Below are 57,671 nucleotides of genomic sequence, written 5' to 3' on the forward strand. Positions count from 1 at the left end.
CCCACGAGGGATGACACCGCCTTGGGCACCAACGCCACCCGACGCTCATCAGGCCCCGACTCGGCGACCACACCCACAGTCGTCTTCTTCTCAGTCATGTCTACTTCCCCCGCCGGATCACCCGCGGTTTGCTCTGAACTCAGACACCCTAACCGGTACCGCCAGTCACGTAGGACCTAGACGAAACCGCATCGATACAGTTGTGCACTGCGCCCAGGACCTTGGAGTTGCACGCCCAAGAACTAGGAGTTGCAACCGTCGTGACGACAGTCGGGCACCGCATTCCACCCTGGTCGGTGCCGATGTTCTTCATCGTCGGCGCGGTGTCGCAGTACGTCGGGGCGGCCGTTGGCGTGTTCCTGTTCGAAACCACCGATCCCGCGGCCGTGGCGTGGTTGCGCGCGGCCGCCGCTGCAGTCGCACTAGTCGTGTGGCGACGGCCGTGGCGAATGACTTGGACCCGTCGTTCGGTCGCGGCCGCAGCCGCGTTCGGCGTTGTCACTGTGGCCATGAACGTCGCGTTCTTCGAGGCGATCGCCCGCATTCCGCTCGGTACCGCGGTGGCGATCGAATTTCTGGGCCCGGTGGCCGTCGCCACGCTGGGGTCACGACGACCCCGTGATCTGCTGGCCGTCGTCGCGATTGGGGCCGGTATCGCGCTGCTCACGGGCGTGCAGGCGGAGGTCGAGCTGGCGGGCGTGGGCTTTGCGCTCATCGCCGCCGCACTGTGGGCGGGCTACATAGTTCTGGGCAAGCGGGTCGCGGACACAGGCAGCGGCCTCGACTTGCTCGCCGTCGGGATGGCGGTGGCTGCCGTTGTCCTGGCCCCTGCGCTCCTGGTCAGGCAGGTCGTCGAGGATGCGTCGGTATTCGCCGACAGCCGTATCTGGCTGCTGGGTATCGCGGTCGGCGTGCTGTCCACAGCGGTGCCGTACGCGCTCGATCAGGTGGTGCTGACCGAGATTGGTCGCGCGAAGTTCGCCCTGTTGCTCGCACTGCTCCCTGCCACGGCGGCTGTCGTCGGCGCGGTGATGCTCGGGCAGCGGCCGACCCTCGCCGAGACCGCGGGCATCGCTCTGGTGGTGGCCGCCCTGGCGATCAGCGCGCGCGGCGATACAGTTGGGCCGCCCGAAAACTAGGAGATGCAACTATGTCCGTGGATCGGATTCTGCCGACAGACGAGGCCGCCGACCTGATCGCGCTGACCCGCGAGGTCGCCGACAAGGTCCTCGATCCGATCGTCGATGAGCACGAGCGCACCGAGCGCTACCCCGAAGGCGTGTTCGCGCAGCTCGGCGCCGCGGGCCTGCTGAGCCTGCCGCAGCCCGAGGAGTGGGGCGGCGCAGGCCAGCCGTTCGAGGTCTACCTGCAGGTCCTCGAGGAGATCGCCGCACGGTGGGCCGCGGTGGCCGTGGCGGTCAGCGTGCACAGCCTGTCATCGCACCCGCTGCTGATGTTCGGCACCGACGAGCAGAGGCAGCGCTGGCTGCCGGGCATGCTGTCGGGCGCGCAGATCGGCGCGTACAGCCTGTCCGAACCGCAGGCCGGGTCCGATGCCGCCGCGCTGCGGTGCGCCGCCACACCCGATGACGGCGGCTACGTGCTCAACGGCTCGAAGTCGTGGATCACCCACGGTGGGGTCGCCGACTTCTACACGCTCTTCGCGCGGACAGGCGAAGGTAGCAAGGGCATTTCGTGCTTCCTGGTGCCAGGCGATCTCGAGGGCCTGAGCTTCGGCAAGCCCGAGGAGAAGATGGGCCTGTCCGCGGTCCCGACCACGTCGGCGTTCTACGACAACGCGCACCTCGACGCGGACCGTCGCATCGGCGCCGAGGGCCAGGGACTGCAGATCGCGTTCAGCGCACTGGACTCCGGGCGGCTGGGCATCGCCGCGGTCGCGGTGGGCATCGCGCAGGCCGCGCTCGATGACGCCACCCGCTACGCGAATGAGCGAACGACGTTCGGCCGCAAGATCATCGACCACCAGGGCCTGGGCTTCCTGCTGGCCGATATGGCGGCGGCGGTGGTCAGTGCCCGCGCCACCTACCTCGACGCAGCCCGACGTCGGGACGCCGGCCTGCCGTACTCCACGCAGGCCAGCGTCGCCAAGCTGGTGGCCACCGACGCGGCGATGAAGGTCACCACCGACGCCGTGCAGGTGTTCGGCGGCGCCGGGTACACCCGCGACTACCGCGTCGAGCGCTACATGCGCGAGGCCAAGATCACCCAGATCTTCGAGGGCACCAACCAGATTCAGCGTCTGGTCATCGCGCGCTCGCTGGCCGGCTAGGTCGCGTCAGACGACGGAGGTCTCGGTCCACACCTTGTTCGACCGGACGGTGTCCAGGCGGTAGTCGGTGACCCGGCTGGTGTACAGCCGCCGGCCCAGGTCGAGGGCGGCCGACACCGGATCGGTGGGGTCCTGCCGAATCTCGCCGCGGCTGTTGGCATTTCCAACCACCACGCCGACGAGGTCCTGGTTGAGGTAGCGCGTCAGCTCGCCGAATTGTGCGATAACGCCCGCCGTCGCGCCGAGATAGCTCTCCTCGCAGGAGATCACCACGCCGACCTTCTTGCCCATGATGCCGTCGACCACGCGGTCCTGCTGCGGCGCACTGTTGGCGGTGTAGCAGAACAGCCGGTCGAAGACTGTCTTGAGCCGTCCGGGCATGCCGTAGAAGTACAGCGGCATCGCGAACACGATGCCGTCGGCGGGCAGCATCTTGTCCAGCAGCAGCGACTCGTAACGGTCGTCGAGGCTGCAGCTGCGGTCATCGGGCCGCCGGCACGTCCGACAGTTGCCCAGCATGCGCTCGACGTAGTCACCGAGGAACACGTGCTCGACCTCGTTGCCGGCGGCAACGGTGCCGTCCACAACGGCCTCGGCGAGGACGTGCGAGTTGCCGTCCTCGCGCGGGCTTGCACTCACGACCAACGTCTTCATCGTCATTCTCCTATGCTAAAAGGTTTTTTCAGATCCGGTGCGATGGGCTGGGCTAGTCAATTGATCAGGGATAGGTCAGGCCGTGCGGCGAAGCGTCGACGTTCGGGCCCGCAGTTCGGTCGGCACGATGATGACGCGGTCCTCGGGTTCGTTGCCGTCGATCAGATCGATCAGCAGACCCACCGCTCGCTCTCCGATGGTTCGCGGGTGACAGAACACGCCCGTGACCTCTGGACACGTCAGGTTGAACGTGCTGCTGTCCACACAACTGCACAGCCCGAGATCGGTCGGCACCCGGATACCCAGCTGAGTCGCCCTGTGCAGGACGTCCATGGCGATGTCCTCGGCACCCGCGTAGATCGCGTCGGGCGGATCCTCGGCGTCCAGCAGCTCTCGCAACGCGTCACCCGCCGAGTTGCCCGCTCCAGTCTCGATGATCCGCACCGGGATTCCCCGCTGCTGCGCGAAAACCGTGTACGCGGCCACGACATCACGGGTGTAGGACCGTGCCCGATCGGTGATCATGGCGGCGGGACGCCGAAAGCCCTGCTCCCACAGGTGTTCCAGGGCGCTCGTTGTCGCGGCCTCGTGATCGTTGTCCACGACGTAGGGGTTGTCACGCCGGGTCGCGGTGCGGCCCGCGGTGACCACCGGGTGCGACGACGTCCAGGCCGGATCGAGCAGGCCCTCATCACCGTGCGGGTCGACGATGATCGCGCCGTCCACCGCGAACGCGGTGATCGCGGTGGGCCCAACTCCCGGTGGCGTGAGCACCAGGGCGTAGCCCGCGCGCCCAGCGGCCTCCGATGCGCCGTTGAGCAGTTCAAGGAAGTACTCGGAGTTCGGGATCAGCATGCTCGATCCGCTGTCCGGGTCGAACGGTGCGACCTGGATCGCGAGAGTGCGACTGCGGTTGGTGACCAACTGCTGCGCGTGCACGTTGGCCGCGTAGCCGAGATCGGCGGCGACTTGCATGACGCGCGCGCGGGTGTCCTTGCCGATGCGTCCCTGGTTGCTCAGCACGTGGGACACCGTCGTGAGCGATACGCCGGCCGCCGCGGCCACGTCGCGGATCGTCACCGCCACATCGACCTCCGCTCTGCTAAAACGTTTTTTCTATGATGCGCGACACCCGCCGGAGTGTCAAGCCCTTGGCGAGTCAGGGCTCGGGCGGTGATATCACGGTGACGAGCGTTCCCACACCGGTGCCCGAGTCGATCTCCATCTCCCCACCCATCGCCTCGAAGCGCGCCAGCAGCGACCCCAAGCCGATGTGCCCGGCGGCCACGCTGTCGGTGATGCGCGTCGGATCGAAACCCGTACCGTCATCGGCGATCGTCAGCACCACCCGGTCGCCGCTACGCCGCAGAGTCACCGTCACCGTGGTGGCGTTGGCGTGTTTGTGGATGTTGGTCAGCAGTTCGCGCGCGGCCCGGTGCAGAAGGGTCTGCGACTCCGGCTTACCGACGTCCTCGAGATCGGCGATGACCTCGTAGTCACCGCGGGAGGCGAACTGCCGCAACAGTTCCCGCACGGCGGCCTCCAGGCCCAGCTGGGCCAGCACCTGCGGATGCAGTTGTGTGACGGTGGAGCGCAGGCTGGCCGCGGTCTCCTGCAGGGCGTCGTAGACCACGTCCAGCGCGGGATCCGGGCTGCGTTCCCGGAGCTCGTCGACCTCCATCCGCGCGGCCAGCAGATTCTGCAGCGGCCCATCATGGAGGTGCTCGGCGATCTCACGGTTGTGCCGTTCGTCGGCGGCCATCGCCTCGGCCACCAGCTGGCTGCGCACCTCCTGCAACGCCTGCACCCGCGCCTGTCGGCGGGCCAGGAAGAAGCACAGTGCGGTCACCGCGACCGCCAGCCACAGCAGGAACCCGACCTGGGTGTAGACGATGTCGGGAAAGCCCACGTGATTGTCACGCTTGGAGTAGACGATCCACGCCGTCAGGTAGCCGCCGGCCGCCAAGAGGCCGAGCGCACCGGTCAGCAGTGGGCGGTCCTGGAACGCCACCGAGATCGGCAGCAGAAAGAAGACCGGCAGCAGCGCCGCCGTCGCGCCGCCGGAGACGACGCACAGCACGACGATCACCAAGACGTCGATGGTGGTGGACGCCCAGTCCGCCCATCGCGGCACCGGACCGCGAAGCACGATGGCAACCCAGGTGACCGCCGCGGCGGCATAGACCCCGAGCACGACGGCGTAGACGCCGGGAAGCCAGGAGTCGACCTCCCAGATCCAGACCACCAGCGCGATGAGCGCTATCAGCGGCAGACGCATGAACGCCGTGACGCGCACGGGCTCCGCGGCGAAGTAGGTGAGGATCCGGGTCACGCTATTCCAGCAGCCCGCGGCGCATCGCCTCCGCGACAGCGGCCGCACGGTCGCCGACGCCCAACTTCTCATACAGCCGCTGCACGTGGGTCTTCACCGTCGACGGCGCGAGGAACAGTTCCTTTGCCATGGCCGGGATGCTGCCCCCGGCGGCGATGAGCTTGAGCACCTCGCGCTCGCGGGGGCTCAGCGTGGGCGCATCCGACTTGCCCTGCTTGCGGATCTCCCCGGCCAGCCCCGCGGCCAGGCTCGGGGCGACGACATCGCGGCCCTTCGCGCACTCGAGCACACCGTTGACGAGTTCGGCGCGGCTCGACTCCTTGGGCAGGAATCCGGCGGCGCCCGCCTGCAGCGCGTTGTAGACGATCGCCGCCTCGTCGTGCGCCGAGATCAGCAGGACCCGAGTGGGCAGTTCGTCGCGCACGACGGCCGCAGCGACTTGGGCGCCGTCGAGTCCGGGCATCCGGTAGTCGAGCAGGGCGACCTGGGGTGCGTGCTCCCGGATCGCCTCGAGTGCCGAGATCCCGTCCTCGGCCTCGGCCACCACCTCGATATATCCGCTGTTGTTGAGGGCGCGCACCACGCCGTCTCGGAACATCGGATGGTCGTCTCCTACGACGACGCGCACCTTCTCATCGGCCACCCGCCAAGCGTGTCACAACACGTCCGCGACCTCGCCCGATTCGGTTCCGACGCGAACGCCGTGGCGAACGCGCACGAGCGACGGGAGTTAATGGATTCGTTAGAAGTTCCGGCCGTCCGTCGACCCCGCGGCGGCGTCCCCGCCGATCAGGCCGTTCCCGCGTCACCGCTGGTAGGGGCCGTTCCATGCGCCCCGGCGGCGGCGGCGGTACAGGGCAGGACGGCGCACTGGAAGGGCAGTGTGTCGGCTATCGTCACCCATGCGCGACACACGGGTCATTTCGCCAGTAGATTTGCGGCGATGACCCGGTACGCAATGCGATTGGGTCGGGGGCAAAGTCCGCGCCGGGACAGCGACGTCCTGGGGCGGATTTCGAGCGCGGGTGCGCCGCACGTGGTCGACCACGGTGGCGCGCCCGCCAAGGCATCCGAACCGGGCTCAGTACCGAATACCTCAGCGTCGCCGCCCGGCGCGACGGTCTGACAGAGGACGACACCGAATGGTCAACCAACTCGAACACGCGACAGAGGCGCTGCGAAAGGCCCTCGTCCAGGTCGAACGGCTCAAGAACCAGAACCGTGCGCTGCTGGAGCGCTCGGGTGAGCCGATCGCGATCGTCGGAATGTCGTGCCGGTTCCCGGGTGGGGTCTCGACCCCCGAGGACCTCTGGGACATGGTGGCCCAGGGCCGCGATGTGGTGTCAGATCTCCCGGACGACCGCGGCTGGGACGCCGCCGGACTCTATGACCCCGACCCTGATGCACCGGGCAAGTCGTACGCGCGCACGGGCGGCTTCGTCGAGGACGTCGCCGACTTCGATGCGAGCTTCTTCGGGATCGCGACGAGCGAGGCGCTCGCGATGGATCCCCAACAGCGCATGCTGCTCGAGTTGTCCTGGGAGGCCCTCGAGCGCGCCGGTGTTGATCCGACATCGCTGCGCGGCAGCTCGACGGGCGTGTTCGCCGGGGTGATCGCCGGCGGGTACGGCATGTCCGACGACGCCATCGAGGGTTACCGGCTGACCGGCATGACCTCAAGCGTGACGTCGGGCCGGGTCGCCTACGTGCTCGGTCTCGAGGGTCCGGCCGTGTCGGTCGACACCGCCTGCTCGTCGTCGCTGGTGGCGTTGCACATGGCCATGCAGGCGCTGCGCCTCGGCGAGTGCGACCTGGCCCTGGCCGGTGGCGTGACGGTCAACGCGACACCGACCATCTTCGTGGAGTTCAGCCGCCACCGCGGCCTGGCACCCGATGGCCGCTGCAAGCCCTACGCCAACGCGGCCGACGGCGTCGGCTGGGCCGAGGGCGGCGGCGTGCTGGTGGTCGAGCGCCTGTCCGACGCGGTGCGCAACGGGCACCACGTGCTGGCCGTGGTCCGCGGGTCGGCGGTCAACCAGGATGGTGCGTCGAACGGGCTGACGGCGCCCAACGGGCCGTCGCAGCAGCGCGTGGTGCGCGCCGCGCTGGCCAACGCGGGGTTGACCTCCACCCAGGTCGACGTCGTCGAGGGCCACGGCACGGGAACCCCACTGGGCGATCCGATTGAGGCGCAGGCACTGCTGGCGACCTACGGCCAGGACCGGTCGCAGCCGCTGTGGCTGGGCTCGATCAAGTCGAACATGGGTCACACGCAGGCCGCGGCCGGTGTCGCGGGCGTGATCAAGATGATCATGGCGATGCGCCACGAGGTGCTGCCCAAGTCGCTGCACGTCGACGAGCCGAGCCCACACGTGGACTGGACCGCGGGCGCCGTCGAGCTGTTGGCGCAGGCCCAGCCGTGGCCCGCCGGAGAGACACCGCGCCGGGCCGGCATCTCGTCGTTCGGCATCAGCGGTACCAACGCGCACGTCATCGTCGAACAGGCTCCGACACCGGAGGCCAAGCCGGCCACCGAGACCGCCCCCACCCCGCTCCTGCCGTGGGTGCTGACGGCCAAGTCACCGGCGTCGCTCGCCGCGCAGGCCGGTCGGCTGTCCAGGTATCTCGAGCAGCACGAGGGGGCCGGCGACCGCGACGTCGCCTGGACACTGGCGGGCCGGGCGGCCTTCGACCACCGCGCCGTCGTGCTGGGTGCCGACCGCGCCGAACTGCTCGCGGGGCTGGCCGAACTGGCCGCCGACGACGAGGCAGGGAGCAGGGCGGTCCGCGGGCATGCCACGCCGGTGAGCAAGACGGCCTTCGTGTTCCCCGGGCAGGGCAGCCAGTGGATCGGCATGGGCGTCGAACTGCTCACCAGCTCAACCGTTTTCGCCGACGAGATCGCGGCGTGCGATGAGGCGCTGTCGGAGTTCGTGGACTGGTCATTGCTCGACGTGCTGCGCGGCGCTGCGGGTGCCCCCACTGTGGACCGCGTCGACGTAGTGCAGCCCGTGCTGTTCGCGGTCATGGTGTCACTGGCCCGGCTGTGGAAGTCGATCGGCGTTGTCCCCGACGCGGTGATCGGCCACTCGCAGGGTGAGATCGCCGCCGCTCACGTCGCGGGCGCCCTGTCGCTGCGCGATGCCGCACGCGTGGTCGCGCTGCGCAGCAAGCTGCTGACCGCGCTGTCCGGTGACGCGGGCATGGTGTCGCTGGCGTGCAGCGCCGAGCGGGCGCGCGAACTGCTGCTGGGCCTCGGCGACCGCGTCGGCATCGCGGTGGTCAACGGTCGCTCGGCCGTGGTGGTGTCCGGCGAGGGCGCCGCACTCGACGATCTGGTGCGCCAGTGCGAGGCGCTGGAGATCCGCGCCCGCCGCATCGACGTCGACTACGCGTCACACTCCCCCGCCGTGGAGGCGATCCGCGACCAGCTGGTCGAGGCGCTCGCCGGTATCGAACCGCGCTCCACCCGAACCACTTTCATCTCGACCGTGACCGGCGAGTCGATGGACACCGCGGGCCTTGACCCGCAGTACTGGTACCGCAACCTGCGCCAGACCGTCGAGTTCGACAAGGCCGTCCGGACGGCGTGCAAGCACGGCTACCGGGCCTTCATCGAGGCCAGCCCGCATCCCGCGCTGATCGCAGGCATCGAGGACACCGTCTCCGACTGCGCCGACGCCCCGGGCGACCCGATCGTCGTACCGACCCTGGGCCGCGACGACGGCGGCCTGGACCGCTTCATGACATCGGCAGCTCAGGCCTATGTCGCCGGTGTCCCGGTGGCGTGGCGCGAGGTGTGCCCCGGCGGCGATCTGCTCGACCTACCGACCTACGCGTTCGACCGGCGCCGCTTCTGGTTGTCCGGCGGCGCAGGCGGTTCCGGCGACGCGAGCGGTTTCGGACTGGCGGGCTCCGGCCACGCGCTGCTGAACGCCGTCGTCGAGGTGCCCGACTCGGGTCAGGTCATGATGACGGGCCGGCTCGCCGCGTCGTCGCAGGGCTGGCTCTCGGATCACGCGGTCGGCGGCACGGTGCTGTTCCCGGGCGCTGGCTTCGTCGAACTCGTCATCCGCGCGGGTGACGAGGTCGGCTGCCCCGCCATCGAGGAACTGACGCTGCAGGCGCCACTGGTGGTGCCGACGTCGGGTGTGCCGCTGCGCGTGGTGGTCGGACCGGCGCAGGAGTCGGGAACCCGTACGGCGGGCAGGAGCGAAGCGACCGGGGAATCGCGTACCGTGTCGGTGTTCTCGCGCCACGACGACGACGTCGCGGACTGGGTCCTCAACGCCGAGGCCATCGTGGGTTCGGAGGCCGGCACCCCCGGCGCCGACCTGTCGGCGTGGCCGCCCGCCGGCGCCGTGCCGGTCGATGTGTCCGACGCCTACGGCATGCTCGCCGAGCGCGGCTATGAGTACGGCCCCGCCTTCCGCGGGCTGACCGCCATGTGGCGGCGAGGTGCCGAGATCTTCGCTGAGGTCGCGCTGCCGCAGGACGTGGCCGCCGGTGACTACGGCGTGCACCCCGCGCTGCTCGACTCGGCGCTGCACGCCGTGGCGCTCGCCGCCGAGGATCACTCTCTGGCACTGCCCTTCTCGTGGGAACAGGTCACCCTGCACGCCGCGGGCGCATCGTCGGTTCGAGTGCGCATCATCCCGACCGGCACCCACTCGGTGTCGATCGAACTGGCCGACGGTCTCGGCCTGCCGGTGCTGTCGGTCGGGTCGATGACGGCGCGGCCGGTGAGCGCCGATCAGATCGCCTCGGCCATGGCGAGCAGCCGCGCCGACGGTGAGCTCTTCGAGGTGGACTGGTCACCGGTCAAGGCGCCCGCGACCGTGCCGTCGCTGCCCGACGGTGTCGTCACGTTCGAGTCAACCCCGGCGGCAAGCGATTCCGCGGATCTGCCCAGCGCAGTCCGGGACGCGACGGTGGCCGCGCTGACCCGCATCCAGTCCTTCCTCGCCGAGGCCTCGGCGCACGCGAGGAGCAATCAGGAATCGGGCGTGCTCGTCGTGCTCACCCGTGGCGCCGTGGCACCACTGCCCGGCGCCGACGTCACCGACCTGGCCGGCGCCGCAGTGTGGGGCCTGGTCCGCGCGGCGCAGACCGAGAACCCCGGCCGCATCGTCCTGGCCGATGTGACAGGCGAGTTCGACCTCGCCGCGCTGCTCTCAGTCGGCGAACCCCAGATCGTGCTGCGAGACGGCGTGATGTACGCCCCGCGCGTCACCCGCAGCCGCGGCACCGACGGTGTTCTCACCCCGCCCGACACCGGCAAGCCATGGCGCCTCGGCGTGACAACGGCTGGCACGTTCGAGGACCTCGCGCTGCTCGAGGTGCCGAACTCCGACGCACCACTGCCCCCCGGGCACATCCGGGTCGAGATGCGCGCCGTCGCCGCGAACTTCCGCGACGTCATGATCACGCTCGGCATGTTCACCCACGACGCGCTGATCGGCAGCGAGGGCTCCGGCATCGTCACCGAGATCGGCCCCGACGTCACGGGATTCGAGATCGGCCAGCGGGTCATGGGCCTGTTCCCCGAGGGCACCGGCACGCTGGTGGCCGCCGACGCCCGCCTGGTCGCGCCCATCCCCACCGGGTGGACCGACGCGGAGGCCGCCGCCGCACTGGTGGTGTTCACCACCGCCTACTACGGCCTCAAGGAGCTGGCCGACGTCGCACCCGGGCAGTCGATCCTCATCCACGCCGCCACCGGTGGCGTCGGCCTCGCCGCTGTCCAGTTGGCCCGCCACTGGGGTATGGAGGTGTTCACCACCGCCAGCCAGCCCAAGTGGGACACGTTGCGCGCCATGGGCTTCGATGACGACCACATCGGGGACTCCCGCACGCTGGACTTCGAGCAGAAGTTCCTCGACGTCACCGGCGGTCGCGGCTTCGACGTGGTGCTCGACTCGCTCGCGGGCGACTTCGTCGACGCGTCGCTGCGCCTGCTCCCCCGCGGTGGGGTGTTCCTCGAGATGGGCAAGACCGACATCCGCGACGCCGACACCGTCGCCGCGGCACACCCGGGCGTGCGCTACCGCGCGTTCGACCTCTTCGAGCCCGGCCGGCCGCGCATGCACGACTACATCGTCGAGCTGTCGGCCATGTTCGAGGCGGGCATCCTCACCCCGCTGCCCGTCACCACCTTCGATGTCCGGCGCGGACCCGCGGCGCTGCGGCACCTGAGCCAGGCCCGCCACATCGGCAAGATCGTCATGACGATGCCCGGCGCGTGGACGTCCGGCACCGTGCTGATCACCGGCGGCACCGGCATGGCTGGCGCCGCCATCGCGCGGCACGTCGTGACCAGGCACGGGGCGCGCCACCTACTGCTGGTGTCACGCCGCGGACTCGACGCCCCCGGTGCCCCCGACCTCGTCGCCGAGCTCACCGCGGCAGGCGCCGATGTGCGTGTGGTCGCGGCCGACGCCGCCGACCGGGCCCAGCTACGGGCCGTGCTGGACAGCGTCGACGTGCCGCTGTCGGCCGTCGTGCACGCCACCGGTGTGCTCGACGACGCCGTCATCGGCTCGCTGACGCCCGAGCGCGTCGCGCCGGTGCTGCGCGCCAAGGTCGACGCTGCCTGGAACCTGCACGAACTCACTCGTGGCGCCAATCTTGGTGCCTTCGTGCTGTTCTCGTCGATGGCCGGTGTTGTCGGCTCGGCAGGCCAGGCCAACTACTGCGCGGCGAACACGTTCGTCGACGGCCTCGCCACGCACCGGCGCGCACACGGCCTGCCCGCGACGTCGCTGGCATGGGGCCTGTGGGATCAGGCGAGCGCCATGACCGGTCACCTCGCCGACGCCGACCTGTCCCGGCTCGGCCGCGACGGTATCCTCGCGATGTCGAGCGATGACGCGATGGCACTGTTCGACAGCGCACTCGTCGTGGGTGAGGCACTGCTGGCCCCGGCGCGAATCGACCGCAGCGCACTGCGCACCCGTTCCGCACAGGGCGTCCTACCGCCGATGTTCAGCCAGTTGGCCAGCGCGCCCTCACGGCGACGCGTCGACGACTCGCTGGTCGCCGCGAAGTCGAAGTCCGCTCTCGCACAACGCCTGCAGGGCCTCTCGGAGCCCGCGCAGCAGGCGCTGATCCTGGACCTGCTGCGATCGCACATGTCGACGGTGCTCGGCACCACGGACCCGGACTCGATCGCCGCGGAGCTGGCGTTCTCCGATCACGGTTTCGACTCGCTGACGGCCGTCGAGCTGCGTAACCGGCTCAAGACCGCGACCGGACTTGCACTGTCACCGACACTGATATTCGACTACCCCACGCCGGAGGCGCTGGCGGGCTACATCCGCACCGAGCTCGCGGGCGACACCCCGGCTCAGGAAGCACGCCAGACCTCGTCGGCGGTGTCGGTTATCGACGAGCCGATCGCCATCGTCGGGATGTCCTGCCGCTACCCCGGTGGCGTCGACTCCCCGGAGGCGCTGTGGGACATGGTCGCCGATGGTCGGGACGTCCTCACCGACTTCCCGACCGACCGCGGCTGGGACCTCGCCGGGCTGTTCAACGCTGACCCGGACGCCCCCGGCAAGTCATACGCGAGCACGGGCGGCTTCGTCGACGACGTGGCGGGTTTCGACCCGGCGTTCTTCGGGGTGTCTCCCAGCGAGGCGCTGGCGATGGACCCGCAGCAGCGGCTGTTCCTCGAGCTGTCGTGGGAGGCGCTGGAACGCGGCGGTTTCGACCCGGCGTCGTTGCGCGGCAGCGCCACCGGCGTCTTCGCGGGCATCATCGCGCAGGGCTACGGGATGGGCGCCGACGGTGTCGAGGGGTTCCGGCTGACCGGCCAGGCCGCCAGCATCGCCTCGGGCCGCGTCTCCTACGTGCTCGGCCTCGAGGGCCCGGCGGTGTCCGTGGACACCGCGTGCTCGTCGTCGTTGGTTGCCCTGCACATGGCAACGCAGTCCCTGCGCCTCGGTGAGTGCGACCTCGCGCTGGCTGGCGGTGTCACCGTCAACGCGACGCCCGATATCTTCGTCGAGTTCAGCAGGCAGCGCGGGCTGTCCGCCGACGGCCGCTGCAAGGCCTTCGCCGGCGCGGCGGACGGCACGGGCTTCGCCGACGGCGGTGGCGTGCTGGTGGTCGAGAGGCTCTCGGACGCACAGCGTCTCGGCCACCCGGTGCTCGCCGTGGTCCGTGGGTCCGCGGTCAACCAGGACGGCGCGTCGAACGGTTTGACCGCCCCCAACGGTCCGTCACAGCAGCGCGTGGTGCGTGCCGCGCTCGCCAACGCGGGTCTCGCGCCGAGCGATGTCGACGCCGTCGAGGCGCATGGCACCGGCACCACGCTCGGCGACCCGATCGAGGCACAGGCGCTGCTCGCGACCTACGGCCAGAATCGGTCGGAGCCGCTGTGGCTGGGCTCGATCAAGTCCAACATGGGCCACAGCCAGGCCGGTGCCGGCGTGGCAGGCGTCATCAAGGTGATCGAATCACTGCGCCACGACACGCTTCCCGCGACGCTGCACGTCGATGAGCCCAGCCCGCACGTGGACTGGTCGATGGGCTCCATCTCGCTGCTCACCGAGGCCAGGCCGTGGCAGGCCAAGCAGGCCAACGGACACGTCCGGCGGGCGGGCGTCTCGTCGTTCGGCATCAGCGGCACCAACGCACACGTGATCATCGAGGAGGCGCCGCCAGTCGACGCGCCGGCCGGGCCTGTCGGCTCCTCGCGCGAGCGCTCGTCGGTCGTCACCGAGCATCCCCCCGTGACACCGTGGACGCTGTCGGCGAAGTCGCCCGAGGCGTTGACGAGTCAGGCCGGGCGCATCGCCGATCACGTCGAGGCCCGCCCGGATCTGGACGTCCTCGACATCGGCTGGACGCTGGGCGGGCGCAGTGCGTTCGCGCATCGCGCCGTGGTGCTCGGCGCCGACCGCGACGATCTGCTGCGCGGCCTGCGCTCGCTGGCCGCCGACGAGTTCGCCGATGACGTGGTCCGGGGCCGCACCGGCGGCGGCAAGACGGCCTTCGTGTTCCCGGGGCAGGGCTCGCAGGCGCTCGGCATGGGACGCGAGCTGCACGCCGGCTACCCAGTGTTCGCCGACGCATTCGACGCGTGCGCCCGCGAACTGGACCGCCACCTTCTGCGCCCGGTGCGCGACGTGATGTGGGGTGCCAACGACGCGCTGCTCGACAGCACCGAGTTTGCCCAGCCTGCGCTGTTCACTGTCGAGGTCGCGCTGTTCCGGCTGCTCGAATCCTGGGGTGTGCGACCGGACTACCTGATCGGCCACTCCATCGGCGAGCTGTCGGCGGCGCATGTGGCGGGTGTCCTGTCGCTGGAGAATGCCGCGGCGCTGGTGGTCGCCCGGGGCAGGCTCATGCAGCGCCTACCCGAGGGCGGCGCGATGGTCGCCGTCAACGCAACCGAGGACGAGGTCGCGCCGCTGCTGCGCGATGGCGTCTCGATTGCCGCCGTCAACGCACCCAATTCGGTCGTGATCTCGGGTCCGCAGGACGCGGTGCTCGCGATCGCCGAAACCCTGCGCGAGCAGGGCCGCCGCACGCATCAGCTCGCGGTGTCGCACGCGTTCCACTCGTCGCTCATGGAGCCGATGCTGCTGGAGTTCAACACGCTGGCCAGCGGTATGTCCGTTGCGGCGCCCGGCATTCCGGTCATCTCCAACCTCACCGGTGATGTCGCGGGATCCGACTTCGGCACGTCGGCCTACTGGCAGCGCCACATCCGCGAGGCGGTCCGCTTCGCCGACGGCGTGCGGGCACTGGCCGCTGTGGGCGTGACGCGCTTCCTCGAACTCGGACCGGCCAGCGGATTGACGGCGTCGATCACGCAGACCCTTGCCGATGTCGACGCCGCCGCCGAACCCGTCGCGACGTCGGTGCTGCGCAAGGATCGGCCGGAGCCCTCGACGCTGCTGACGGCACTCGCCGAGATCAACGTCGCCGGTGGCGATGTCGCCTGGCGCGGTGTCTGCACCGGCGGCCGACTGGTCGACCTGCCCACCTACGCCTTCCAGCGCCGCCGGTTCTGGCTGTCGGGTCGTGGCGCGGGCGCCACCGACGCCGTGGGTCTTGGCCTCGGCGGCACCGAGCACGCGCTGCTCGGCGCGGTGGTCGAGATGCCGGAGACGGGTGGCGTGACACTGACCGGCCGGCTGGCTGTCTCGACTCAGTCGTGGCTCGCCGACCACGCCGTCGGCGGAGTGGTGCTGTTCCCCGGCGCCGGGTTCGTCGAGCTGGCGATCCGCGCGGGCGATGAGGTCGGCTGCAATGTCGTCGACGAGCTGATGCTGCACGCGCCCTTGGTGCTTCCCCCCGAGGGTGTGTCCGTGCAGGTGGTCGTGAGCCCGGCCGACGCCGGTGGTGCACACGTGGTGTCGATCTTCTCGAGGCCCGATGGTCACGGCGCCCCGTGGACGCTGCACGCCGAGGGTGAACTCGGCGTGGAGGCATCCGCGCCTGGTGCCGAGCTGACGGTGTGGCCGCCGGTCGGCGCACGTGAGGTCGACGTCGCCGATGCGTATGCGGTGCTGTCGGAGCGCGGCTACCAGTACGGTCCGGCGTTCCAGAACCTCACCGCGATGTGGCGTCGCGGCGAGGAGATCTTCGCCGAGGTCAAGCTCGGGCAGGACGTGTCGGTCGCCGGGCTCGGCGTGCACCCGGCCCTGCTCGACGGCGCGCTGCACGCGGTGATCCTCGGCATGGACTCCGACGAGCTGGCCCTGCCGTTCTCCTGGCAGAAGGTGTCGCTGCACGCCGCGGGGGCATCGGCAGTCCGGGCCAGGATCGCGCCGAACGGCCCGAGCTCGATGTCGATCGACCTCGCTGACGGACTGGGTCTGCCGGTGCTGTCGGTGCAGTCGATGGTGGCCCGACCGGTGACGGCCGCGCAGTTGGCGGCAGCCGTCGGCGGCACGTCCGGTGGCGAGCTGTTCGAGGTGGCCTGGACTCCGCTGGTCCCTGATCCCGCGGCGCCGTCCGACGTCGAGATCCCGTTCCACGAACTACGCTCGGCGCCAACAGATTCCGGCGTGCAGGAGGTGTACGCCACCACGCACGAGGCGCTGGCCCGCATGCAGTCGTGGCTGACCGAGCCGGGATCGGCCACGCTGGTCGTCGTCACCCGCGGCGCCGTTGCACTGCCTGGCGAGGATCTGCGTGATCTCGGCGGTGCCGCCGCGTGGGGTCTGATCCGGGCCGCGCAGACCGAGCATCCCGGCCGCGTGGTGCTGCTGGACACCGATGACTCCCTGCCGCTGGAACAGGACCTGCTGACGGCCGTCGTGGGCGCCGCCGAACCGCAGGTCGTGCTCCGCAAGGGCGTACTGCATCACGCCCGCGTGCTGCCGAGCCGCGCCGCCGACGCGGTGCTCACTCCACCGGCCGACGGTGCGCCATGGCGGTTGGCTGTCAACAAGTCGAGCACCTCGGGAACATTTGAAGACCTGGTGCTCGAGCCGATCCCCGACGCTGACGCCCCGCTCGAGCCCGGTCGCATCAGGGTGGCGATCCGTGCGATCGCGGCCAACTTCCGCGACGTGATGATCACGCTCGGGCTCTACCCAGGTGACGCGGTGATGGGCATCGAGGCCACCGGTGTGGTCACCGAGATCGGTGCTGGCGTCACAACTGTCGCCGTCGGCGACCGGGTGATGGGCCTCTTCCCCGAGGGCACCGGCACCATGGCGACCACCGATGCACGTGTGGTGCTCCCGGTGCCCGCCGACTGGCGCGACGCCCAGGCGGCCGGTTTCACCGTCGGCTTCGCCACGGCCTACTTCGCGCTGCGTCAGATCGCCGACGTGGCGCCCGGCCAGTCGGTGCTCATCCATGCCGCGACCGGCGGTGTCGGCATGGCGGCGGTGCAGCTGGCTCGGCACTGGGGCCTTGAGGTGTTCGCCACCGCCAGCCAACCCAAGTGGGACACGTTGCGGGCCATGGGCTTCGATGATGACCACATCGGTGACTCCCGCACGCTGGAGTTCGAGCAGAAGTTCCTGGCCGTCACCGGCGGTCGCGGCGTGGATGTCGTGCTGGACTCGCTGGCCGGGGACTTCGTCGACGCCTCGCTGCGCCTGCTGCCGCGTGGTGGTGCGTTCCTGGAGATGGGCAAGACCGATATACGCGACGCGAACACCGTCGCCGCGGCCCATCCCGGTGTGCGCTACCGCGCCTTCGACCTGTTCGAGGCCGGCGCCGACGGTGTCGCGTCGATCCTGTCCGGTGTCGCGTCGCTGAGCGGAGGCGGTGTGCTCAAGCCGCTGCCGGTCAGCACGTGGGATGTCAGGCGGGCCCCCGCGGCGCTGCGGCATCTCAGCCAGGCCCGCCACATCGGCAAGGTCGTGATGACGATGCCCGAGGCGTGGACGTCGGGCACGGTGCTGATCACCGGCGGCACCGGCATGGCCGGTGCATCCGTCGCGCGTCACATCGTCGCCAATCACGGTGCGCGCGATCTGCTTCTGGTGTCGCGACGTGGCCCCGACGCTCCTGGCTCGGCCGAGTTGGTCGCCGAACTCACCGAGGCCGGCGCCAACGTGGCGGTGGTCGCCGCCGACGTCGCCGACCGCGACGCGCTGGCCAAGGTGCTCGCGGGCATCGACCATCCACGACCGCTGTCGGCGGTGTTCCACACCGCGGGTGTCATCGACGACGCCGTGGTGACGTCGCTGACGCCCGACCGCGTCGACACCGTGCTGCGTGCCAAGGTCGACGCCGCCGACAACCTGCACGAGCTGACCCGCGACCTCGACGTCTCGGCGTTCGTCCTGTTCTCGTCGATGGCCGGACTGGTCGGTGGGTCAGGTCAGGCCAACTACTCGGCGGCCAACGCCTACCTGGACGCACTGGCCTGGCAGCGCCGCGCCGACGGCCTGCCCGGCATGTCGCTGGCATGGGGTCTGTGGGAGCAAGCCAGTGGGATGACGGGTCACCTGCAGACCGCGGACCTGGCCAGGCTCAACCGCGACGGCATCCTCGCGTTGCCGTTGGACGAGGCGCTGAGCCTGCTCGACAAGGCGCTGGTGGTCGACGAGCCGTTCCTGGTACCGGCCCGCATCGATCGCGGTGCGCTGCGCACCAAGTCGTCGGCGGGCACGCTGCCACCGATGTTCAACGAGCTGATCTCCGGCCCGGCGCGGCGCCAGGTGGGTGACTCACTGGCGGCGGCGCAGTCGCGCTCAGCGCTGACGGCGCGACTGTCGGGCCTGCCCGTCGACGAGCAGCAGATGGTGCTGCTGGATCTGGTGCGCTCGCACATGGCGACGGTGCTCGGCCTGCCCTCCCCCGACGCGATCGGTGCCGACCTGGCGTTCTCCGATCACGGCTTCGACTCGCTGACGGCGGTGGAGCTGCGCAACCGGCTCAAGGCCGCGACCGGCCTGACGCTGTCGCCGACACTGATATTCGACTATCCCAATCCGTCGGCGCTGGCCGAGTACTTCCGCACGCAGCTCGGCGGCGAGGAGGCCTCGGGGCCCGCCCCCAGCGCCGTCGAGGAGGAGCTGCGCAGGGTGGTCGCATCGATCCCGATCAAGCGGCTCCGCCAGGCTGGCGTGCTCGACATGCTGCTGAACCTGGCCGGGGAGACCGGCTCGGGCAGTCCGGCCGTCGGCGGTGCCGAGGACACCGCCGAGCCCCGCACCCAGGACATCGCGGACATGGATCTGCAGGAGCTGCTGGCAGCGTTCCAGGACGATGACGACTAGGCCGCGATGAGGGTCGTCGTCACCGGCGCCGACACCCTCCTCGGTCAGGGCGTGGCGATGCGGCTGGCCAGCCTCGGCCACAACGTCACCGGCGTCGGCTCCACGCGTCCCGAGAGTTGGCCGGGCTCAGTCGCATTCACCACCGATACCAGCGGCCCGTTGGATGCAGATGTGGTGGCCTGGTGTGATCCCGCCGTGCCCCTGCCCGTCACCGGCGCGCGACGGATCGTCATGGCCGCACCGCTGGGCCAGCACGTGCAGCCACCGAGCGACGTCGAGTGCATCGCGGTCCGATTTCCGCTGGTACTCGGTCGCTCGGTCGATGACGCGGTGCTGCGCTCCTTCGCCCGGCCGGTGCAACTGCGTTCCGGCGAGATCGTCGACCGGCCTCTTCAGGTGGTGCACCCCCACGACCTGCAACGCGTGTTCGTCCGCGCCGTAACGGATTCCAGCCTGCCGGCCGGCGTCATCGACGTCGCCGCCGAGGGCCACACCACGATCCGCGCCATCGCGGGAGCCTTGGGACGGCCGCTGCTGCGGGTGCCGACACGGTTCCTGCCGGTCGCCGACCCCGGGCCACAGGCACCGTTGGACACCCGTCGCCTGCGCGAGGAGTGGAACTGCGCGCCCACGTGGACCGCGGCGCAGTGCGTCGATGACTTCGCGTTGGTGTGCCGGGCCCGCTTCGCCGTCGGCCATCGTGTCGTGGCCCTGCCGTGGCGCCTGCCGCGAGTACGCGAGATCCCGGCGGTGGACACACCGTCTGAGGACGGCGTGGCGCCGGTGCCCGCCGGGATCGGCGGCGCCAACGGTGAGTTCGACACGCCAATCGACCCGCGGTTCCCGGCGTTCGTCGCGACCAACCTGTCCGAGGCCCTGCCCGGACCGTTCTCGCCGTCGTCGGCGTCGGTCACCGTGCGTGGCACCAGGGCTGCCGCGCTGGTGATATCGCAGCGGCTGCGGCCCGGCGGCGCCGTGCAGCGCGAGATGTCCAAGCGCACCACCGGGGTGTTCGGTCACCGCCTGTACGCCGGTATCACCTCTGGCCACTTCATGGCCCAGACCGTTCCGCTGGTGAATCCGGACCTGATCATCAACGGATTCTTCGGCCGGACCATCGAGGGGCTTCCGCTGTTCGGTGACGAGCTACCACCGGTGAATCGGCGCAACATCGTCGGGCACGTGCGCGGTGTCCTCACCTTCGCCAACAATCTGCTGGGGTTGACGGCCGGGTCGGGTCAGGACACCCGCGACTTCGTCGGCGATGTGACGCGCCTGGAGGCGCGCGCCGCCGATGTCGCCGACCTCGACGACCAGCAGTTGCGTGAGCTGATGACGCTGGCCCGCGACCACGTCGTGCATGCGTGGGTGCTGGCGTCGGCGTCGATCCTGGTATGCACCGCCTACGGGATGATCCTGCGGATCCTGTGCGGCCGTGACGTGCTGCCGTCGACCGGTGCTGACATCACCAGCGCACAGTCGCTTGGCGCGGTGCACCGGCTGGCGGCCTCCGCGCGGCGTGACCCGGCGGTGGCGGCGCTGCTGAGCACCGCCGATCCCGACCCCGCCACCCTGGCGCAGACCGCACCCCGGTTCGCGGCTCAGTTGGAACGCGAGATCGGCGTCATCGGCCACCGCGGCCCGGGTGAGGTCGAAATGCGTTGCGCCACATTCTCCGATGACCCGCGACTGCTGCTACGAATGGTTGCCAAGACATTGCAGGCCCCGGCGTGGCTGCCACCGCAACCACCCACGATTCCGCTGTGGGTGCGCCCCGTCGCGGCCGCGGCCGCGGGCCAGATGCGCGACCGCGAGGTCCGCCGCGACCGCATGGTCCGCACCATCTGGCTGCTGCGCGGACTGCTCCGCGAGTACGGGCGGCGGCTGGTCGCTGCGGGCACCGTCGAGCAGCCCGATGACGTCTTCTACCTGCTGGTCGACGAACTGGATGCGCCGCCTCCGGACCTGGCAGCAGTGGTGGCCAGGCGCCGGGCGCAGCAGACCGAGCTGCAGCGCCGGGTGCCACCGGAGGCGTTCAGCGGCTCCTGGGCTCCGACCGCGGCGCCCACGACCGAACTGACCAGCGGCGACGTGCTGCACGGGTTGGGCGTCTGTGCGGGTGTCGTGCGCGGCCGGGTGCGCGTCGTGCACCCCGAGACCATCGATGATCTCGAGCCCGGCGAGATCCTGGTCGCGAAAGTCACCGACGTCGGCTACACCCCGGCGTTCGCCTATGCGGCGGCCGTCGTCACCGAACTCGGCGGGCACATGTCGCATGCGGCGATCGTGGCCCGTGAGTTCGGTGTGCCGTGTGTGGTCAACGCCCGGGGCGCGGCCACCCGACTGCCGACCGGCACCCTGATCGAAGTCGACGGCGGTACGGGACTCGTGACGGTGCTTGAGCCCGCGCCCGACGCCTGACGTGCCCGGGGGCCATCTCGACGGGTGTCATATCGTGGCGGTCATGGACTTCGCGATGTCGGCCAAGGGGCAGGACTTCCACGATCGACTCACCTCCTTCATGATCGAGGAGGTGTTCCCCGCCGAGGAGTCCTACGACGCGTACCGGCTACAGGCCGGACCAGGTGATCACACCGTTCCGCCGGTGATCGAGGAACTCAAGGTGAAGGCCAAGGCACGGGGCTTGTGGAACCTTTTCCTGCCCTCGGAGTCGGGACTGACCAACCTGGAGTACGCCCCGCTGGCCGAGTTGAGTGGCTGGAGCATGGAGCTGGGCCCCGAGGCGCTCAACTGTGCCGCCCCCGACACCGGCAACATGGAGACGCTGCACCTCTTCGCGAACGAGGCGCAGAGCAAGCAGTGGCTCGAACCCCTGCTGGCCGGTGAGATCCGCAGCGCGTTCGCGATGACCGAGCCCGCGGTGGCCTCCAGCGACGCCCGCAACATTCAGACCACGATGCTGCGTGACGGTGACGACTACGTCATCAACGGCCGCAAGTGGTGGATCTCCGGTGCGGCCGACCCGCGCTGCAAGATCCTCATCGTGATGGGCCGCACCAACCCGGACGCGGCCAGCCATCAGCAGCAGTCGATGATCCTCGTCCCGGTCGACACACCAGGTGTCTCGATTGAGCGCTCGCTGCCGGTGTTCGGCTGGCAGGACCAACACGGCCACTGCGAGGTCAGCTTCGACAACGTGCGGGTGCCGGTCGGCAACCTGCTCGACGAGGAGGGCAGCGGTTTCGCGATCGCCCAGGCACGCCTGGGGCCCGGCCGCATCCACCACTGCATGCGCGCGATCGGTGTGGCCGAGCGCGCGATCGCGTTGATGACCCACCGGGTGCAGACCCGCATCGCGTTCGGCAAGCCGTTGGCCGAGCAGGGTGTGGTGCAGCAGCAGATCGCCCAGTCCCGCAACGAGATCGACCAGACCCGGCTGCTGTGCCACAAGGCGGCGTGGACCATCGATCAGCACGGCAATAAGAGCATCGAGGCCCGCCAGCTGGTCGCGCAGATCAAGGCGGTCGCCCCGCAGATGGCATGCAATGTCATCGACCGGGCGATCCAGGTGCACGGCGCGGCAGGCATCTGCGATGACACCCCGCTGGCCCGGATGTACGGCTGGCACCGCGCGATGCGGCTGTTCGACGGGCCCGACGAGGTCCACATGCGCACCATCGCCCGCAATGAACTGGGCCGGGAGAAGTCCACGATGGCTACGGCGGCGAGCCGCCAATCGAGCACGGCGGTGATCGCGTAATGGGATCCCATGGCGACGAACTGTCGGGTGCCTGGAACTTTCGTGATGTCGCTGAGGAGACGGGTATTCGACCCGGCAGGCTCTACCGCTCCAGCGAGCTGAGCAGGCTCGATGACGGTGGCCGGTCGGCGCTGCTCGACCTCCGGATCGCCGATGTCGCCGATCTCCGGTCGGACCGTGAGGTCGAACGGCGCGGCGCGGGCCTGGTGCCCCGAGACGTGTCGATTCACCGACTGCCATTCCGTGAAGTCGGCGAGCAGGCGCCACACGAGCAGGCTTTCGAGCAGTCCCTGGCCTCGAGTACCGGTGAGGACGTTGCCGTCGTGGCCGGCCGGTACATGACCGACGAGTACGCCAAGTACCCGGGATTGGCCGGTGCGCAATCTGCTGTCCGCCAGCTGATCTCGCTACTGGCCGACGATCGTCCGGTGCTGGCGCACTGCTTCGCGGGTAAGGACCGCACTGGTTTCACCGTCGCGGTGGCACTACAGGCGGTAGGCGTCGATCGCGACGCGGTGATGGCCGATTACCTGCGCAGCAATGATGCGATACCGCCGCTCAAGGAGCAGATCCTCGAGTCGCTGCGCAAGCGCACCGACGAGCAGACCAAGGAGATCGCGACCTTCGCCGAGGCGCAGCTGACCGACGAGGTGCTTGGCGTGCGAGAGGTATACCTGCACACCGTTTTTCGGGTGATCGACGAGGAGTATGGGTCGGTGGCGAAGTACCTCGACGCCGTCGGCGTCACCGAGGACCAGGTGCGGCGGCTACACGCCAACCTGCGCTGAGCGGCCGGCCTCCCCATCAGCCAGAGGCCCGAGAACCCTCCGACAGCATGATCAGGCGCGCCACCTCAACCCGCCATTCGTGTTCAAGGATGTCGTCTGCCACGCCAAGGGTGTTCCCGTGCGGATGGGCCCCGCTAGTCGTCGCGAACGTGGTGTTGGCGTCGCCGAGAAGACCGTAGTGCCGTCAATGGTCGAGCCGGCGGTGACGACTTCACGATGGTGGAATAGAGCGCACCGCCAGGCTCAGTAGGCCGTATTGGGTTCTGGCCACCAGTCGGAACGCTCGATCGGCGTGGCTGGATGACCCGTAACCCGCTCAACAACGTCGGTGAGTGCCGAGACGTCGCCACGCGCGATGGCCTGATACCAGGAGATCCACGCTTCGATCTGGTTGCCCGCAATGCCCTGCTTCCAGCGACGGCCGAATGCCTCTTCGAGGGTCTCCGCGTGGTAACGGTACTGCCGCCCGGTCGCCGTGGAGATTCTCGCGACCGCTTGCTCGAGAGTGAGCAATTCAGGACCGGTGACTTCAAGAATGGCGCCGTCGTGTTCGGTACCGGAGTCACGTGCCACGGCGGCCACGACTGCGGCGATATCGCCGTGCGTGACGAACGCCGCTCGCCCGGTTCCGCCCGGCCCGCTGATCACCAGATCCTCATCGGCGAGCGCGGCCGGTGTCGCACCGTAGAAGCCCGCGCGGAAAATGGTGTGGCGCACCCCGGTTCCGGCGATGAACTGCTCGGTGAGCCAGTGGTCGCGGGCGTTGCGGTAGGTCGCGACGGGGCCCGCCCCGAGCAGCGAGACATAGAGAACTCGTTCGACACCGACGGCGAGTGCCGCCTCGACCGCACTCGCGTGCTCCTCCAGGCGCCGGCCCGTCGGGTGTCCCGAGATGAGTACCAGAGTCGATGCGCCGTCCAGCGCGCGACGCATGGCCGCGGAATCGGAGTACTCGGCAGGCCCCCGGTGTTGGGCATTTGCGAGTTTCGGCAGACCGGTCGGGTTGCGGGCCACGAGGAGTTGCGGAACATCGCGTTTGGCAAGTTCCGCCGCGATTCGGCTGCCCAACGCTCCGGTGGCGCCGGTGACGGCGACGGTTTCATTGAATTGTTGGCCCATGAGGACTCCTCGGTCGCGGATTGGATGCCACCCGACAAGGTACGATGACTTTCGTACACGAGGTTAGCCATGCGTCAGGTACGACGCAAGTCGTACCTGGGTGAGGGGATGTAGTGCAGTGGGGTCAGTGATGACGCTTGGGGCTGTGCTGTCGGCACTGGCCGACCCGCACCGCAGAGGGGTGGTCGCCGAACTGGCAGCGGCAAGTACCGACACTGAACGCACCTGCTCGTCATTTGCATTACCGGTAACTAAATCGACTGCCACGCATCACTTTCGAGTCCTCAACGACTCAGGGATCATTCAGTTGACCGACTACGGCAACCGTAAAGGTGTGCTACTGCGACGGACAGACATCGACCGGGAGTTTCCGGGACTCCTGTCGTTGTTAGTTGCCGAACGAAGCCAGTAGCCCGGTGGCTCAGGGTGTAGAAGGTACAACCGGGGGCACGAAGTCGAAGGTCATTCCGAGCAGCCACACCAGCGCCAGCACCACCGGCAGGTGGAAGATGAACTGTAGGAACGTGAATCCGACGAGATCTCGGGCCCGCAGGCCGAGCACCGCCAACAGCGGCAGCATGAAGAACGGATTGATCAGGTTGGGCAGCGCTTCAGCCACGTTGTAGATCTGAACCGTCCAGCCCAGGTTCATCTGGACATCGGTGGCCGACTGCATCACGTACGGAGCCTCGACCAACCACTTGCCGCCGCCGGACGGGACGAAGAGACCCAGCACGACGGTGTAGAGGGCGATGACGACCGCGAAGGCCCCGCCGCCCACACTCGTGAACACCGCCGCCAGCTGATCCGAGACGGTGTGGCCGCCGCGGCCCTCCGCCTTGGTGAGGATCGCCGCCATGGCGGCGTACAGCGGGAACTGGACGAGGATGCCGCCGACGGCCGGCACCGCCTTCGCAACGGCCTGCAGGAACTTGCGCGGCGTCCCGTGCAGTACGAGTCCCAGGATGAGAAAGACCAGCAGATACCCGTTGAGGCTGCTGACGACGGTCAGCACTGGCTTGGTGACCAGCTGGGAGATCAGCCACCCCAACGTCATCAGGCCCGCCAGCACTGGCAGGACACGGCTGTACTCGAGCCACTCCCCCGGCCGCGAGCGTGGCGGCACCTCCTCGGTCTGGCCGTCGAGGTCCACCTCCAGATCCTCGGCGGTCTTGATGGCCGCCCCCCTCGGTGCGGAGAAGTGAGCGATGGCAACGGTCAGCGCGATGAGGACGGCGCATGTGAGGAGGGACTGCCACGTGAAGATCGTCGTGCCGAAGTCGAGAACCCCGGTGATCTTCAGTAGCTCATCGGGCAGCGAGCTGGCGGTCGCCTGCAACTGAGCGGCCGAGGATGACATCCCCAGGGCCCACACCGCGCCCAGCCCCATGAAGGCCGCGGCACCGAGCGCACGGTAGTCCACCCGCAGATCGGTTCGACGTGCGATGGCCCGGGCCAACAGGCCACCGAACACCAGGCTGAGCCCCCAGTTCAGGAAAGACACCGACATGGACAGGAACGCAACGAAACTCACCGCGGTCCTTGCCGACTGAGCCACGGTTGCGAGGCGTTCGATCAGCTTGGCTACCGGTGGGCTCGTGGCAACGACATATCCGGTCAGCACCACCATGGCCATCTGCAGAGTGAAGGCGGTCAGATCCCAGAAGCCGTCGCCGAAGGCATTGGCGACCGTCTGCGGCGAGGACCCGTTGACCAGTGCGGCGACGGTGACGACGAAGACACCGGCCAGGGCGACGACGTAGGCGTCGGGAAACCACTTCTCCGTCCAACCGGCCAGCGACTGGGCGACACGGGCCAAGCCCCTCTCAGAGCGATAATCTGCAGTGGCAGTAGTCATTCCGCCGTTCCTCTTCTCATCGTCTGGCCCTCCCCATCAGAGGCTGAGCTTCGGCTGCGCCAGTTGTTCAGTATCGCGCCGTGCGGTCGAGGAGGTCGGAGAAACGACGCATCGCGGCGAGCAGAGTCTCATGTCAGCACCTCCTGACGGGCCGGTGTCGAGATTCGTCCATGTCGCGGTCCCGGGTCGTCGACGGGTTAGGCGGCAAGGACCGCGGTGCCGTACCAATGGCACAGCAGCAGAGCAACTTCCACGTCGAGTCTGTCATCGGTGATCGGTCGGCCTCGGCGCTCGATCGCACGCGCCACGCGGTACTTCACCGAGTTGAAGTGCAGGTGCAGCTCCCCTGCGGCGGCCTTGTAGCTCGATCCCGCGCGCAGGAACACCCGCAGGGTCTCACGAAGGCGTTCGTCTGCCGCACCGGCCGACGCCAGCGGTCCGAGGACCTCGGCCGCCCAGACCCGCGCCTCATCCAGATTGCCTCCGGCCAGGCCGGCCAGCATCAGCCCCGGCTCGGCGGCGCTGACCACCCGGCCAGGGCCGGCGCCCGCCGCGGTCAGCACCGCACGGGCACGCTGCGCCTGTCGGTGCGAACGGCGAAACCCCGCCAGCCCCGGTAAGGGCCGGCCCGCGGCGACGTGCAGCGGCGCGTCGAGGGGAACAGGCGCCACGGGGGCGGAGTCGGATTCCACCGGTATCCAGGCCCACCCGGTCAAGCGGTCCGCCGAGACGAACAGGGCGCGGTCCCGGGCGCCCACTGCGGCGGCGTAGTCCTGCACGTACCGCTCCATGACACCGAGTTCATCCTGATCATCGGATTCCTCGAACCACAGCACCAGGGCCAGGTGGGTGCGCCGCAACGGGTAGCGCAGCGCCGTCGAGGTCGCGTCGATGTCGACGTCGTCGTCACTCTCCAGCACGCCGCGAATCACCTCCGCCTGCACACGGTTTCGGCTCTCCTGCCAGCGGTCGTACTCGTGCTGGTAGGTGCTGAGCACCTGCTGGGTGATCCAGTCGATGTACCGGAACGTCACGGCGAGGATCTCCTCGAAGACATCGAGCTGACGTTGTGCGTCGAGATCGGAGTCGCGGAGCTCCTTGAGCAGGATCTTGAGCACCTCCTGGTGGCCGATCCGGTAGGCGCGCACCAGCGCATTGGCCGACACGTCCCGCTGGGCGAGCCGCCGCGCGTACTCCAGGGCCGCCGTCGGCGCCTCCACGTGCTCTACCGGGATGCTGTGCCGGATCGCCGAGAAGACGGTGTCGATGTTCGCGGCGACGTTGTCCCGCATCAATTGCACCAGCTGCGCGTCGCCATGCAGGTCGGCGACCTCATCCATCAGGACTCGCTGGGTGCGGGCCGTGACCTCATCGAGCTTGGCGGCCAGCCGACCCACCACCGCCGCTGCCGATTCAGCCACTGAATCGCCGTCACTTCGCTGGGACATGCCCGCACCCTACTTGTCTTCAGGAGACAAAGGGAGACACGCGGTTGGTGCCCTGAGGACGTCGTTTTCGGTTCGCACGGTTCATAGCGTTGTCCTGAGCGGTTCTGCGTGCGGCAGCCGTCACCGACAGCCCTGGAGCAGCTCATGTCCATCGCAGCAGAGTTCGACACGGCGACGGCACTGCCCGACCGCCGCCCACTGCCGGACCCGGGTGCCCCGGTGCCCGGGCTCGCCCTCCCGACCGTGGCGCTCCTCGTGGTGGGGTGGATGGCATTCCTGGGCTCGACGGTCGGGTACGTCCAGGGCTGGCTGCCCGCTGCGGCCACCATCGCGATCAATGCCGTGGTCACGTTCGTGATGTTCACGGTGACCCACGACGCCATCCACTACGCGATCAGCAGCACACGCTGGGTCAACGGTGTCGTCGGGCGGATGGCCTGGCTGCTGGTGGTGCCGATCATCTCCTTCCCCACCTACGCGTTCGTCCATATCGAGCACCACCGGCACTCCAACGACGACGAGAACGACCCCGACGCGTGGGCCTCACATTCGCGGTGGTGGCAGATGCCGTTGCGCTGGCCGTTCCCCGAGGTGCTGTACGGCAGGTTCATCCTGCGCACCCTGCGGAGCCGCCCGAAACCCGAGGTCGCCGAGACCCTGGGGCTGTTGATCCTGTGCCTGGTGGGGCTGATCATCGCGATCGGCACCGGCAATCTCGCGACGCTGGCGGTGGTGTTCCTGATCCCCCAGCGCATCGGGCTCGTCGTCCTGGTGTGGTGGTTCGACTGGCTGCCGCATCATGGGCTGGCCGACACCGAGCGCAGCAATCGCTACGGCGCGACCCGGGCCCGCGTGGGCATGGAGTGGCTGTACACCCCGCTGATGCTCGCGCAGAACTACCACCTGGTGCACCACCTGCACCCGTCGGTGCCGTTCTACCGCTACCGGAAGACCTGGCAGCGCAACGAAGAGGCCTACCTGGAGCGCGATGCCGCGATCACCACGGTGTTCGGCCAGCACCTCAACGCGGGCGAGTACCGGGAGTGGAAGCGGCTCAACAGCAGGCTCGGCCGGGTGGTGCCGGTCTACATGCCGCCGCGGTCGAGCGCCCCGCACGCGGTGCTGCATCGCATCCCGGTGGCCTCGGTGGACCCGATCACCGAGGACAGCACCCTGGTGACCTTCGCCGTGCCCGAAGCGCTGCGCGATGAGTTCCGGTTCGAACCCGGCCAGCATGTGACCGTGCGCACCGATCTCGGTGGTGTGGGGGTTCGTCGCAGCTACTCGATCTGCGCGCCCGCCACCCGCGCCCAGCTGCGGATTGCGGTCAAACACATTCCCGGGGGCGCGTTCTCGAGTTTCGTTGCCAACGAACTGCAGGCCGGTGACGTTCTGGAGCTGATGACCCCCACGGGCAGGTTCGGCACTCCGCTGGATCCGCTGGCCCGACGGCACTATGTGGGTCTGGTGGCCGGCAGCGGAATCACACCGGTGCTGTCGATCCTGGAAACGGTGCTGGAGATCGAGACCGAGAGCCGGTTCACGCTGATCTACGGCAACCGCACCAAGGACTCGACAATGTTCCGGCACGATCTCGCCCGGCTGGAGTCCCGCTACGCCGACCGCCTGGAGGTCAGACACGTGCTGACCGACGAGCCGCTGCACACCCCTGCGTTCCGCGGCCGGATCGACGGGGACAAGCTCCAGCGCTGGCTGACCACCGACCTGCGGCCCCACACCGTCGACGAGTGGTTCCTGTGCGGCCCGATCGATATGAGCACCGCCGCCCGGAACACGCTGATCGGCCATGGTGTCGCCGTGGAGCGAATCCACATGGAACTGTTCACCGGCTACTCCCCCGGCAGCACAGCCAATGGTGACTACCCCCCTGCCACAGTCACTTTCACCCTGTCCGGACAGCAGGCGACGGTCGATCTGGCACCCGGGGAGTCCATCCTGGAAGGCGCCCTACAGAACCGGAGTGACGCCCCCTACTCCTGTATGGGCGGCGCGTGCGGCACGTGCCGGGCCAAGCTCATCTCCGGCACGGTCGAGATGGACCAGAACTTTGCGCTCGGGGCCGCCGAACTGGATGCCGGCTATGTGCTGACCTGTCAGGCGCATCCGACAAGCCCGACCGTCTCGGTCGACTACGACGCATAGGAGCCAGCCCATAGCCTGGGTGCGTGGACACGGACAGGGTCGGGGCTGCCGACGTCGCGCTGATCACGCGAGTGCGCCACGAGCTCGCCGCCGCGGGCGATCCGGACCGCGCACCGCTGATGCAGAGGTACATGAAATCGGCGATGCCGTTCCACGGTGTCCGCCTCCCCGAGGTGCGTCGCATCTGTCGGACGGTCTTCGACACGCACCGCCTCGACTCGGAGGAGTCGCTGGACGACACTGTCGGGCAGTTGTTCAGCGGAGCAGGTTTCCGTGAAGAGCGTTACGCCGCAATTCAACTCGCTCAGTGCCGGCTGTACCGGGGATATCAGACCCCGGCCAGGGTTCCGCTGTACCGCACTCTGATCGTCACAGGCGCATGGTGGGACACCGTCGACGAGATCTCCGCGAACCTGATCGGCCCGATCCTCGCGTCGCATCCCAGACAGGTGCGATCCACCCTTGTCGCATGGTCGACCGACTCGAACCTCTGGCTACGCCGAACGGCGGTCATCGCTCAGCTGGGGGCGAAACACGACACCGACCTGGAGCTGCTCACACTCGCGATCGACGCCAACGCCGCGGACACCGACTTCTTCATCCGCAAGGCGATCGGCTGGGCGCTGCGGCAATACGCCAGGACCGACCCGGCGTGGGTTCGGGCCTTCGTCGAGGCACGCGAACATCAGCTCAGCGGGCTCTCGAAGCGCGAGGCGTGCAAGCATCTCGGACCGTGACGCGCACCGGCAGGGATGCGCTGGATGTCACCCCGGCCGTCTACCATTCCTCCGGCACCCCTCCCGGCTTTGATGGAAAGGACGAGCAGTGAGTTACACCGCCGCCGACATCACCGAACTCGATGATGTCCAACACACACGCCTGCGGCCGGCGGTGAACCTGGGTCTCGACGTACTCAACACCGCACTGCGTGAGCTGGTGGACAACGCGATCGAAGAGGTCGCCGATCCCAGCCACGGCGGAACCACTGTGACGATCACCCTGCACGACGACGGCTCGGTCAGCGTCGCCGACGACGGCCGCGGCCTGCCCGTCGACTCGGACCCGGTGACCGGGAAGAACGGCATCGTCAAGACGCTGGGTACCGCGCGCGCCGGTGGCAAGTTCTCCGCGCACACCGACGCGGTCAGCACAGGTGCCGGTCTGAACGGTATCGGCGCCGCGGCGGCAGTGTTCATCTCCGCACGAACCGACGTGACGGTGCGCCGGGCCGGAAAGACCTATCTGCAGAGTTTCGGCAGCGGCTACCCCGGCGTGTTCGACGGTAAGGACTTCGACCCGACCGCGCCGTTCACCCGCGCCGACGCGCAGAAACTGCGCGGCGCCGGCAACCGCAAGCCCGACGCGCACGGCACGACGGTCCGCATCCTGTTCGACCCGACCGTGGTGCCGGATTCCAGCGTGGACGTCAACGAGGTGCTGCTGCGGGCGCACGCCGCGGCGCGGATGTCGCCGGGGGTGCACCTGATCGTCGCCGACGAGGGCTGGCCCGGCGAGGAGATCCGGCCCGAGTTGATCGAGCCGTTCAGCGGCCCGTGGGGCACCGACACGTTGCTCGACCTGATGTGTGCCGCCGCCGGCACACCCGCGCCAGGTGTGCGGGCCGTCGTGGAGGGCCGCGGTCAGTACACCACCGGGCGCGGCCCCACCCCCTTCCGCTGGTCATTGACCGCGGGACCTGCCGAACCGGCAACCGTGGCCGCGTTCTGCAACACCGTGCGCACCCCCGGCGGTGGCTCGCATCTGACGGCCGCCGTCAAGGGGCTGTCCGAAGCGTTGGCCGACCGGGCCTCCCGGATCCGCGACCTGGGCCTGGCCAAGGGCGAGGATGGCCCGGAGCCACAGGACTTCGCCGCGGTGACCGCGCTGGCTGTCGACACCCGCGCGCCCGACGTGGCATGGGACTCACAGGCCAAGACCGCGGTGTCCTCGCGATCGCTGAACGTGGCGATGGCCCCGGACGTGGCGCGCGGCGTCACCATCTGGGCGGCCAACCCCGCCAACGGCGACACCGTGTCGCTGTGGACCAAGCTCGCCCTGGAGGCGGCCCGCGCGCGACGCAGCGCCGAGGGCGCGAAGGCCCGCTCCCGCGCGGCATCGAAGGCCAAGGGCCTGGGTACGAATCTGTCGCTGCCGACGAAGCTGCTGCCCAGCCGGGAGACCGGACGCGGATCGGGTGCCGAGCTGTTCGTGTGCGAGGGCGACTCCGCGCTGAGCACCATCAAAGCGGCGCGCGACGCCACCTTCCAGGCGGCCTTCCCGCTGAAGGGCAAGCCGCCCAACGTCTACGGATTCACGCTGAACAAGGCACGGGTCAAGGATGAGTTCGACTCGATCGAACGCATCCTGGGCTGCGGGGTGCGTGACCACTGCGACCCGGAACTGTGCCGGTACGACCGGATCCTGTTCGCCTCCGACGCCGACCCCGACGGCGGCAACATCAACTCCAGCCTGATCTCGATGTTCCTGGACTTCTACCGGCCACTCATCGAAGCCGGGATGGTCTACGTGACGCTGCCGCCGCTGTTCGTCGTCAAGGACGGCACACAGCGGATCTACTGCCAGGACGAGTCCGAGCGCGACGCCGCGGTGGCGCAGTTGAAGGCCACCTCCAAACGCAAGGTGGAGGTGCAGCGCAACAAGGGCCTCGGCGAGATGGACGCCGAGGATTTCTGGAACACCGTGCTGGATCCGCACCGGCGCACCGTGATTCGGGTTCATCTCGACGACGGTGAAGCCAAGCTGCACCACACTCTGTTCGGCGGGCCGCCAGAAGGCCGGCGCACGTGGATGGCCGATATCGCCTCCCGCGTCGACACCACTGCGCTCGACATCAGCTAGGAGACTTGGAAGAACATGGCGCCCGCCACCCTAGATGTTCCTGAGCAGAATCCTGACTTGGTGCGCGACCAGAGCGCCGATGACTACTGGAACCACTACCAGCTGACCTTCGCGCTCTACAGCGTCAGCGATCGCGCGATCCCGTCCGCGTTCGACGGGCTCAAGCCGGGCCAGCGACGGCTGCTCTACCAGATGCACGACTCGAAACTGCTGCCCGGCAACAAGCCGCAGAAGTCCTCGAAGGTCTGCTCCGCGGTCACCGGCAACCTGCACCCGCACGGTGGCGCGTCGATGTACGGGGCCGCGGCGCTGATGGCCGCCGACTTCCAGCGCGTGAAAGTCATTGACGGACAGGGGGCATTCCCCCGCATCCAAGGTGACATTCCCGCCGCTGACCGCTACACCGAGATGCGGCTGTCGGCACCGGGAGCGGCGCTGACCGCCGAACTCGACGATCACGCGGTGCCGATGGTGGCGACGTTCGACGGTGAGTGGACCGAGCCGACGATGCTGCCGGCTCAATGGCCGGTGCTGCTCTGCAACGGCGCCGTGGGCATTGCCGAGGGCTGGGCCACCAAGGTGCCCGCCCACAATCCGCGCGAGATCATGGCTGCCTGCCGAGCGCTGCTGGCCAGACCCAACACCACCGACGACACCTTGATGAAGCTCATTCCCGGCCCGGACTGGGGATGCGGGGCCACCGTGGTCGGCACGGCCGGGCTGCGGGAGTACATGACCACCGGCCGGGGCGCGTTCACGGTGCGCGGCACGGTGTCCATCGACGGGAAGAACGTCATCGTCACCGAGCTACCGCCCGGTGTCGCCAGTAACACGGTGCAGGAACGAATCCGGGCGCTGGTCGAGTCCGGCGAGATGTCGGGCGTCGCCGATATGTCCGATCTGACCGACCGCCGCAACGGTCTGCGCATCGTGGTCACCGCAAAGCGCGGCCACAGCGCCGAGACGATCCGCGACCAGCTGCTCGCCCTGACCCCGCTGGAGTCGACGTTCGCGGCCAGCCTGGTCGCGCTCGACGAGGACCGGGTGCCGCGCTGGTGGTCGGTGCGTGAGCTGATCGGCGCGTTCCTGCGCCTGCGTGACTCGGTGGTGTTGCACCGCAGCGAGTATCGGCTGGACAAGGTCACCGCACGGCGCCATCTGGTGGCCGGCCTGATGAAGATCCACCTGGACATCGACGCCGCTGTCGCGGTGATTCGTGGGTCCGACACCGTCGATGAGGCACGGCAGGGACTGCAGGAGCGGTTCAAGATCGACGAAGAGCAGGCCAATTATGTCCTGGCACTGCAGCTTCGCCGTCTGACCAAACTCGATGTCATCGAACTGCAGGCCGAGGCCGACAAACTGGACGCCGAGTTCGCGGCGCTGACGGAGTTGGTGTCCAACCCCGATGCACGCCGCAAGGTGATCGATCAGGAGTTGGTGGAGACCGCAAAACTGTTCAAGGGCCCCGAGTACGACCGTCGCACCGTGCTGGACCTCGAGGCCACCCCCGTGACGGCCGGCTCCGACGACGACGGACCCCGCGAGCGCAAGGTCAACACCTCCTGGCGCCTCGACGACCGGGGTGTGTTCTCCGACAGCCACGGTGAACTGCTCACCTCGGGCCTGGGCTGGGCGGTATGGACCGACGGGCGAATCAAGTTCACCACCGGCAGCGGGCTGCCGTTCAAGATCCGCGACATCCCGGTGGCCCCGGACATCACCGGGCTGCTGGGCTCAGGCGTGCTGGCGCCCGGTTCCCACCTGGCGCTGGTGACCCGACGCGGGAAGGTGCTGCGCATCGACCCCGCCGCGGTGAATCCGCAGGGCGCGGCCGGAAACGGGGTGGCCGGAGTGAAGCTGGCGGCCGACGACGACGCGGTCATCGCCGCACTGCCGCTCACGTGTGAGAACGGCGAGGCCATCCTATCCATCTCCGAAAAAGGTTGGAAGGTAACCGAAGTCGCCGACATTCCGGTGAAGGGACGCGGTGGCGCCGGCGTCGGATTCCACCCGTTCGTCAACGGCGAGGGCGCCCTGCTCTCGGCGTCGGTCTCTGCGACCGGGTTCGTGCGGGGCAAGAGGGCCGTGCGGGCCGAGAATCGTGCGAAGGCTTCGACCAAGGGTTCCGGCGGCGACGTGACGCCTGCCGTGTAGGCGCGCGGCCTGAACCGTACGACCATGGCATGGCCCGCTGGGTTGTCGCCGTGGTGGTGCTGGGAGCAACATCGCCCGTCAACCTCACCCGGAGGCGGGCAAGCAGAGGAAGTCCCGACGGATCTGCGCGGACGCGGATCCGGCGCACCCCAACACCCCGACCGACGGCATCCGCGGCCGCCCCAGGGTGGTCGATCCGTTCGCGTCGCTTAAGGTTCCCTATCGCGAAAGGGCCCTTATTCTTCGAGTCGTTTGATTGTGACCTGGAGGCGATGCCGAAGCTCGTCGACTGAGATGCCGTAGGTGCTGATCACGCGCACTCCACCCACTCCGACAGCGAATGTCGCGACCTCTGTGTAGACACGGCTGACGCAGTCCACCCCGGTGAGTGGGTACGTGCACTGCGGGACGAGTTTCGGTGCTCCGTCCTTGGTGAACAACGTCATCATCACGAAGACGTCCTTCGCGCCGATCGCAAGGTCCATCGCTCCCCCGACCGCGGGGATCGCACCGGATGCGCCGGTATGCCAGTTGGCAAGGTCACCGTGTTCCGAAACCTGGAACGCGCCGAGGACACAGACGTCGAGATGGCCGCCGCGCATCATTGCGAATGAGTCGGCGTGATGGAAGTACGAGGCGCCCGGAAGCTCCGTCACCGGAATCTTGCCCGCGTTGGTCAAATCCGAGTCGATATCGTCACCGACGGCAGCAGGACCCATGCCCAGCATTCCGTTCTCGGTGTGCAGGATGACACCGCTTCCCGGCGCCAGGAAGTCCGACACTTTCGTTGGCTGCCCGATACCTAGGTTCACGAACGATCCGGGCGGGATGTCGGCCGCCACGGCTTGCGCCATCTCGTCTCGCCCGAGCGGGCCGCGATCGAGATGCTCCTCGGTCCGGAGAACAGTGCGGGCGAAGGTCACGAGGCCTCCAAGTCGGGCGTCATCACGGCGCTGAGATCTAACACCCGATCAACGTATATGCAAGGTGTCACTACCACTTCGGGATCGATTTGGCCTGTCTCGACAACCGTGGAGACTTCGACGACAGTCAGATCCGCCGCGGTTGCCATGACCGGTCCGAAGTTTCGCGCCGTTTTCCGATAGACGAGGTTCCCCATCCGGTCACTCATATGGGCACCGATTAGTGCGACATCGCCGCGAATTGGATACTCGAGTACGTAGCTGCGTCCGTCGATAACGCGGGTCTCTCGGCCACCGGCCAACTCGGTGCCGAATCCTGTCGGGCAGAAGAATGCCCCGATTCCCGCCCCAGCGGCGCGCATCCGTTCAGCCAGGTTGCCCTGAGGGACAACTTCCAGGTCGATCTCGCCGGCGCGATAGAGCGTGTCGAACACGTACGAATCACTCTGGCGGGGAAACGAACAGACGATCCGGGCAACTCGGCCGGCCGACAACAGCGCGGCCAAACCAGTGTCGCCATTACCAGCGTTATTGCTGACAATCGTCAGGTCGGAGGCACCTTGGACGATCAGCGCATCTATGAGGGTGGTGGGCATGCCTGCCATGCCGAATCCCCCAACGAGAATGGTTGCACCGTCGCGGATTCCAGCGACAGCCGCTGCCGCGTCGTCGGTGACCACGGTCATCGCCGGCCCTCCGTCTTCTCTGGGGCAATGGCTAGTCCTAGGCACTGGCACCGGTAGCCCAGCGCTCCGTTGAACCGGGCACGCGCAGTGCGAGCAGCCGCGTGAAAGTACGCGTCGATCATCCAGTCATACTAGCTTCTGCCCGTATTATGAGCAATCGATTGCAAAACGAGCGAGCCGCGCATTGACATCCGAAGGGGCCGTACATATCTCGTCTGCCCTGCCAGTCCGGCGCCTCATTCAATGCCATCACTTCACGAGGAACCCAGCGTCCACGGGTAGCGCCACACCGGTGACGTAGCGGGCCTCATCAGATACCAGCCATGCGATCGCGCCACTGACGTCGCTTGATTCAATGACGTCGACGGGCATCAGGTTGGACAGCGACGCCGCGCTGGCGGGATACTTGTCGAAGAATGCCGGCAGTGCGTCGTTGATCACCATTGGCGTGTTGACGCCGCACGGATGCACCGAGTTCACTCGAATACCGTGTGGCGCCAGCCAGTTCGCCCAAGTGCGCATCAGACCGGTGACGGCGTGCTTGGAAGCGACGTAGGCATCGCCTGCGGCCGTGCCGGTGCCACCGCGTCCACTGAGCCCCTGCACCGAACTGGTGATGACCACTGAGCCGCCTCGGCCCCGGTCGATCATCGACGGCAGCGCTGCGCGCACAGTATTGCGTACGCCGGTGACGTTGATGTCAATGACATCGCACCAGATGGCTTCGGGGTCCAGCTCATCAGGCTGCTCCGGCGAGATGCCAGCGTTGGCCAAGACGATGTCGATCCCGCCAAACCGGTCGACGCCCTGGGCGACAAGGGATTCCAGCCCTGTCCGGTCTCGCACATCGACCTGCCCGAACACCACACGAACGCCACAGTCCTCCACGTCGCGCGCGGTCTGTTCGAGGTCGGCGACCGTCGGCATGGGGTAAGGCACCGTGTCGATCTGTTGGGCGACGTCGAAGGCAACGATGTCGCACCCTTCGCTGGCGAGCCGAAGTGCATGGCTACGCCCCTGTCCCCGGGCGACGCCGCTGATCAACGCGACTTTGCCGGCAAATCGTTGTGTCACTGCCCCTCCATTGTTGTTTTCGCGTAGATATTCGTGTGTCACTGTCAGCGCGGCTGGCCGATTTCTCTAGTCACGCGAGGGGCGTCGCCACGTTCCGATCGCCGCGCGCCCGGCGGCCCGGATTCAGCAGGTTCACTCGTTCTTTTTCGGACAGCCCGCCCCAGACCCCGAAGGGCTCGCCGATTGTCAGCGAGAAGTCCCGACATTACTGCACCACAGGACATTCCGCGCACACTGCCTTCGCACTGGATTCCCGGCGCCGTGCGTCCGCGCCACGCTCTCCCTCGCAGGTGAAGAAGATCCGCGGGTCTTCCTGCCGACAGCGGGCGTCCAGCTGCCAGGACCAGCCTTCGGCTGCGGTCTTCTGATGTGGGGAATCCCTCACTGGCCTCAGATCCTTCGTGGGAGCGGGCGCATCACACGCGGGCGCCGCCTATGTGTTCGCCCCCATCCACCGGCACGGTCACTCCGGTGACGGCGTTCAGGCCGGGGTGTGCAAGCATCGCAATCACTTCGGCGACGTCGTCGGCACCTGTCAATTGGCCTCGGGGGATGCGGTTTTCGAAATGGGCCCGACGCTCCGGCGAGGTCAGTGACGCAGACACCAACGGGGTCTCCACGATTCCCGGGGCAACCGCGTTGACCCGGATTCCGTGCGGCGCCAGTTCCAGCGCGGTAGATCGGGTCAGCATCTGCACCGCACCTTTGGACGCTGCGTAGTGGGACAGTCCTGGTGTCGACACCGAACGGCTGTTGATGGAGGCCAGGTTCACGATCCGGCCGCACACCGATGACTCGATCATCTGGCGCGCCGCGGCCTGCGTGCAGACGAACACCCCAGTCACATTGACATCGAGCACACGGCGGAATTCCTCGACCGTCAGCTCATTCCAGGGCACCTCGGTGCACACGCCGGCGTTGTTGACCAGAACTTCGATGGCACCCAGGGTCGATTTCACCTCAGCCATCGCGGCCGCCACCGCGTCAGAATCTGTCACCGCCACCTCGTAGGCACGGGCCTCACCGGTGAGGCTGTGGGCGACCTGCCGTGCATTGTCGACTTTCAGGTCGAACAGTGCGATGGCGTATCCGTCTCGGGCCAGCCGTCGGGCGGTGGCAGCACCTATCCCCTGGCCGCCGCCGGTGATGACCGCTACTGGAGTCACAGGGCTGTTCCCTAAGGTTGGGCGGCGCGTTGGCGGGCACCGGTGATCGCCGACCGCAACATCGGTGCGACCAGTCGACGGCGATACCAGGCGCTGCCACGGGTGTCGTCGATGGGGCTGATCTGTTCCTGTACCAACGCCTCCAGCGCGACGAGGTGGTCCTCGACGGCGGCCAGCGGCAGCGCGTCGGCGATGCCGTCGACGCCGTTGATCAGCAGCGGGCGGGGGCCTGCCCCACCGACGGCAATTCGCATCTGACCCACCACATCGTCAGACAACGTGAAGCTCACCGCGATACCGATTGTCGCTAGGTCCATCGCGTTGCGCACGGTGGATCGCACGTAGGCCGACACCCCGCTGCTTCTGGGTATCTCAACTCGGTCGAGGATCTCATCGGATCGGCACGCGGTGCGGCCCGGCCCGATGAAGAACTCCTCAGCAGGCACCCGGCGCTCACCCGCAGCGGAGGCGACCACCATCTGGGCCTGTGCGGTCAGCATCCCGGGCAGGGTGTCACCCGACGGAGAGGCACGGCAGATGTTGCCGCCCAACGTCGCCCGCGCACGGGTCTGAGTGGACCCGACCAGCGCTGCTCCGTCTGCGACGGCGCCTGCGAAACCTGCCGTCAGTCTGGCGACATCGGCGAGCCGGACGGCTGCTCCGATGTCGATCCCGTCATCGCTCACGTCGACCCGTGTGAGTTCAGGCACGCCCGTGATGTCGAGTGCGTGGCCTGCCGAGATCACCCCGGCGGCGTACATCGGCACGAAGTCGGTGCCGCCGGCGATGACTGCGCAGCCGCCGCGGCCGAGCCGGTCCAGGAGGTCAGATCGCCTTGTCACACAGTCGATATCAACGAGCATGCGCCGAGCCTTCCGACATCGTGGTGGGGACGAGCCCATCGATCAGGCGCAGGATGTTCTCCGGTGTCATGGACAGCGACCGCGGCTGGAACCCCAGAGCGTCGCGAACCGCTGAACCGATCGCGGCAGCACCGGGAATGGCGGGTGCTTCACCAATTCCCTTGGCACCGAGCACACCTTCGACGCTGGGGTGAGATTCCACGAACACCACCTCCATGTCGTCTGGCACGTCGGCTGCAGTGGGTAGCCGGTAGTCATGCAGGTTCGCGTTGAGCACCTTCCCATCGCTGTTCATCAGAACCGCCTCGGTCAGCGCGTAGCCCAGGCCCTGGACCACACCACCTTCGACCTGTCCGCGCGCTCCATGCGGGTTGAGGATCGGTCCGCTGTCATGGATTGCCGAATAGCGCAGCACCTCAATAGCGCCCGTGGCATGGTCGATATCGAGTTCGACTGCGTGGCAATGGAACGTGGGTTCATTGAACGCCCCCACCCACCCGTCGATGGTGTTGGTGGCGTGCTCCACCGGCGAGGGTTGAAACCGGCCTGTCGCGACGACCGGGCCTCCGCTGAGCATGACTGCCTCGACGACCTCCCCCAGCGGGGTGGCCGTGCTGGGCTTGCTGCGGTTCCGCACCACACCGTCGGCGAGTTCGCAGTCGTCGAACGAGATGCTGTTGTCCTTGGCGTACTGGGTGAACAAGGTACGGCGCACCTCGTCGAGCGCGTTCGCCAAGGCGGTGCCCACGCCGTACAGCGTGCGACTGCCCTGGGAGCCGGCGTCGAAGAGACCACGCTCTGTGTCACCGCTGGCCACCTGCACGTCAGGCGCCGAGATGCCCAGCCCGTCAGCGACCAGCGCTGGCAGCGTCTCGGAGACCGCCCCTGTGCCGATCTCGGTGGCGCCGCTGGCGACGGTCGCCGAGCCGTCCTCGTGCACTGACAGCGTGACAACCGACCCAGTGGGTGACACTGTCCAAATAGCCGCTCCCAGACCGTATCCGCGGCTGCGCCCCGCCTGGGGAGGAGGCGCCGATGCCCGCCACTGGTCGAGTCGGGCTCGTCCGACCGCGAGCACGTCGACCATCGCGGGGTCGCGCATCACCTGCGCGGTCGGCCCCACGTCCCCGGGCCGCAGGGCTGCGCGCTCACGCAGTTCGAGCGGATCGATCCCGAGGGTCTCGGCGATGTCGTTCATGTGCGCCTCGACCGCGTAGCACATCTGTGGGCCGGACGGACCGCGGAAGGATCCGGTCGGGACGGTGTTGGTGTAAACGGCACCGGAAACGATGTCAACGGCCTCGACCCGATACGGGCCGCATGCTTGCAGCGCCGCGACCGAACCGATCGGTGGCGTGTCGTAGTTGTAGGCTCCGGAGTCCAGGAGGATCTTGGCCCGCCGGGCCAAGACGTTGCCGTCGCGGTCAACCGCTGAAGTGAGCTCAACCCAGGAGTTCTCGCGGGGCGCCGCGGTCTGGAACTCCTCGTCACGGCTACACAGCATCGACACCGGCCGGCCGGTGGCCATCGCCAGCGCGGAGGCGTACGCGGCCATCCCCAGGTGCAGCTTGCCGCCGAACCCTCCGCCAAGAGTGGGCACGCGGACATGGACCCGGGTCAGCGGCAGCCCGAATAGCCTGGCCAATCCGGCACGCACTTCGAAAGGCGCCTGCGAACTGGTGACGACCCGCAGCTCACCGTCGGCGAACTCGGCGATGCTGGCCCGCGGCTCGATGTAGCCCTGGTGCACACGGTGACCCTCGGTGACAGTCGTGACCACCGCGTGTGCTGCGGCGAAGGCGGCGTCGACATCGCCGCGCTTGATCGTCGAGGACTGGCGGTAGTTCGGCACATCGGGGTGCACGCGGCGGGCGCCGGGGTCAGCGGCGGCCAGCAGGTCGGTCACGGCCTCCAGCGGCTCGTAGACCACCGTGACCAGCTGCGCGGCGGCGCTCGCGTGAGCAGGTGTGTCAGCGGCGACCAGCGCCACCGGCTCACCGACGTAGCAGACCGCTCCGGCGGCCAGCAGGGGTTCGTCGGGGGCGAAATGCCCCAGCAAGGCGGTCGGCGCGGACTTGGCTGTCATCACGTGCACCACACCGGGGGCGGCCTGCGCGGCCGCGGTGTCGATGGACACGATCCTGGCCGCACCGTGCGTGGACCGCACTGCGGCCGCGTGCACAGCCTTCGGTGGCACCAGGTCATTGGTGTAGCGGGCGCGTCCACCGGTCTTGGAGTCGGCGTCGAGGCGACCGAACTCAGCACCCACCCGGGTCACGTGGGCTCCTGCTCACAGTTGTGCAGCGCACTGGCATCGCAGACCGCCGCCATGATCGGCCAGTAGCCGGTGCAGCGACAGATGTTGCCCGCCATCGCCATTCGGACCTCGTCGCGCTTCAGCGGATGGTCGGCCTGCGCCACCAGCGCGCAAGCGGTGACCACCACGCCCGGTGTGCAGATGCCGCACTGCGCTCCGCCCCTGACTGCCATGGCCTTGCGCACCGCCTGTCCCACCGAAGTGTCGGCCAGGCCCTCCACGGTGGTCACTGACTTGCCTTGGCACTGATGGGTGAAGATCAGGCACGAACACACGGCCTCGCCATCGAGGAGCACCGTGCACGCCCCGCAGTCACCCGAACCGCAGCCGATCTTCGTCCCGGTCAGCTGCAGGTCGGTGCGCAGCGTGTCCGCGAGCAGCGCGTCGGGAACGGTGCGTACCTCCACAAACGAACCGTTGACGGTCAAACCGGTGGTCTTCTCGGCGGGGTCACCCGCGGCCGGAGCGGCGCCGCCTGCCGCGATCGAGGCGCTCAACTCGGCACCCTCCGCCCTTCGGGGCGGTTGAGGACCTGTGCGTACGTGTCGTCGGTGGCACCGATCAGGCGCCGTTCCCGGATGTACGGCAGCGGAGTCGCCGGATCGTCCGTGTCGATCTCGCGCGCCAGTCGAGCACCATCAAAGATGGCATCCGCCAACAGCATTCGCGGTGAGACGCAATCGCCGATCTGGTAGACCGCCGAGATCTCGCTGGTCTCAGCGCTCTCGTGGAGTTCCCGGACCTTTTTGAAGTAGCCGCTATCGGGGGTGCGCTGCGTTGTGACCACCAGAGCGTCTGCTGCCCAGGTGACATGACGTTCGGGCACCAGGTGGCTTTCACCGGTGGCGGTCGTGCCGTCGAAGGCCGTCACAAGGTGCTCGGTGACGATCTGCACGCCCAGGCGCTCCAGCATCGGGCGCATGTGCACATTCTCGCCTGTGAAGTTCATGTAGGGGGCCGGCCCGCCGAAGTGCGTCACGAGCGTGACCTGATGACCGTCACGCTGCAGCTTCTCAGCCAGGCTGGCGCCCATGTAATAGCCCTCGGTATCGAAGATCACCACGTTCTTGCCCGGAACGGGTTTCCCGTCACGCAGGATCTGCTCCGGGGTCAGCACATCGGGCCGAGTGGGGTCGGCGCCCTGGACTGGCTGGTGGGTCTGGCCATTTATGCCGTTGCCGACCCAACTCGAGCCGGTCGCCACGATGACGATCTCGGCGCCGTAGTCATAGGCCTGCTCGGGCGTCAGGGTGGTGTTGGTGATGACCTCAACGTTGGGCAGCTTGCCCAACTGGATCTTGCGCCAGTCGACCACCCGATTCCACGCGGCCATACCGGGCAGGGTGTGCATCCACCGGACGTGGCCACCGATCTCCGGCGCTCGGTCGACCAGGTGGATGTTCTCGATGCCGCGCATACCGAGCACCATCGCGCATTCCATGCCGGCCGGGCCCGCGCCGACAACGAGGACACTGGTGTCCTTCTTCTTCGTCAACGGAATGACCTCGGGATTCCAGCCGCGGCGGTACTCCTCACCGGCCGTCGAGTTCTGTGTGCAGATCAGGTGCCATCTGGCGTTGACCCGCGACACACACACGTTGCAGCCGATGCACTCCCGGATGTCCTCGAACCGGCCCTCTTCGATCTTCTTGGGAATGAACGGGTCAGCTATCGAGGGCCGAGCGGCGCCGATGATGTCCTGCTGACCGCTGCGGATAACCTCGACCATCATGTCGGGGCTGGTGAACCGTCCGACTCCGATGACCGGCTTTTTGGTGTAGGGCTTGATTTTGGCGACATACTTGCCCTGCGCGTTCTCGGGGTAAAAACGCGACGGACCGGCGTCTTTAATCCAGAGTTCGGCGTTCTCGCCGCCGACCTGCACATCCCAGAAGTCCACCAGATGGTCAGCCAGCTCGACGAATCCGACGCCCTCCTCGTCGACCCGGATGCCGCCGTCGTGTTCGTGCAGCGAGTCGATGCAGAACCGCGCGGCAATCACCACATCGTCAACCTCATTGCGGACTTGCTCGAGGGTTTCCATCCAGAAGCGGGCCCGGTTCTGCAGGGAACCGCCGTACTCGTCGGTGCGATCGTTGTGGATCCGCATGAGGAACTGGACCGGCAGCGTCGCCGACTCCCCTCCCCAGATGTTGAGGATGTCGAACCCCGCGCGCTTGGCCCGCTTGGCGGCCTCTACGTACAGTCGCTGGACCTCGCGGATATCGCGTTTGTCCATCTTGATGACCGAGCCAAGCCAGCCCGCCTCTTCCAGCCGGTCGCTCACGTGGCGGCCCGGCATGCGGCTGTCGAACGCGGTCAGGAAGGCCCCGCCCGCATGCAACTGGATGCCTGCCAATGCGCCATTGTCGTGTGCCTTCTCCACCAGGAGCGACCAGTTGCGGATGTCATCGTCGTCCCAAATGCGCGACGGTGTCATCTGGCCGGCCCAGTCGTATTCGGGTGCGATCGTGGTGGCCTCGGTGTTGACGACCGCCCATCCGCCTTCAGCCTTCATCGCACGATGGCTCGCATTGCCGCCGGGGAACACGTCTCCGAAGCCAGTGCAGTGCGGCGCCTGATAGAAGCGATTCTTCATAGTCCGCGGTCCAATCTGGACCGGTTCGAAGAGAACGTCATAACGAGACGGGCGTGACATCGCGCTCCTTGTGTCGGCAAAGGCTGGTGACAGTCCGGTCCTGGCTAGGGACTGGTGCGGAACCGCCGGGCTGTGCGGTGCTGGGCTGATATTCAAGCGGCGACGCCGTGATTCGCATCCAGTCCGCTCGCATTGAAAATGCCTGCTCGTATAGTGCGCTGTTGAGGTGTGGGTGTCAAGCCGATCACACCTTTTCCCAGCTGCCTGACCGACATGTGCGTGGCAGCCCACAGCGCCCACGCGGATGCCCCCCGCGGCACCTTTGGGCAGGCGCCAACCGGCCGTCACGACACAAAGGGCGGCGGCGTCCCGCCGCACACCTCAGGAAAACCGCCTCGCGTACTAGGCGAACCGATCCAACTGCTTGGCTCGGTCGCTGATATCCGCGGCCGCCTCCAAAAGCTGAGGCACCAGACGGGATTTCACCTCAGTCGGCTTCACCGGTCGGGCGATGGACAGATTCAACGCCGCAACCGCACGCTGATCGGCACCCAACACCGGTGCGGCGATACCACGCACTCCGACGGCGACCTCTTGATCGTTGAATGCGTAACCGACCTTGCGAATCTTCGCCAGTTCGTCGAACAGCGCGTCGACGTCGGTCAGGGTGTGCTCGGTCAATTTCTCGAACGCACTGTTGCTGACGATGGCCCTGACTCGCTCTTCGTCCATGAAGGCCAGCATCGCGCGTCCCAGTGATGAGGAGACAATCGGTAGCCGGCTTCCCACGACCAGTCGCAGCGCAAGGAGATCGTCGTTGAGCAGCCGGGCCACGTAGACCACTTCGTTGCCGTCCGGCATCGCGAAGTTCACGGTTTCGCCGGTGTCCTGCCGCAGGGCCTGCAAACGGGGCATTGCGACATCGACGAGCTCTCGGCTGCTCAGCGCCGCCTGAGCCAGCGAGAGAACCTTCAGACCCGGCCGGAACGTGCTCTGCCGAATCTCCTCGAGATAGCCAAGACTCTTCAGCGTTTGGCAGAACCGGTACGCAGTGCCGCGATTGAGGCCGGTCATGGTGGCGATCTCGTTGGTGGTCAACACCGCGCGCCGCTCGGCGAACACCTCGAGAACCGCGAGTGCGCGGGCAACGGACTGGATTCCACCGCTGTCGGTGCCGTTACTTTTCGTGCCGATGTTCGTATCGCGAGCCACGTGCGGAAGCATAAGCCATTCCTGTGTGTTTCCCAGCAGATACGTGCCTACCGGTAGGGCAGCCACATGGCGGCCCTACCGGTACGGCAGCGTTAGTGCGCGAGGGCCAATGCCGCACGGGCGCGTTCGGTTTGATCGCGGTCAACCGCACCGTCGACGCCGATCACGACCCCGTACGCGTCAGCGGCCCGCTGCGCGGTGATCCAGCCCTCCTCGACATCGAGGCCGACCTGCTCTGCGGGACGGTCACGGGGATCACCATAACCACCACCTCCGGCGGTCACCGAAACGATGGTCTCGCCGTCCTGAAGCGTGATGAGACCTTGCGGACCAAGAGGTTCCAGTGCGCCCTGGACAGTCCGGCGGAAGTGCATGCTGACTCCACCGGCGCCACCGCCACGGACACCCTGGGCTGCGCCGACCGCGCCGTCGGTTCCATAGGCCACCGACAAGGTGGTTCCCACGGGGCCGTACTCAACTTCGGCTGACGGCGCGCCACGGAACCTGCCTGCACCCTCAGTGTCAGCGACAAGTCGCTGTTTGAAAACACGGATGGGATGGGCCATTTCGGCTCCCTCGACGCTGTCGCGGCGGAGCATGCCGCCGCAGCCGACGTGGAAGATCGTCAACCACGCATCGGTCCACGGGGTACCTGCACCCCCAGTGACTGCCAGGAAGATCTGATTGACGAAATCGTGGCCGGTGCGCGGGTCTGAGCCCGAGATGACGGCCGCTGCAGCAGGAATGACAGCCCCGCATTCGGCCATGCCGATTCCCTCGGCGATGCCGGCGAACATCCGCTGCACCAGGTTCGACACTCGGTCGGCGAGGTTGGTGGTCGCCGCCGAGCAACTGTACGGATGGGTGGGGATGCCGACGGCGCAGTTCTCCCGGACCTTGACGTCAATGCGCCGTAGGCTGCCGGCATTGGGTGGCACGGTCTCGCCAATGGAGTTGAAGACTCCCAGCATCGCCGCAGTCTTGGCCGTCGACATGGTCAGGTTCAACCCGTTGGGCAGGCAGTCGACATTATCCCGCAGGTCGATGGCGATCCGCCGCTCGTCAGGATCGATTTCGACACCGACGGTGATCGGAACTCCGTCGGGCGCACCCGGATAGGGATCGTGTGCGGTGTGATCGCGCAGGGTGGTTGCAGGCAGAGCACTGATCGCCTCGCCCATCAGATGCTCGCTGTAATTGAGCCATTCGCGCACGAACTCCTCGAGGGTGTCCCAACCGACCTCACGGCCCAGATCGAGCATGCGCCGCTCCCCCAGGCGCACGGACCCCAGCAACGCCAGGTAATCGCCCCACCACTGGTCGGGAACCCGGATGCGCATCTTGAGCATCCGCACGATGTCGTCATTGTCTTGGTAGTCGCGCTGGATCCGGCAGGCGTCGAACAACAGCGCCCCCTCCTCGTACACGTCACGGGCATTAGCCATGTACGTGGTCGGCTGGGAGTTGCCACAGTCCGCCTGATGCGCCTTGGCCAGCACCGTGAAGCGATGCACGCCCTCATCGTCGATGACCGGAACCACCATGCAGTGGTCGGCAGCGTGTGAATTGCCGTTGTACGGGGAGTTATGCAGGAACGCGTCGCCCCGAACCATTTCGGGGTGCGCCTCGGAGATCGCACGCGAGATCAGATCGGGACCGCTCATCATGTGGATCGGCAGGCTCTCCGCCCCCATGACGAGTTCATGGTCGGCGCTGACGATGCAGCACGAGAAGTCGTGGGCGGCATTGAGCACCCCGGATCGACTAGAGCGGAAGATCGTGTTCATCATCGCTTCGACGATGACGTTGAGGCGGCTGCTCAGGACCGCCATGCGGACGCCGTCCATGGTCATTTCGAGACTCCTGTCGTGCTGGCCAGCGTGGGTGTCGCCGGTGCCGGTTTACCGGGGACGACGTGCAGGGTGCCGGACGTGCGACGGCAGAACCGCGCACCAGCGTCGACGAAAATCGCCGTGGTTGCGGTCTCCACGACCGCCGGTCCTTCGCGGGGCTCGTCGACCGGCACGTCGGCCAGCCGCCACACTTCCGCGTCACGCCACCCAAGATGGGGCAGGTACACCTGCCGCGTCCGCGGTTGTGCCGGACCCGATGCGACGACCGGCGGTTGAGGGTCGGAGAGCTGGCAGCGTGCGCGAGCGTGCCAGCTCTCGATCTCGATCGGAGCCGCCGGATCGGCGACAGCGAACGTGTCCTGATGGGCGGCATGGAATGCGTCGGCCAGTGCGGCGATGCCCTCGGCCGTTTCGGTGGCAGCCACATCGATCGGGACTTCCAACGTCCACACCTGGTTGGTGTAGCGTGCCTCCATCGAGAAATCGATGTGGCTGGAGATGATCTCGGCGCCAGCATCGGCAATGAATTCCGCAGCGCGCTCACGCAATTGGCCGATGATGCGAGCTACCTGCTCATGATCGAACGCGTCGGTGCGGGTCTTGCCGTTCATCTCGAATCCCCGCGACAACTCGGAGATCAAGGCACCCGCCGCGCTGAGCGCGGGTCCCATCACCGGCACGATGACCTCGGGGCAACTCAGCCTGCGGCCGATGGCCACGGTGTTGAAACCGGCAGCACCGCCACCACCGACCAGCACAGCGTGCGACGGGTCGATGCCCTGCTGGCTGGTGATCTCCTCGATCGCTCCGACCATATGCTCGGTGGCTAGCTCGTAGATCGACGCGGCAGCATCCTCGACACTCATACCCAGGGGCTCGGCCACGTGGATTCTGACCGCCTCGCGAGCGGCGTCGACATCGAGCCGGGAACGTCCGCCCAGGAAGTAATCCGGGTCCAGATAGCCCAGCACGACGCAGGCATCGGTCATCGTGGGTCGATCGCCGCCACGCCCGTAACAGGCCGGACCCGGTACCGCACTGGCACTTTCGGGGCCGACGTGCAGCATGCCGCCGGAATCGACACGCGCCAGGCTGCCGCCACCGGCGCCGACGCTGCGGACGTCGACCGACGGGAACCCGGTCATATGGCCGAGGAAGGGCTGGCCGATCCAGGACTCGCGGGTCCACGGGATGCGTCCGTCACGGACCACGCTCACGTCGTAGCTGGTGCCGCCGGTGTCAGCGACGATTGCGACGTCGGAGACCGCATCGTGTTTGGCGAAGAACCGTCCGGCCACCGGTGCCATCGATGGACCCGAGTTCAGTGAGTGAATCGGGGCGTCGGCGACATCGGCGGCGTCCAGCGCGCCACCCGAGGACGTCATCATCAACAGCCGACCGGCGAACCCAGCGTCGCGAAGACGCGCGCGGGCTCCGCCGATGTAGGCGGTCATCAATGGTTTGAGGGAGGCGTCGATCGCCGCCGACGATGCCCGACGGTACTCACGCAGGCACGGATTCAGCTGGTGCGACAGGGTGACCGGAATGTCGGGCAGTTCCCGGGCCAGGACCTCGCCGACGAGCAGCTCATGCGCCGGGTTGGTGATCGACCACAGCAGACATACCGCGACCGCCTCGGCATTGCGTTCACGCAACTGGCGGGCCACGTCGACGACGGCGGCCTCCGTCAGTGCGGTGACCACCTCGCCTTGGGCCCCGATGCGTTCAGGCAGCTCGAACGTCATCGACCGCGCCACATAGGGATCCGGGTAGGCCCGACGCTGATCGAAGATCCCAACCCGTCCGCCCTCGCGCAGCAACAGCACGTCGGGGTGCCCCTCGGTGGTGAGAAGGGCAGTGCGGGCGACGTTACGGGTGAGGACGGCGTTGAGGCCACGGGTGGTGCCGTGAAACAGCATGCTGCCCTGACCGAGCAGCTCCTCGCGGCTGCGGCCAAGTTGGTCCGCAGCCACCTGGAACACATCCAAGATGCCCTGCACCGGGTCTGCCGGTGTGGTGGGGCTCTTGAAGATGTCAAGGTTCCCCGAGGCGTCCTCGATGACAAGGTCGGTGAAGGTTCCACCGGTATCGACGGCAAATCTCATGGCAGGCTTTCTGGTCGGGCGGTACTGACGGTGCGAGCGGCGTCGCGTCAGCGCAGAACGGTTTTGGTGAGGTCGATCCACGCGGTGCTGGCCGGCAGATCTTTTGCGGTCTTGAGCCCCGCTGGTGCCGCAAGCACGCCGGGCACACTGTTGACCAGTTGCGCGGCGGTCGCCGGGATCGCATCCATTCCGGGGTTCAGCGTCACCGCGACCGGGTGTTCGCCGTGAATCGTGAAGGTGTCGACCGCATCCAATCCGTCCGCGGTGGGGCGCAGATGCAGGATGAGTTCCAACTCCATGAAAGTCTCGCCGCCGACGGTCCCGGTCGCGCGTTGCACGAACCCTTCCGTCACGCCTGCCGGTACCCCGCCGTAGCTGGTGGGCGCAGGCGTTTGGGCGATCATCGGCTCGAAGACCTCGGTAACGGGTCCGTCAAGGGTCACGCCGAGGCGCTCGGCAACCATCTGGACGGATTCAGGGAACCCGACGTGGCCGGCGATGGTCCCGGCGCGGTGCCCTTCGTCGAACTCCTCCTGCGTGTAGCCGATGCCCAGGCGCCGGTGAATGTTCTCCCCGAAGCCCAGGACATCGACGACGCGTCGGCCGGTGATCTTCTCGATGTTCCAGCTGCAACCCGTGGCTGCGGCAAGGAAGGTGTCGAAGATGAACCCGGGGTTCACGCCGGTACCCAGCACCGTTGCCCCGGTGGCTTGCGCCGCGGCGTCGATCGTGGCCGCGGTAGCCGCGTCGCGAGAGAACGGGAACGCGAGTTCCTCGCAGGGCGAGACCACATTGACGCCGGCTTCAGCGCAGGCCACCAGGTCGGCGCTGGTATCGCGCAGGAACGATCCGGTGGCGTAGAGCACCACATCGGGCTTCAGGGCCAACAGGTCAGACAGCTCTTCGCCGACCACCACCGGGCTAGAGCGCCTCGACCCGACGACTTCGCCCAGTGGACGGCCGATATCGGTGGGTTCCTTGGTGACCGCGCCGACGATCTCGAATCCGGAACGATGATCGACGAGCAGCCGGGCGGCCGCCTTGCCGATGCTGCCCAGCCCGCACAGGCCGATCTTGATCTGTTTCGCCATCACTGACACCTCATCCTTGCTCGCATAACGATCATCTGCTCGTATTCTGAAAGACGCAAGGTGGGGTGTCAACTGAAGACCCTGGTTCTCGCGTCGCTGTGCGTCCCTACAGGTTCGCGGTGAAGAAATCCGCCACGCGCTTGGCGACGACGTTCTGCCGCTCGCGATCGGCATAGAGGGTGAGGTGATCGGCGTTGGAGACGATCATCAATTCCTTCGCGTCACCGGGGATGGCCTCATAGGCCGCCAGCGCCAGATCCCAGTGGGTGTGGTCATCGCCCTCGGCGACGATCAACAGACTGGGCTTGGCCAGCAGCCGCGGCAGATACGGGAAGACGCTGTAACCCATCAGCAGGTCAGCGGACTCCGCTGTCGCCTCGCCGCGATAAGCCGGAGCCTCACGTTCCTTGAGCGCGGCGAAGGTCTTCTTGCTCTTCGGGAACGGCCAGGTCGAGATCTCGCCCTCAGTGGCCGGCTGGTGCTGGATGTAGGTGACCTCACCGGTGCGTTGCTTTGACCGGCGGGCTTCGAGGAGCGCTTCGTTGAAGCGACGGAAGCCCAGCGTGCCGTGGGCGAGGCGCATGTTCTGGTAGCCGTCAGTGACGGGCACGATTCCGCACAACGCCCGCACTCGAGGGTCGATGGCGCCCAAGACCATGACGTGTCCACCGCTGTAGGAAATGCCCCACACGCCGATTCGCGCGGCGTCGATCTCTGGCAGGGCTTCGACGAAGTCGATGGCGTTGCGGTAGTCGGCAAGCTGCTGCGCCGGATCGATGTGCTGACGGGGCTCGCCTTCACTACCGCCCATATTGCGGTAGTCGAAGATCAGGGCCGCGATGCCGTGCTGCGCCAGCGCCGCGGCGTAGGTCGGCTGGGCCAGCTCCTTGACGTAGCACCAGCCGCCGGCCATCACCACGCACGGAAACGGACCGTCGCCGACGGGGCGGTAGTACAGCGCCTCCAAGGTGAGCCCGTCGGACTGGAAGGTGATGGTGCTGGGCTCAATGCCCTGAGCGGTTTCGTTCGACATGCGATGCCTTTCGGTGGTCAGAATTTCGCTAGTTCAAGCAGGGACTGAAAGATCGTCTCGGGCGTCGGTACGATCGCCTCTTCCAGCGGGACACCGACCGGGATCGGCACGCGGTGTGTGGCGACTCGGTGGATGGGGCCGTCAAGATCGGTGAACAGTTCCCGGGCCGCCCAGCTGGCGATCTCCGATCCCCAGCCGCCATACTCGACTGCCTCGTACACGACGGCCAACTTCGAGGTCTTGCGTACCGAGGTCGCGACCGTCGGCAGATCCAGCGGCCACAGGTATCGCATGTCGACGACCTCGCAGGAATAGCCTGCCGCGGCCATCATCTCGGCCGCCTCCAGGCTTGCGCCAACCATGCGGCCCGCCGACACCACGGTCAGATCGGTGCCCTCGCGGCGCACCGCTGCACCCAGTCCGCGGAAACCCTCAGTGGTGTCGATCTCCTCGGACACCCGGAAGTACAGGCTCTTGTTCTCGAAGAACATCACCGGGTCGTCCAGTTGGATGCACTCGCGCATCATCCAGTAGGCGTCAGACGGGGTGCTCGGCATCGCCACGATCAGCCCAGGCGTCTGCGCGAACCACGACTCCAGGGACTGCGAATGCTGCGGCCCGTGGTTGGTGCCAGCGCCACCCGGGAGGCGCACCACCATCGGCACCGAGAACTGGCCGTTGCTCATATAACGGATCTTGGCCGCGAAGTTGATCAGCTGATCCATCGCAAGCATGACGAAGTCGGAGAACATGATCTCGACCACCGGGCGCGCACCCTCAGTGGCCGCGCCGGCGGCGAATCCCGCGAGTGCACCCTCGGAGATCGGCGAGTCCAGCACCCGGTCGGGACCGTACTTCTCGACGAGACCCTTGGTGACCGTGAAGACACCGCCTAGGGCACCGATGTCCTCCCCCATGAGGACGACGCGGTCGTCGGTCGCCAGTTCGGCGTCCAGCGCCTCCCTGATCGCTTCAGCGAACTTAAACTCGGCCATACCACTGCAGTCCTTCGGTTGCGTAAACGGTGTCGAACGCGTTTTCAGGGGTGGGGTGGTCGCCGCCCTCAGCGCTTCTCGTGGCGACGGCCACGATCTCCGCTATCTCGGCATCGACGCGATCGGCAGCACCAGGTGCGTCCTTGTCGAGCCGGGCTCTCGCCGCGGCGATGGGGTCATTGGCGTCGAGCCAGTCCGTGCCGGCGGACTTGGCGCGGTATCGGTAGTCGGCGTCGTTGATGCTGTGTGCCCGCACCCGGTAGACCTCGCACTCCAAGAACGCGGGCTTTCCGCTGCGGACGTACTCGATCAGATCCCCGGCGACCTCGTGGACAGCACTGACGTCGCGTCCGTCGACCCGTTCTGCGTGAATACCCATGGCACGCACGGTGTTGGTGATTGCACCGGGCTCGTCACCGAAGAGCCGCTCCACTGACATCGAGTGGGCCCACCCATTGTTCTCGCACACGAACAGACAGGGCGCATCCCAGAACTTGGCAAGCCGCAGCGTCTCGGTGGAGGTGCCGTTGGCGAACGCACCGTCCCCGAAGAAGGAGACCGCGATGTCGTCGGTGCCGGCTCGTTTCTTTGCCCAGGCCACTCCTGCGGCCCACGGCGCGCCACCGGCGACAATCGCCGTCTCGCCATAAAAACCCACCGCGCGGTCATGTAGGTGCATCGAGGCGCCACGCCCCCCGCTGGTGCCGTGGGTCTTCTTGTACAGCTCTGCAAGAACCGCCTCGGCCGAGACCCCCTTGGACAGTGCATGACCGTGTCCGCGATGGTTGCTCGTCACCGCATCGCTCCGGCGTAGATGCGCACAGACTCCCGCTGCAGCGCTCTCCTGGCCGAGCGAGGAATGGAACGACCCGGCGATCTGGCCGGCACGGTGAGCCCGTTCGATGGCCATCTCCACACCGCGGATGAGCATCATCTCCCGGTACAGGGCCAGCAGCTGGTCAGTGTCGGTGGTTGTGCTGGCGGCCACGACTCTCCCTTCGGATCGATGATGCCGGCGCCTTCCAGCGGCGGCTCGTATTAGTACCTAATGTTCGCATAGTGAATGTGGGGCGTGTCGACTCACAGCGGCGCGATGGCAACGCGACCGGCGGCCGATGTTGACGACACCACATTGCGAGCGTTCGCCCGCATTGTGAATACCCTACGACCGGGGCGGTGATCCGTCTAGTGCTCAAGGCGCAGAATCGCGGTTGAATTGCCCTGTGTCACAGCACGATCTCGCACTTCTCTAACCGTGTCTTCACATCCGTGAGAAAACGTGCGGCATCAGCGCCGTCCACGAGGCGATGGTCATAGGTCAGGGATAGGTACACCATGCGGCGAATTGCGATGGTCTCTCCGAGATCAGGGTCATCGATTACCGCCACCCTCTTGACCACCGCTCCCGTCCCGAGGACGGCGACCTGCGGCTGGTTGATGATCGGGGTGTCAAACAGCGATCCACGGCTGCCGGTGTTCGTCAGGGTGAAGGTTCCACCAGTCAGCTCGTCCGGACCGATCTTCTTGCTCCGTGCGCGAAGGGCCAGATCAGCGATGTTGCGCGCCAATCCGGCCACCGACAGGTCTCCGGCGTCGCGCAGTACCGGGGTGAGCAGCCCGCCCTCGGTGTCGACGGCGATGGCCAGATGCTCGCGGTCGTGATAGGTCACCTCACCAGCGGCAGTGTCGATGGAGGCATTGAGGCTCCGGTGCTCCTTCAGCGCGTCCAACGCCGCTTTGGCGAAGTAGGGCAGGTAGGACAGCGTGACGCCGTGACGCGCCGCGAAACCCTCCCTGTTGGCCTCACGATGACGCCAGATCGACGTCACATCGACCTCAACCACACTGGTCAACTGGGCACTGATCTGCAGCGACTCGACCATCCGTGCGGCGATGACCTTGCGCCGAGGAGACAGCCGTTCGGTGATCCCACCGGCCGGCACGTATCCGTTGGCGCTGCCGGGGAGGGTGTTCGCAGTAAGGGCCTCGATACCGATTCCGTCATGCGGCAGCTCAGCGGCGAGGGTGGGCGTCGACGTCGAGGGTTCCGTCGCAGGACTATCGATCCCACGTGATTGCCCGTCTGGCGTGGGCGGGTCCTCGACCTGGCGCACCGCGGCGGCGGCCAGGACGTCCTGTTTGCGGATCCGACCACCGACGCCATTGCCGACAACGGTCGACAGATCAATATCGTGCTCATTCGCCAACTTTCGGACCAGGGGCGTGACGAATGAGCTGATGGACCGTTCTTCAGGAACGACGGCGGGGGGAACAGGAGCGCTGGGCACGTCCGAGGCTGACCGCGGCCTCTCCCGGTCCGCTACCACCGGCGCGGCGGGCTCCGCCGCGGCGACCTCCGGTGCGCCGATGCCGTCCTCGATCACCGCGAGCCGCGTACCCACCGGCACGGTTTCGTCCTCGCCGACCAGGATCTCGGACAATCGTCCCGCCACGGGCGCGGGTATCTCTGTGTCGACCTTGTCCGTCGCGACCTCGAGCAGGGGCTCATCGAATGCCACTTCGTCGCCGACCGCCTTGAGCCATCGGACAACCGTTCCTTCAGTAACCGACTCGCCGAGGGCCGGAAGAGTGATCGAGGTAGGCATCGAGGCGAGATCTCCACATCTGCGGGCCGGATGTTTCAGTGAGCAGGGGTCGTGCCACCGGGGTGGACGAACACCGAACCGCGTCTCACTATACGAGCACTCGCCCGCATCGTGCAATCCTGAGATGCGCATGCGACATGACCGCGGACCGAGCTTCCCCTGCGGGCATCTCCTGGCGGAGATTCAGTCAGCGGAGTCAACGATCCAGTGCAGTGCCGCCATGTTGGCGAGATCGCTTATCCTGCATGCCTATTCGGAGTCGCTGGATCATGCAGCAGTTCTCGCACCGTCCGGCTGTCGCGAGCGTGGCGGCCATCGGGTCCATCAACTAGCCATTCCCTGATCCGGTACCGGCGGGCCCGTCTACCAGGATTAGCTCATCCGCGTGTAGTCGTGGCCTCGCGCTTGGCAGCGGCCTGCGCGTACAGCCGTCCCGCCCGGTAGGACGACCGCACCAGCGGACCGGCCAGCACGCCGGCGAATCCGATGCCCTCGGCGTAGGCGGCGTGCTCGACGAACTCCTCGGGCTTGACCCACCGCTCCACCGGGTGGTGACGCGCTGAGGGGCGCAGGTACTGCGTGATGGTGATGATGTCGCAGCCGGCCCGGTGGAGGTCGTCGAGCGCGGTGCGGACCTCCTCGGGCGTCTCGCCCATGCCCAGGATCAGGTTGCTCTTGGTGACGAGCCCGTAGTCCCGCGCGGCGGTGATGACGTCCAGGCTGCGCTGGTAGCGGAACGCGGGCCGGATCCGCTTGAAGATGCGCGGCACCGTTTCGAGGTTGTGTGCCAACACCTCCGGACGCGTCTCGAATACGGTCTCGAGCTGTTCGGGGATGGCGTTGAAGTCGGGGATGAGCAGCTCGACACCCGTGGTGGGGTTGAGCGCCTTGATCTGGCGGACGGTCTCGGCGTAGAGCCATGCGCCACCGTCGGGCAGGTCGTCGCGCGCCACACCGGTGACCGTCGAGTAGCGCAGGCCCATCGTCGCGACGCTCTCGGCGACACGACGCGGCTCGTCACGGTCCAGTTCGGCGGGCTTGCCGGTGTCGATCTGGCAGAAGTCGCACCGCCGGGTGCACTGTTCGCCGCCGATGAGGAACGTGGCCTCGCGGTCCTCCCAGCACTCATAGATGTTGGGGCAGCCGGCCTCCTCGCACACCGTGTGCAATCCCTCACGTCGGACCAGGGCCTTGAGTTCGGTGTACTCCGGGCCCGTCCTCATGCGGGTCTTGATCCACGGTGGTTTGCGCTCGATGGGGGTCTCGGCGTTGCGGACCTCCAGACGCAGCAGCTTGCGACCTTCTGGAACGACGCGGCTGGCTTCGTCAACCTCTTTGGGACAACTCATGTCGGTATGTAGATTGCCTGACCCCGAGCCTCAACGAGGACACTGGGCCAACTCAGACCTGCCCGACGTAGAGCCTTCATCATTCGCACCCTTTTCGCGGCTTTGGAGGCTTGAGCCTTCAACTGTTCTCGACGCTGACCAACCCGTGTTTCAGGTCTCGATCACCGATACGGTACGCCTTTCATCGACATGGGTGGAATGCCACGCCAAAGTGGTTAGTAGTCAACATGACTCGTCAGTGCTGAATCACAACTACGGTAGTCCGTTTCATTAATCCATCGATGAGAAGTTCACTATGGGCACAGTCGGGGCGCTCTCGAACCCCGAGCAGGACATTGCCACTTGGGATCGTAGAACCGTCCCAGTTCCTGCCGAGCTGACACGCCTGCCCCCCCCCGATGGCCCTGCCTCGGTCGTTAACGCTCATCAACGCCTTCCAGTCGGAGAGGGATACGGGCGCCGACAGCTCGGCGAAAGCCGCAGTAGCAGCGTTAACTCGCTCTCTGGCAGTTGATCTCGCGCAATACGCGCTCACTGCGAAGTGCGTGTCTCCGGGTTGGACAACGACCCCGATGACCGAGATGGCTCTTGCACAGGTGACCCGAGAACAGCTCACGCGCGTGAATCCACTGGGTCGTGCAGCACCTGGTCTCCGACGCACCCGACTTTCTCACGGGGTCGAATATCACCGTCGACGGTGGCCAGACTGCGTT

The 57,671-nt window shown here is 67.5% G+C and carries 37 protein-coding genes and 1 pseudogene (1 of these 38 running past the window's edge); 12 read left to right on the plus strand and 26 right to left on the minus strand.

What is annotated here, in order from left to right; all coding sequences use genetic code 11:
- Window positions 1–98, minus strand: a 98-nt coding sequence (locus ACZY0X_RS26245) for a hypothetical protein (RefSeq protein WP_463774843.1), incomplete at its 3' end; no start/stop codon positions are given.
- Window positions 99–260: 162 nt separating this feature from the next.
- Here ACZY0X_RS26245 and ACZY0X_RS26250 point away from each other — a divergent pair.
- Together ACZY0X_RS26250 and ACZY0X_RS26255 are read left to right on the plus strand one after the other, a co-directional pair.
- On the plus strand, window positions 261–1,139 hold the full coding sequence (locus ACZY0X_RS26250; protein WP_463774609.1) for an EamA family transporter: 879 nt from the start codon (window positions 261–263) through the stop codon (window positions 1,137–1,139).
- A gap of 11 nt (window positions 1,140–1,150) precedes the next feature.
- A complete protein-coding gene (locus tag ACZY0X_RS26255) occupies window positions 1,151–2,290 on the plus strand; it encodes an acyl-CoA dehydrogenase family protein (RefSeq protein WP_463774610.1) in 1,140 nt (379 codons plus the stop codon).
- A 6-nt stretch (window positions 2,291–2,296) separates the two neighbouring features.
- Here ACZY0X_RS26255 and ACZY0X_RS26260 read toward each other — a convergent pair whose 3' ends face one another.
- The 4 genes from ACZY0X_RS26260 to ACZY0X_RS26275 all read right to left on the minus strand — a co-directional run bounded on the left by ACZY0X_RS26260 (window position 2,297) and on the right by ACZY0X_RS26275 (window position 5,919).
- Entirely contained in the window at window positions 2,297–2,950 is a 654-nt protein-coding gene (locus ACZY0X_RS26260) for a flavodoxin family protein (protein ID WP_463774611.1), read from the minus strand.
- Window positions 2,951–3,019: 69 nt separating this feature from the next.
- Window positions 3,020–4,030 (minus strand): LacI family DNA-binding transcriptional regulator, encoded by a 1,011-nt coding sequence (locus ACZY0X_RS26265; protein WP_463774612.1) that lies wholly within the window; start codon window positions 4,028–4,030, stop codon window positions 3,020–3,022.
- A gap of 73 nt (window positions 4,031–4,103) precedes the next feature.
- Entirely contained in the window at window positions 4,104–5,222 is a 1,119-nt protein-coding gene (locus ACZY0X_RS26270; protein WP_463774844.1) for a sensor histidine kinase, read from the minus strand.
- A 55-nt stretch (window positions 5,223–5,277) separates the two neighbouring features.
- On the minus strand, window positions 5,278–5,919 hold the full coding sequence (locus ACZY0X_RS26275) for a response regulator (protein WP_463774613.1): 642 nt from the start codon (window positions 5,917–5,919) through the stop codon (window positions 5,278–5,280).
- A 499-nt stretch (window positions 5,920–6,418) separates the two neighbouring features.
- Between ACZY0X_RS26275 and ACZY0X_RS26280 the strand changes: the two genes are divergently transcribed.
- The 4 genes from ACZY0X_RS26280 to ACZY0X_RS26295 are packed head-to-tail and all read left to right on the plus strand — an operon-like array spanning window position 6,419 to window position 23,482.
- Complete coding sequence (locus tag ACZY0X_RS26280; protein WP_463774614.1) at window positions 6,419–18,973, plus strand: type I polyketide synthase; 12,555 nt, start codon at window positions 6,419–6,421, stop codon at window positions 18,971–18,973.
- A gap of 6 nt (window positions 18,974–18,979) precedes the next feature.
- Window positions 18,980–21,394 carry a PEP-utilizing enzyme gene (locus ACZY0X_RS26285; protein ID WP_463774615.1) on the plus strand — a complete coding sequence of 805 codons (2,415 nt, stop codon included), beginning with the start codon at window positions 18,980–18,982 and terminating at the stop codon, window positions 21,392–21,394.
- A gap of 55 nt (window positions 21,395–21,449) precedes the next feature.
- Window positions 21,450–22,694: an acyl-CoA dehydrogenase family protein gene (locus ACZY0X_RS26290; RefSeq protein ID WP_463774846.1), complete on the plus strand. Its 1,245-nt coding sequence runs from the start codon at window positions 21,450–21,452 to the stop codon at window positions 22,692–22,694.
- A complete protein-coding gene (locus tag ACZY0X_RS26295; protein WP_463774617.1) occupies window positions 22,694–23,482 on the plus strand; it encodes a tyrosine-protein phosphatase in 789 nt (262 codons plus the stop codon). The genes ACZY0X_RS26290 and ACZY0X_RS26295 overlap by 1 nt, the downstream gene beginning before the upstream one ends.
- Before the next feature lie 243 nt (window positions 23,483–23,725).
- On the opposite strand, the gene ACZY0X_RS26300 is transcribed toward ACZY0X_RS26295, so the two are convergent.
- A complete protein-coding gene (locus tag ACZY0X_RS26300) occupies window positions 23,726–24,601 on the minus strand; it encodes an NAD(P)H-binding protein (protein ID WP_463774618.1) in 876 nt (291 codons plus the stop codon).
- A gap of 145 nt (window positions 24,602–24,746) precedes the next feature.
- Here ACZY0X_RS26300 and ACZY0X_RS26305 point away from each other — a divergent pair, with 145 nt between their 5' ends.
- A complete protein-coding gene (locus ACZY0X_RS26305) occupies window positions 24,747–25,013 on the plus strand; it encodes an ArsR/SmtB family transcription factor (protein ID WP_463774619.1) in 267 nt (88 codons plus the stop codon).
- A gap of 9 nt (window positions 25,014–25,022) precedes the next feature.
- On the opposite strand, the gene ACZY0X_RS26310 is transcribed toward ACZY0X_RS26305, so the two are convergent.
- Together ACZY0X_RS26310 and ACZY0X_RS26315 are read right to left on the minus strand one after the other, a co-directional pair.
- A complete protein-coding gene (locus ACZY0X_RS26310) occupies window positions 25,023–26,459 on the minus strand; it encodes a short-chain fatty acid transporter (protein ID WP_463774621.1) in 1,437 nt (478 codons plus the stop codon).
- Window positions 26,460–26,656: 197 nt separating this feature from the next.
- On the minus strand, window positions 26,657–27,907 hold the full coding sequence (locus tag ACZY0X_RS26315) for a PucR family transcriptional regulator (RefSeq protein ID WP_463774622.1): 1,251 nt from the start codon (window positions 27,905–27,907) through the stop codon (window positions 26,657–26,659).
- A 144-nt stretch (window positions 27,908–28,051) separates the two neighbouring features.
- Here ACZY0X_RS26315 and ACZY0X_RS26320 point away from each other — a divergent pair, with 144 nt between their 5' ends.
- The 4 genes from ACZY0X_RS26320 to ACZY0X_RS26335 all read left to right on the plus strand — a co-directional run bounded on the left by ACZY0X_RS26320 (window position 28,052) and on the right by ACZY0X_RS26335 (window position 35,086).
- Window positions 28,052–30,070, plus strand: a complete 2,019-nt coding sequence (locus ACZY0X_RS26320) for a fatty acid desaturase (RefSeq protein WP_463774623.1) — start codon at window positions 28,052–28,054, stop codon at window positions 30,068–30,070.
- A gap of 23 nt (window positions 30,071–30,093) precedes the next feature.
- Complete coding sequence (locus tag ACZY0X_RS26325; RefSeq protein ID WP_463774625.1) at window positions 30,094–30,807, plus strand: DNA alkylation repair protein; 714 nt, start codon at window positions 30,094–30,096, stop codon at window positions 30,805–30,807.
- Between the two features lie 88 nt (window positions 30,808–30,895).
- On the plus strand, window positions 30,896–32,929 hold the full coding sequence (locus ACZY0X_RS26330; protein ID WP_463774626.1) for a toprim domain-containing protein: 2,034 nt from the start codon (window positions 30,896–30,898) through the stop codon (window positions 32,927–32,929).
- Between the two features lie 15 nt (window positions 32,930–32,944).
- Complete coding sequence (locus tag ACZY0X_RS26335; protein ID WP_463774627.1) at window positions 32,945–35,086, plus strand: DNA gyrase subunit A; 2,142 nt, start codon at window positions 32,945–32,947, stop codon at window positions 35,084–35,086.
- A 236-nt stretch (window positions 35,087–35,322) separates the two neighbouring features.
- On the opposite strand, the gene ACZY0X_RS26340 is transcribed toward ACZY0X_RS26335, so the two are convergent.
- From ACZY0X_RS26340 to lipA, 18 genes and pseudogenes are all read right to left on the minus strand, one after another.
- A complete protein-coding gene (locus ACZY0X_RS26340) occupies window positions 35,323–35,940 on the minus strand; it encodes a 3-oxoacid CoA-transferase subunit B (protein WP_463774847.1) in 618 nt (205 codons plus the stop codon).
- Between the two features lie 65 nt (window positions 35,941–36,005).
- Window positions 36,006–36,695 carry a 3-oxoacid CoA-transferase subunit A gene (locus tag ACZY0X_RS26345; RefSeq protein ID WP_463774629.1) on the minus strand — a complete coding sequence of 230 codons (690 nt, stop codon included), beginning with the start codon at window positions 36,693–36,695 and terminating at the stop codon, window positions 36,006–36,008.
- Between the two features lie 249 nt (window positions 36,696–36,944).
- Window positions 36,945–37,769 (minus strand): mycofactocin-coupled SDR family oxidoreductase, encoded by an 825-nt coding sequence (locus ACZY0X_RS26350; protein WP_463774630.1) that lies wholly within the window; start codon window positions 37,767–37,769, stop codon window positions 36,945–36,947.
- 70 nt (window positions 37,770–37,839) lie between these two features.
- Window positions 37,840–38,154: pseudogene (locus tag ACZY0X_RS26355) on the minus strand (WhiB family transcriptional regulator).
- A 31-nt stretch (window positions 38,155–38,185) separates the two neighbouring features.
- Entirely contained in the window at window positions 38,186–38,935 is a 750-nt protein-coding gene (locus ACZY0X_RS26360; RefSeq protein ID WP_463774631.1) for an SDR family NAD(P)-dependent oxidoreductase, read from the minus strand.
- Between the two features lie 11 nt (window positions 38,936–38,946).
- Window positions 38,947–39,777 carry an FAD binding domain-containing protein gene (locus ACZY0X_RS26365; protein WP_463774633.1) on the minus strand — a complete coding sequence of 277 codons (831 nt, stop codon included), beginning with the start codon at window positions 39,775–39,777 and terminating at the stop codon, window positions 38,947–38,949.
- Between the two features lie 10 nt (window positions 39,778–39,787).
- A complete protein-coding gene (locus tag ACZY0X_RS26370; RefSeq protein ID WP_463774634.1) occupies window positions 39,788–42,076 on the minus strand; it encodes a xanthine dehydrogenase family protein molybdopterin-binding subunit in 2,289 nt (762 codons plus the stop codon).
- Window positions 42,073–42,612, minus strand: coding sequence for a (2Fe-2S)-binding protein (locus tag ACZY0X_RS26375; protein ID WP_463774636.1), 540 nt, complete (start codon window positions 42,610–42,612; stop codon window positions 42,073–42,075). Before ACZY0X_RS26375 ends, ACZY0X_RS26370 begins: the two co-directional genes overlap by 4 nt.
- A complete protein-coding gene (locus tag ACZY0X_RS26380) occupies window positions 42,609–44,774 on the minus strand; it encodes an oxidoreductase (RefSeq protein WP_463774638.1) in 2,166 nt (721 codons plus the stop codon). Before ACZY0X_RS26380 ends, ACZY0X_RS26375 begins: the two co-directional genes overlap by 4 nt.
- A gap of 342 nt (window positions 44,775–45,116) precedes the next feature.
- On the minus strand, window positions 45,117–45,926 hold the full coding sequence (locus ACZY0X_RS26385) for an IclR family transcriptional regulator (protein WP_463774639.1): 810 nt from the start codon (window positions 45,924–45,926) through the stop codon (window positions 45,117–45,119).
- Between the two features lie 92 nt (window positions 45,927–46,018).
- Window positions 46,019–47,779 carry a hydantoinase B/oxoprolinase family protein gene (locus ACZY0X_RS26390; RefSeq protein WP_463774640.1) on the minus strand — a complete coding sequence of 587 codons (1,761 nt, stop codon included), beginning with the start codon at window positions 47,777–47,779 and terminating at the stop codon, window positions 46,019–46,021.
- The gene (locus ACZY0X_RS26395; protein WP_463774642.1) at window positions 47,776–49,884 is read right to left on the minus strand and encodes a hydantoinase/oxoprolinase family protein; all 2,109 of its coding nucleotides are present in this window, start codon (window positions 49,882–49,884) and stop codon (window positions 47,776–47,778) included. The genes ACZY0X_RS26390 and ACZY0X_RS26395 overlap by 4 nt, the downstream gene beginning before the upstream one ends.
- Window positions 49,885–49,931: 47 nt before the next feature.
- On the minus strand, window positions 49,932–51,149 hold the full coding sequence (locus ACZY0X_RS26400; protein WP_463774643.1) for an NAD(P)H-dependent amine dehydrogenase family protein: 1,218 nt from the start codon (window positions 51,147–51,149) through the stop codon (window positions 49,932–49,934).
- The gene (locus tag ACZY0X_RS26405) at window positions 51,082–52,008 is read right to left on the minus strand and encodes an alpha/beta hydrolase (protein WP_463774644.1); all 927 of its coding nucleotides are present in this window, start codon (window positions 52,006–52,008) and stop codon (window positions 51,082–51,084) included. Before ACZY0X_RS26405 ends, ACZY0X_RS26400 begins: the two co-directional genes overlap by 68 nt.
- Before the next feature lie 17 nt (window positions 52,009–52,025).
- Window positions 52,026–53,003: an alpha-ketoacid dehydrogenase subunit beta gene (locus ACZY0X_RS26410; RefSeq protein WP_463774645.1), complete on the minus strand. Its 978-nt coding sequence runs from the start codon at window positions 53,001–53,003 to the stop codon at window positions 52,026–52,028.
- The gene (locus tag ACZY0X_RS26415) at window positions 52,990–53,991 is read right to left on the minus strand and encodes a thiamine pyrophosphate-dependent dehydrogenase E1 component subunit alpha (RefSeq protein WP_463774646.1); all 1,002 of its coding nucleotides are present in this window, start codon (window positions 53,989–53,991) and stop codon (window positions 52,990–52,992) included. The genes ACZY0X_RS26410 and ACZY0X_RS26415 overlap by 14 nt, the downstream gene beginning before the upstream one ends.
- A 238-nt stretch (window positions 53,992–54,229) precedes the next feature.
- Entirely contained in the window at window positions 54,230–55,609 is a 1,380-nt protein-coding gene (gene sucB, locus ACZY0X_RS26420) for a 2-oxoglutarate dehydrogenase, E2 component, dihydrolipoamide succinyltransferase (RefSeq protein WP_463774647.1), read from the minus strand.
- Between the two features lie 377 nt (window positions 55,610–55,986).
- The gene (gene lipA, locus ACZY0X_RS26425; protein ID WP_463774648.1) at window positions 55,987–56,958 is read right to left on the minus strand and encodes a lipoyl synthase; all 972 of its coding nucleotides are present in this window, start codon (window positions 56,956–56,958) and stop codon (window positions 55,987–55,989) included.
- A gap of 398 nt (window positions 56,959–57,356) precedes the next feature.
- Between lipA and ACZY0X_RS26430 the strand changes: the two genes are divergently transcribed.
- A protein-coding gene (locus tag ACZY0X_RS26430) for an SDR family oxidoreductase (protein WP_463774649.1) crosses the window boundary here: on the plus strand, window positions 57,357–57,671 show its 5' portion. It continues 93 nt past the right edge of the window; only the first 315 of its 408 coding nucleotides appear in the window; the start codon lies at window positions 57,357–57,359; its stop codon lies beyond the right edge, outside the window.

This window comes from Mycobacterium sp. IDUB_39 (assembly GCF_055419205.1).

Bases quoted from the DNA above. Each gene is read 5' to 3' on its own strand.
- ACZY0X_RS26280 (WP_463774614.1), top strand. From the start codon at position 6,419: ATGGTCAACCAACTCGAACACGCGACAGAGGCGCTGCGAAAGGCCCTC.
- ACZY0X_RS26260 (WP_463774611.1), bottom strand. From the start codon at position 2,950: ATGACGATGAAGACGTTGGTCGTGAGTGCAAGCCCGCGCGAGGACGGC.
- ACZY0X_RS26320 (WP_463774623.1), top strand. From the start codon at position 28,052: ATGTCCATCGCAGCAGAGTTCGACACGGCGACGGCACTGCCCGACCGC.
- ACZY0X_RS26270 (WP_463774844.1), bottom strand. From the start codon at position 5,222: ATGCGTCTGCCGCTGATAGCGCTCATCGCGCTGGTGGTCTGGATCTGG.
- lipA (WP_463774648.1), bottom strand. From the start codon at position 56,958: ATGAGTTGTCCCAAAGAGGTTGACGAAGCCAGCCGCGTCGTTCCAGAA.
- ACZY0X_RS26345 (WP_463774629.1), bottom strand. From the start codon at position 36,695: ATGACCGTGGTCACCGACGACGCGGCAGCGGCTGTCGCTGGAATCCGC.
- ACZY0X_RS26400 (WP_463774643.1), bottom strand. From the start codon at position 51,149: ATGCCGATCGCGAGCGGCAGAACGTCGTCGCCAAGCGCGTGGCGGATT.
- ACZY0X_RS26310 (WP_463774621.1), bottom strand. From the start codon at position 26,459: ATGACTACTGCCACTGCAGATTATCGCTCTGAGAGGGGCTTGGCCCGT.
- ACZY0X_RS26395 (WP_463774642.1), bottom strand. From the start codon at position 49,884: ATGAGATTTGCCGTCGATACCGGTGGAACCTTCACCGACCTTGTCATC.
- ACZY0X_RS26410 (WP_463774645.1), bottom strand. From the start codon at position 53,003: ATGGCCGAGTTTAAGTTCGCTGAAGCGATCAGGGAGGCGCTGGACGCC.
- ACZY0X_RS26340 (WP_463774847.1), bottom strand. From the start codon at position 35,940: ATGGCGCAAGCCGTGGCGGCCGACATCCCGCCCGGATCGTTCGTGAAC.
- ACZY0X_RS26300 (WP_463774618.1), bottom strand. From the start codon at position 24,601: ATGGGCCAACAATTCAATGAAACCGTCGCCGTCACCGGCGCCACCGGA.
- ACZY0X_RS26390 (WP_463774640.1), bottom strand. From the start codon at position 47,779: ATGACCATGGACGGCGTCCGCATGGCGGTCCTGAGCAGCCGCCTCAAC.
- ACZY0X_RS26380 (WP_463774638.1), bottom strand. From the start codon at position 44,774: ATGTCACGCCCGTCTCGTTATGACGTTCTCTTCGAACCGGTCCAGATT.
- ACZY0X_RS26285 (WP_463774615.1), top strand. From the start codon at position 18,980: ATGAGGGTCGTCGTCACCGGCGCCGACACCCTCCTCGGTCAGGGCGTG.
- sucB (WP_463774647.1), bottom strand. From the start codon at position 55,609: ATGCCTACCTCGATCACTCTTCCGGCCCTCGGCGAGTCGGTTACTGAA.
- ACZY0X_RS26315 (WP_463774622.1), bottom strand. From the start codon at position 27,907: ATGTCCCAGCGAAGTGACGGCGATTCAGTGGCTGAATCGGCAGCGGCG.
- ACZY0X_RS26405 (WP_463774644.1), bottom strand. From the start codon at position 52,008: ATGTCGAACGAAACCGCTCAGGGCATTGAGCCCAGCACCATCACCTTC.
- ACZY0X_RS26295 (WP_463774617.1), top strand. From the start codon at position 22,694: ATGGGATCCCATGGCGACGAACTGTCGGGTGCCTGGAACTTTCGTGAT.
- ACZY0X_RS26290 (WP_463774846.1), top strand. From the start codon at position 21,450: ATGTCGGCCAAGGGGCAGGACTTCCACGATCGACTCACCTCCTTCATG.
- ACZY0X_RS26335 (WP_463774627.1), top strand. From the start codon at position 32,945: ATGGCGCCCGCCACCCTAGATGTTCCTGAGCAGAATCCTGACTTGGTG.
- ACZY0X_RS26255 (WP_463774610.1), top strand. From the start codon at position 1,151: ATGTCCGTGGATCGGATTCTGCCGACAGACGAGGCCGCCGACCTGATC.